Genomic DNA, 56,496 nt, shown 5'->3' on the forward strand with positions numbered 1-56,496 from the left:
ACGTCGCGCACTGTCGCGCATGTCGCAGGCCCGGCGTGCGGCCGCCGCGGAGACGTTCGCGCCGCTGTCCGACGAACAGCGCGAGACGTTGCGGGCGTTGCTGGCGGCGCTGGACTCACGAGAGCAGTGCTGAGCGTGAGGGATCGTTCGTGCGGGATCGTTTCAGTCTCGGGGCAAGCTACAGCGACACCGGATCGCTGACTCGGATCCGATCCATCAGGGCGGTGAGCAAGCGTGTGATCGGCTCGCTCCCGACCGCAATCGAGGAAATGCCACTGTCGACGAGCGCCTGATTCATGACCTTGTGCGTCAACCGGCCGCGCCTGGTCGGGTGTACCAGCACTCTGCGCCGGTCGGCGGCGTCGACGTTGCGGTTCACGAGGTTGTCGGCGATCATGGCGTCGATCAGGCGGGTGAGCGTGGCAGCGTTGAGTTGTGTGGCTTCGGCCAGTTGCGACATCGAACGCCCTTGGCCGTCGGCGACCGCGTTCAGCACATGCCAACGCCCCGGAGACGCCTCGCCGAGACAGGTGGCGACAGTCTTGTCCAAGTCCTGCGATACCCGCCGCAGCAGGCGGGCAAGTTCGTCCAACGCGCCGAGGGCGGTACTATCGTCCACAATCAGCACTATACAGCGCCGTATGAGTCATTTTCAGTTGCAAGTATTACGGTGGTGGTTGCCATGACCGCTGGAGGCCTTCGCGGTCGTCGCGAATCGGTGGATCTCGCATTGGCGGTGCCGCTGAGCGGCCCAGCGGGGATGTTCGGTCCGTCGTGCGAAGCCTCCGCCGAACTCGCGATCGAGGACATCAACGCCGCGGGCGGCATTCTGGATCGGCCGGTGCGACTGCATCCGATCGACGCCGCAGCGCCATTGGCCGAGTTGACCGCGCGCGTCGACCGGATGATCGGCGCAGGACTGATCGACGGTGTCGTCGGCTGGCATCTGTCGAATGCGCGCAAGGTGATCACTCCGCATACGGCCGGTCGAATCCCCTACGTCTACACCACTTTCTACGAAGGAGGCGAGGATTCCGACGGTGTGTACATGGTGGGCGAGACCCCCGAACAACAGCTGTTCCCGGCGCTGCGGTGGATGCGTACCGAAATCGGCATCCGACGCTGGTACATTGTCGGTAACGATTACATCTGGCCACACGAAACCCTCAGGGCCACATTAGAATTCAGTGCAGAGTTGGATATCGACGTGGTCGGTGCGACATTCGTCCCCCTGAACGGGCGGGATTTCACCTCCACCCTCGAGCTGATCGGATCCTCTGCGGCGCAAGGTGTTCTGCTGTTCCTGGTCGGCGCCGACTGCGCCGCCTTCAATCGAGCGTTCGCAGCTGCCGGTCTCGACGAGCGCCGCATCCGGCTCGGCATGATGATCGGTGAGGACGTCCTCTACGCCGGTGGCGTCGACAGCACCCGCGGATTGTTCACCGCCTGCGGCTATTTCGAGAGTGTAGTGTCCCAGGCCGGGATGGAATTCGGCGCCCGGTACACCGACCACTTCGGGCCGCACGCTCCGGCGCTGAACAATATCGGCGAGTCCTGTTACGAGGGATTGCTCTTGTTCGCGTCGCTGGCCGAGCAAGCACGCAGTCTGGACCTGCGCGCGATCGAACGCACCGCCTCGGGCGCCACCTATCACGGTCCGCGCGGAGAGGTACGGGTCCGCGGCGCGCACACTACGCAGCCTGTCTATATCGCCGGGGCCGATCGCCTGGAATTCACCGTCCACACCGAACTGACCTCCTGACCGCTACTCGCGGGGGGCCGAACGATGTTCGGCCCCCCGCAGTTTCATGGAGGTTCAGTCGCGCACGGGCATCGCGCGCAGGCCCAGGTCCTCGGCTACCACGGTATCCGCATAAGCCGGCGACTGGCACTGCTCCGCACAGTTCTTGGTGAGCGTGCACGTGAGCGAGGACACCGTTCCTGCGTGGAAGGGGCAGTGGTGCACCATGTCCGGTAGCTCGTACCGCTTGCCGTCCACCACATCGAGCAGGGTCTGCCCGGCCCACAACGGCTCCTTCTCGATCTCCTCGCGAAGCGGATTCGGCCGTGCCAGATAATATTTGCCGCGGGTGAGGATTGCGATGATCGGCGTCAGCACGACTGCCACGGCCAGAGCGAGATACGGCGACCATGCCTGCAACAGGCTGCCGAACGCGCCGAAGTAGGCGAGAATCGACAGCACCGACCCGGCGAGCATCGATCCGAAACCGACCGGATTGATGGGATACAGATAAGCCCGTTTGAACTCGATGTATGGCGGGCTGATCTTCAGTATTCCCTTGTTGATCACCAGATCGGCGACGATCGCACCCACCCACGCGATCGCGACGTTGGAGTAGAACCCCAAAATCGTGTTGAGCAAGGTGAACATGTTGCCCAGCATCAGAGCCAGTGCGATCGCGATGTGCAGCGCGAGCCAGACCACCCGGCCGGGATGTATGTGCAGCACCCGGCTGAAGAAGTTCGACCACGACAGCGATCCGGAATACGCGTTGGTCACGTTGATCTTGATCTGTGACAGCAGCACCATCACGGTCGCTATGGCCAACGCCATCGCATGACTGTGGATCAGCGCACCGTAGCTGCCGAGAAACTGCTCGATCGGCTCGGTGGCCCGGGTGAAGCCCACTTGTCCGGCGATGTAGAAGGCCAGGAACGCTCCGCACAGCTGCTTGGCGGCCCCCAGGATCACCCACCCCGGACCTGCTGCCAGAACCGCGGACCACCATCGCAGCTTGGGCGTCTCCGACTTCTCCGGCATGAATCGCAGATAGTCGACCTGCTCCCCGATCTGCGCGATCAGCGACAGTGCGACTCCCGCGCCCGCGCCGACACCGATCGCCGTCATCCGCGCGCTGCCGCCGTTCCCGGCCCACGACAGGAAGCCGTCGAATCCGGCCGGATCGCCGATCGCGATCATCACCAGCGGTGCGGCGAAAAGGATCAACCACAACGGTTGAGTCCACACCTGGAACTTCGCCAACGCCGACATCCCGTATAGCACGAGCGGAATGATCAACACAGAACCGATGATGTAGCCGAGCGGTAGCGGTATGTGGAACGCCAGCTTCATCGCCTGCGCCATGATCGATCCCTCGAGGGCGAAGAAGATGAAACAGAAACTGGCATAGATGATGCTGGTCAGCGTGGATCCGAAGTAGCCGAACCCGGCCCCGCGGGTCAACAGATCCATGTCCAGGTTGTACTTGGCGGCATAGTAGGCGATCGGTACTCCGGTCAGGAAGATCGTCACGGCTGCCACCAGGATCGCGACCACAGCACTGGATGCACCATGCGTCACCGCGATCGATGCACCGATGGAGTAGTCGGCCAGGTAGGCGATACCGCCGAGCGCGGTGACCGCGCACGCCAGCGGACTCCAGCGGCGGAAGGACTTCGGCGCGTACCGCAGCGAATAATCCTCGATATCATCGCGAGCGGCCCAATCTTGGAAACGACGCCATCGGGAGGGCGGCGCGGATGGAGTCGGTTGTGTCGTCATGATGTCGTTCTCCTCGCAGTCGAGGCCGTTGGCTACACGGGCTCGGTGAGGACAGACGCTATCGCCGATATTTTCATTTGACTATAACTCATATGAAAGTTAATGCTCGGGCAACACGCCGGGCTTCTCGTAACACCGGCTTAACAGCCAGGTTTCACCGGCGCGACATCTCCGGCTTTCGATTAGGACCGTACGAAATACACTCAAATGAAATTGATTTCCGGCACAGCCGGACGGTCGGAGGTCTCCGATGCCCAGTTACCAATTCACCTGTCCCGCCTGTGGTTCCTTCGACCGGCGCCACCCCATCGCCGATGTGCCCGAATCCGCACCGTGCCCGACGTGCGGCCGCCGGGCCCGGCGACGCATCTGTGGCGGGGCCCTCCTGCGGTCCGGCTCGGTGGCGATGCGATTGCTCGACGCCACAGCCCGCACGGCGACCGAGCCGCCCCTTGTCACAGCGCCGCCGCGTCGCAGCCCGAGGGTTACCCGAAATCCCTTGCACCGCAGACTCCCTCGTTACTGACGACTCCTACGCTTCCGATGTCGAAAGAGGTATCCCATGCCCGAGTTGCTGTACCCGTTGGATTCGTCCAAGCGGTTCACCGAGCAGAAGTTCGTCGGCCACAACCGGTGGCATCCCGACATCCCGGCCGCGGTCACCGTCCGTCCTGGCGATGAGTTCCGGGTGCATGTGCGCGAATGGTTCGACGGGGCCATCCACAACGACGATTCGGCAGACGATGTGCGCAACGCCCCGCTGAGCACCGTGCACTGCCTGTCCGGGCCCTTCGCCGTCGATGGCGCCCAACCCGGGGACTTACTGATCGTCGACATCCTCGATATCGGCCCCATCCCGCAGGAGGATTCGGGCCCGCTCGCCGGGCAGGGCTGGGGATACACCGGGATCTTCGCCACCGACAACGGCGGCGGTTTTCTCACCGAGCACTTCCCCGACGCCTACAAGGCGATTTGGGATTTCAGCGGGCATACCACGACCTCCCGGCACGTTCCCGGGGTGAAATTCACCGGGATCATGCACCCCGGGTTGATGGGCACCGCACCGTCGGCCGGCCTGCTGAGTTCCTGGAACACCAGGGAAGCCGCGCTGATCGCGACCGACCCCGGCCGGGTGCCACCGCTGGCATTGCCGCCCGAACCCTGTGACGCGATCCTGGGCTCGTTGACCGGGACCGAGTTCGACCGTGTCGCCAGCGAGGCGGCCCGTACCGCCCCGCCCCGTGAGAACGGCGGCAACCAGGACATCAAGAACCTCACGCGTGGCAGCCGCGTCTTCTATCCCGTTTTCGTGGACGGCGCGAAACTGTCCGTCGGCGATCTGCATTTCTCGCAAGGCGACGGGGAGATCACTTTCTGCGGTGCGATCGAGATGGGCGGATTCATCGACCTGCGCGTCGACCTGATCAAGAACGGTATGCAGTTGTACGGGATCACCGAGAACGCGGTCTTCCTGCCCGGTAACGAGGGCCCGGAGTACTCCGAGTGGCTGGCCTTCTCCGGAACCTCGGTCACTCTCGACGGCGAACAGCGATACCTGGACTCCCAGTTGGCATTCGAACGCGCATGTCTACACGCCATCGATTACCTGACCAACTTCGGCTACAGCCGTGAGCAGGCTTATCTTCTGCTCGGCGCGGCCCCCATCGAGGGGCGCTTCTCCGGCGTGGTGGACATCCCGAACTCGTGTGCCACCGTTTACCTTCCGACGGCAATCTTCGACTTTCCCATAGCCCCGAGCGCATCGGGCCCGGTACGGATCGACCCGGGCATCGGAGCGCCGCGTACCGTCCGCTAGCGGCCGAATCCACCGGGTTTCGTTCATACCCCGAAGGGAATTGTCCGACACACACCGCTCGGCGAATCCTGAAGCGGTGAACGACATTCGATACGGACTGCTGCTGCCCGCCGGCCAGGCTCAACTCGCGGCCGGAGGCTCGGCTCGCGCACTACTCGATATGGTGGTGAGCGCCGAGCAGCGCGGATTCGATTCGGCGTGGGTGGGCGACTCGCTACTGCGCGCGCGGGTCGAGCCGCTGACACTGCTGGCGGCCGCGGCCGCGGCGACCGAACGGATCACCCTCGGCACGGCCGCATTGATTCCCGCCTACCGCAATCCGGTGCACACCGCGCTGATTCTGGCCTCACTGGACCTGGTTTCCGAAGGGCGCATCGTGCTCGGGGTCGGCGGCGGCTTCCCCGGCATCAGCGAGCCCGAGTTCGAGCTGGCCGGCGTAGATTTCCGGACCCGATTCTCCCATCTGGACGATACTGTCCGCCTGTGGCGTCAGCTGTGGTCGGGTAATTCGAAACCCTTCCACGGCAAGGTATTACATTACGATTGGCTGCCGGAGGTACCCCGCCCGCACCGTCCCGGCGGACCGCCGATCTGGCTCGCCGGAGCAACCCCCGCCGCCCTGAACCGCACCGGACGCCTGTACGACGGCTGGCTGCCCTACCCGCCGGAGCCCGCCGACTACGCGGCGGGCCTGACCACGATCCGCACCACCGCGACAGCCCAGGGCCGCGACGAAACAACCATCACCCCAGCACTTTTCGCCACCGTCTACATCGACGATGACCCTATCCGAGGCCGCGCGGCCCTCGACGAATACTGCCGGGCCACCTACCGCATGCCCGTGGAACAGGTCGAGCAGATCCAAGTCCTGATGACCGGCTCTGCGAAGGACATTGCCACACAACTGAATAACTACACCGCCGCGGGTTCGCGGCACCTGTTGATCCGCATAGCAGCCGTGCGCCCGGACGCCTTCACTGCCCAATTCGACCAGGTCACCGGACTGATTTACACTCATCGGCGATCCGCTGGGGAGTGAGTTCGTTCGCCGCACGCTCCCCGCGGAAGCTCCCGCGCATGCCGTGCTGACCGAACCGGCCTTCGCGGCGAGACGAAAGATCGACTGGCCGTGCCGATCAGCGGAACGTCGGCGTCCGCCGCGGGTCGGGGGCGATTGCGGGGAGCGGACACGATCAGCGCCCATGCCGATGACTTTCGAATGGATCCGTCGTCGATACCTGTGGATATACCGACGGACAGGAGCCGAGGCATGACGAGACCGTTTCGATCGGGTGTGACCTCTGTGCGGGCGAACGGTGTGGAGCTGGGCATCGAGCGCTTCGGCCGCGAGGGTGATGCGCTGATCCTGCTGGTCGGCGGCACAACGATGTTGTCCTGGCCCGACGCGCTGTGCGAGAAGCTCGCGTCGGGCGAGCGGTGCGTGGTCCGCTACGACCTGCGCGACTCCGGCGCGTCGACGACCATCGATCCGGAGAACCCGGCCTACGACCTGCGGGATGTCGCCGCCGACGCGGCAGCGCTGGTCGAGGTGCTCGGTGCCGGGACCGCCCATCTCGGTGGAGTCGGCGTCGGTGGGATGGTCGCCCAGGTCGCCGCGCTGGACCGACCGGACGTTTTCTCCGCGCTGACCCTCATCGGCACTCGGCCGGTGGCGCCGGGCCCGGTCGACGAGGACCTGCCGGACCACGACCCCACGGTCATGGGCGCGCTGTTCTCCCGCCCGCTGCCGGACTGGACCGACCGGGACGCCGTCGCGGCGTTCGCCGCCTCGGGGGCCGGGCCGATGGGAAACGATCCGCAGGAGGCGCGGGCGACCGCCGCCAGGATCTGGGACCGGACGCGGTCGAGCGATCCCGCGGTGCACCAGGCCAACCAGCTCGGGACGGTGTTTTCCCGGATCGACTGCGCCCCGCGCTGGCGGGGCCGGCTCGGTGAGCTCGACGTGCCCACGCTCGTGGTGCACGGTCGCGCCGACCCGTTCTTCCCGGTCGGCAACGGCGAGGCCCTCGCCGCCGAAATCCCCGGGGCGCGACTGCTCGTCCTCGACGACATGGGTACCGCTCTACGCAGCGCGGCGGCCGACCAGGTCGCGGCCGCCATGCTCGCCCTGTGACCGCCCGACTCGGACGACCCGCGACCGTGCCGCGCGTACCTGCCGAGCACCTGGACCGAATGCCACAGATCGTGTTGTTCAACAGTGGTCTCGGCACCGGCTGGGCGCACAACTCCTGCGGAAGGGCTGCCGGGGTCCGAAAACGCCTGGTGTAGTGATGATCAGAATCGTTCCGACGGCCAGCGCGAGGCCGGACCACAACGGCAGGGACGCCGTCGGCGTGTGGCTCAGCACGGCGGCACCGAGAGCGGAGCCACCGGTGATGCCGAGTTGGTAGGACACGACATAAGCGCCGGACGGGATGTCCGGATTGTCCGGAGCCGTGCGTAGCACGGCGTGTTGCAGGATCACCGGCAACGCCGCCGCGGCGGCGCCCCACAACATGACGAGGACGAAGACGACCCAGCCGAGGTGCGCGGTGCCGAGCGCCGCCACCGCGCATGTCAGGGTCGTGGACACGGTGAGGGCAGTGCGACGTGGATGGGAGTCGAGCGCGCGTCCGGCGAGGGTGACACCGAACAAGCCCGCAATGCCGTACCCGGCCAGCACGACCACGAGGAGCGATCCGCTCGACCCGGCCGGCGCGACCAACAGTGTCAGGTAGGTGTAGCTCATATAGTGGCCGGCTACCAGTACCGTCGTCACGAGGCAGACCACGAGAACCGGTCCGGGACCGAAGGTTTCGCGGGTGCGTACCTCGCGCGAGGGTTGCGGTGTTTCGGGTAACGCGGCTCGCAGCAGGACCGCTGTGGCGCCGGCCGCACCGGCGACTGCGAGTGCGGCTGCGCGCCAACCCAGTTCGTGTGCCAGGCCGGTAGCGATCGGCGCACCGGCGATCAGACCCAGCGAGGAGCCGGCAAACACCGCCGCGGTTGCCCGGCCGCGCAGCCGGTCCGGTGCATACCGTGTCGCTACCACGGGAATCTGCGACCACACCAGGCCATGTGCGATCGCCGCCACACCACGTGCCAGTGCCGCGACCGTGAAGTTCGGAGCCAGACCGAATATCACCTGCGAAAAGGCCAGCAACACAAGAGATGCGGTGAGGACGCGGCGCCGGTCGAGCCGCCGGCAAGCCCACACCGCGGGCAGCGTCGCCGCCCCGGCCGCGATCGCGTACGCGGCGAGCAGGAGCCCAGCCGTGGCGGGGGCCACGTGCAATCCCGCGGCGAGATCGTTCAATGCGCCGATCGGGAACAGCTCAGCGGTCAGGTATACGAACAGCGCCAGGCCCAGCACTGTCAATCGTCCGTACAGTGCAGCGGCCGTCGTCGTTTGCGCTGCGGCCATTCGCGTCATCGCGGCAGACGGTCCAGGAAGGCGGACACCTCCGCGACCCACGGGCCTGCCTCCGCAGGCGTGAAAATGTGCCCGGCCGAGGGATATTCGATCAGTTCGGCACCGGCGATGCCGGAAGCCAACTGGCGAACGGTATCCGGCAACACGACCCGGTCCTGTCCACTGACGACGACGAGGGTGGGCACGTCGACGTCGGCGAGCAGCGGGCGAATATCGGTGCGGCTCACCAGCTCTACGTGATCGGCGCCGCCGACGGGGTAGCCGGCGCGGATCTGCCGGACCGCCGCCGTGTGCTCGTCCTCGGACAAGCTTGCGAGCACCGACGGCGAGTTGGCGTAGAAGAGCAACTCGGACAAGGCATCGAAGTCGCCGCGCTCGGCCAGATGCCGCCACACCCGGACCAGTGCCCGCGCCTGCGCGTCCGGATACACCAGCCCGACTGTGAGCACCAGGGCACTGACGTGCTCGGGATGCCGGATGGCCGCGGTCACGGCGACGGCGGCACCCAGCGAAAGCCCGACCACCGGGAACCGTTCGGCGCCGGCGTCCAGGGCGGTCGCGACCACGGTGTCGGCGAGTTCATCGATCGACAGCGGCGCGGTCGCCCGCGGTGTCCTGCCCGCTCCGGGATAGTACGGTCCGACGAAACGCCGATCCGCAATGGTGTCGATGAGTGGTGCGAAGTTTTCGCGGACACCACCACCGGCGCCGTGAGCGAGGGCGACCACCGGACCGGTACCGCTGTCGACGACATCTACCCGCTCCAACAACTGCTGACGCTGTACATCGGAAATCATGCGACGACGCTAAGCGTTGACGTTGGCGTGAAGGTCAAGCCGGACTCGGGACCACGAAAGGCGCGGCATGCGGATCGGTGAACTCGCCCGCCGCTCGGGCACGACGACGCGTGCACTGCGGTATTACGAGGAGCAGGGCTTGCTAGCGTCCGAACGGACCGGCAACGGCTACCGCGACTACAGCGAGGCGTGTCTTGTGCGCGTCCGCCAGATCCGGGCGCTGCTCGATGCCGGGTTCAACTCGCAAACCGTCGCGCAACTGCTGCCCTGCGCGAGCGGTTCGCGCCCGCAACTCGAGCTGTGTCCCGACATCGTCGCAGCCATGCGAACAACCTTGCAGCGCATCGAATCCGACCTGGAGACGCTCAGCGGCCACCATGCAGCGGTAACCTCATTTCTCGAGGGTGAATCACCTTCGAAGTCCGCTCGAGAGGATCACTCTGGCACAGGGACGCCGATGGTGGCGGGACCACTGGTCCAATCGCTGATTGGGCCAGTACCGCTGGGTTCGCGGCATCCTCGATGACTGCGGCCGTAGGCATCGACTATGCGCTGATCCTCGCCGATCCGGAACGACCGGTGCGCTCGCCCGGGCCGATCAGTTCGGCCGGAGGTCCACCCGGTTCGAGACACGCAGTACGTCCAGAGCGTCCCGATGACCGCGCACGGCGATCGCGTAATCGACTGGTAGGCCGATACTTTCGAGGTACCTGTACAGCCGATCCTCGTCATCCGCGCCGACCTTGCCGGGGTCGTATTCGAGACTGCCCGCGCCGCCCACCACGATGAGCCGGGTAGGTGGATGGGTTCGAGGTCTTGCAACAGGGAACGGGCGGCGGTCGCGTAGACCGTTGGATCCGCGATGGACCGGGTCGAGCACCCGAGGGCGGTGCGGCGCCGGAGGCCGAGCATCGGGTGTGCACCGCTCACCGAATTGGCCGCGGGCGCAGGGCCTTCGGCCGAACCCAACGGTAATCGCGGTCGCCCTGCGCATCGGGCCATCTGCACGGCCTGGTCTCGCTGAGCCGCGGCTCATTCCGAGGCAACCGGTTCATAAGCCGTTCAGGCATTGCCTGCCTCGACTCCTGTCCCATCTGCACGAAAACCGGCGCGATGGCGGGCAACGCGGCGATCACCCCGATCCGCCGAAAACCCTCGATGAACTGGGGAGTCGGACCCAACTGGGCCCCGGTCGCGGTCGGAGCGACGAGACAGTGCCACTCGGCCGGCGGACTCGGCGGAGGCTCGATTCGGAAGTGAGCCGTAGCGGCGGGCCGGCGGTGGAAAGAAGTCGGCTACCGGGTGGATCGCGGTCGCCGTTCCGCGGTCCTCGGGGGATGGGAATCCTCGCCACTGAGCAGGGCATGGATGTGGGGCCGGAGCATATCTACGATGCGTTCCGGGTCGATGTCCTGTAAACCGTTGAGCCGCACGAGGTGCCGGCCTATGACTACGCCGAGGGTGATCGCGCCGACGAGTCCGGCGCGCAGGGCCGCGTCCGCGCCGCCGATCGCCTCGGCCAATTGTTGTTCGGTGCGGTCGGAGGCAGCGCTCACCTGTGCGCTCGCATCCGGGTGAGTCAGCATGGATCGCAGGACAGCCAGGGTCGCGGTGGGCTCGGCGGCGAGTTTGGCCGAGAGCGAGGCCAGGATTCGCTCGGCGATCTCGTCCGGATTTCCAATCAGGATGTCCTCGGCGGGCATGTCGGCGACCCGGTCGAACAGCTGTTGTTTGGATCCGTAGTAGCGGATCACCAGGCCCGGATCTGCTTGCGCCGCAGCGGCGATCGCACGAATCGTGGTGCGTTCGTAGCCCACTTCGGCGAAGAGCCGGCGTGCGGCGGCCAGGATTCGTTGCTGAGTATCGCGCCGTTGCTGGGCGCGGATTCCGCCGCCTCGGGTACCCGCCATATATTTCAGTCTACAAGCGTTGACGAAATCATCGCGACGGCCTACCGTAGTTTCAGTCTACGTTCGTTGACCGAAAAGAGGATGTCGATGGCCGTCCGCACCACCCGAGAAGTCTTCGACCGGGCGAAGCAACTGGCGCTGGCCAAGGATTTGACCGGATTCGCCGACCTGTTCGCCGACGACGGCGTACACGAACTGCCCTTCGCCCCACCCGGTGTCCCCCGACGCATACAGGGCCGCGACGCGCTGCGTGAATACTTCGGCGCGATCAGCTCAACCCCGCTGACGCACGACGAATTTCGCGATCTCACCGTCTACGAGACCACCGATCCCGGGGTGATTGTCGCCGAATACGACGCGCACGGCAGGGTCACCGACAGCGGCCGGGAATATCTGGTGCGCTATATACAGGTGATCCGCGTTCGGGAGGGTCGGATCACGCTCTGGCGGGACTACTGGAATCCGCTCGCCAGCGCCGAATTACTCGGGCGCATACCGCAATTGCTGTCCCACTTCAACGGCGCGCACGATGTCTGATCACACAGAGCCGATTCTGGTGACGGGCGGTACGGGCACCACCGGGAGTCGCTTGGCCGCATATCTGCGCGAGCACGGGGCCCGGGTCCGTATCGGCACCCGAACGCCGGATCGTGACACCCTGGCGAAGGGTGCGGCGGTGCGGTTGGACTGGAACGATCCCACCACCTTCAGTCCGGCCGTCTCGGGAATCGAGCGACTATATCTGCTGAGACCCAACGTTTTCGGCGGCGATCCACGTTCTACTGTCGAGCGTTTCCTGAGTGTCGCTCGTAGCGAAGGCGTCCGCCGGGTGGTGCTGCTGCACTCGACGGTGACCGGCGCGGCCGCAATGCCGGAGATCGCGGAGGCGGTCGAAACGTCGATGCCCGAATGGGCCGTGCTGTGTCCGTCCTGGTTCATGCAGAACTTCACCGGCTCGCATCCGCACGCCCGCGCAATCGTCGAGAAGGGCGAAATCGCCACCGCCACAGGCGAAGGACGGCTCGGATTCATCGACGCCGACGATATCGCCGCAGCCGCCGCCGCGGCCCTGCTCGCCGAGGAGCCGCCCCGGGACCGCTACGTCCTGACCGGTCCGGATTCTCTGAGTTACCGCGATATCGCCGAAAGCCTCGGTAAGGTCACCGGACGCAGTATTCATTTCCGGGTTCTCACCGCCGATCAACTGGCCGAACGCTGGCGCGCGATCGGTCTTCCGGAGCCGCAGATCGCCATGGCGGTGGAGCTGGATCTGGCCATTGCCCGCGGCGAACACGACTACACCACGACGACGGTCGAGGATCTGACCGGACGCCGGCCGCGGTCATTCCACAGGTTCGCCGAGCGGAACCGGAGCGTCTGGTCGTGACTCCTTCCTGCGAGTAGTGCGGGAGGTCATACATCGCTGCAGTGCTGCCTATCTCACCGAACTCTGGGCGATCGTCACCGCGCGGATGCCAGCTGGACGTTCACGAACTCATGGGCGGTGACCTCTGCACGCCCGAAACGCTGGAATATTCGTTGCCGTACAACGGGTTCCGGCGGGCCGTGCGCCGCGCGGCGAGTGAGCTGCGGCGTTCATCAGTGGTCCTGCTCGCGCAGCAGCCGTTCGCGGGCCGCGGCGCCGGCAGCGGCCACGACATCCTGTGCGACCGTGCGCAACTCGTCGTTCTCGACCACCGTCCGCCCGCCCACCAGCAGACGTGCCAGCGGCGGGGGCGGGCCGAATACCAGCGCGCACACCGGATCGCCGATGGCGGAACGGAATCCGTCGACCCGCCAGACGGCGATATCGGCCAGTTTGCCGGGCTCGAGGCTGCCGATCTCGTTCTCACGGCCCAGATTCCGTGCACCGCCGAACGTTCCGAGCTCGAGCGCCTGCCGGGCGGACAGCGCCTCCGGTCCGTGCACGGCACGCTGAAAGAGCATGGCCTGGCGCATCTCACCGGCCATCGAGGTCACCTCGGCGGATGCCGCGCCGTCCACGCCCAGCCCGACCGGGGCACCCGCGGCCAGCAGATCCCGCACGCGCGCGATACCCGCTCCGAGCCGGGCATTGGAGCTGGGGCAGTGCGCGGTGCCCGAGCCGGTCTCGGCGAAGCGTCGAATGTCCTTGTCGTGCAGATGAACCGCGTGTGCGAACCAGACGTCCGGGCCCAGCCAGCCGATCTTCTCCATGTATTCGACCGGGGTGCAACCCAGCTGCTCGCGGCAGTGCTGCTCCTCGTCGAGCGTCTCGGCCAGATGCGTGTGCAGGCGAACGCCCTTGTCCCGGGCCAGTTCCGCCGACTCGCGCAACAGCGTCTCGCTCACCGAGAACGGCGAACACGGTGCGACGGCCACCCGCAGCATCGAATCGAAGGCGGGATCGTGGTATCTCTCGATCGTCGCCACGGTATCGTCCAGGATTCGATCGATCGGTTCCACGACCTCGTCGGGAGGCAGGCCCCCGTCGGAACGACCGCGGTCCATCGAGCCTCGACAGGGATGGAATCGTAGGCCCACCGCGCCCGCCGCCCGGACCTCCGCCTCGAACAGATCGCCACGTCCGGCGGGGAAAATGTAGTGGTGATCGGCGGAGGTGGTGGCCCCGCTCAGTGCCAGCCAGCCCAGACCGGCCACAGCCGCGCCATGGGTGATGTCGGCATCGATGTGGGCCCAGGTGCGGTACAGCCCGGTCAGCCATTCGAACAGCGTGGCGTCCTGATACAGCCCCTGGGTGGCCCACTGGTAGAGGTGGTGGTGGGTGTTCACCAGGCCCGGTGTGACCAGGCAGCCGGTGCCGTCGATGCGTTCGGCGTCCCGGACGATCGGCGCGGGCCCGCAGCCCAGGCCGGTGATCCTGCCGTTGTCGACGGTGAGGTACCCGTTGGCGATCTCCTCGCCGACAACCGGTGCGATATAGGCGTTTTCGATGACGATCCGGCGGCCCGCAGGCGATGACGCCGCCGGATCAACCTGCGATACCTTACTCATCGCGCTGCCTCCTTCCATCGAGCGGCCACCTGGACCGCGTCGAAATTCTTCCCGTAACTCGCACAGCGGCACAGATTTCCGGCCGACGTGTCGCGGATCTGCGAATCGGGCGGCTCCGGGATCCGCTCGATCAGATCGTGCGCCCGCACGATCAGGCACTCGCATCTGCCCGACCTACACCGTGTCGGCCGCCCGACGGGCACCTGCCCATCCATCCGCATTCGCTCGCCCCTCGCTACGTCATCGGCTCCCGGGCACGCAGCGCGACATGCACCGCCGCGGCCCCCTGTCGTTTCGTCATCCGCCGCGATCTTCCACGTGCGGTCCCCGCTGAAACGCTTTCTCATCATGCCGCCCTGCGGTCCGCGCCGAGGTCTTTCCAGGGCCAGGTGAGGGTGCAGCGGGCCACGACCGAGACGGCGTGGGTGCGGTAGCCGGCGGTATCGCGCACATCGGCGATGGGCTTCGCCGAAGCCGCGACCAGGGCCCCAGGTCGAGGAGGCCCGCTTCCCGGCGCGTGGCCGCCGCACGCGGGCGCGGCCGCACTCGTCGGCCACGACGAACTGGCCACACAGGATGCTGCTGGCCAGTGCCCCCGACGAGGTGCGCCGGATGTTCCGGCTGCGCCTGCTGGAACCGATGACCACCTGCGACCGGGACAGCGGCGCGGATCTGAGGCACACCCTGCGGATATTCCCGCGGACCAACGGCTCGTGGACCCGCAGCGCCGAACTGCTGCACCTGCACGTCAATACGCCGCGCTACCGCATCGCGCGGATCGAGGAGCTGACCGGGCGCGTCCTGTCCCGGCTCGCGGACCGGTTCGATTTCTGCTCGGCCCTCGCGCTGGGCCGAGCGATCCGGCGTAGCGTGCTGACCATGGCATCGCCGCAACCTGCCCTTTCGACCCCGGGGACGCGCACCCTGGCCCAGGCGTGCCGGCCGGACGTCGCGGCGATGACGAAGCGGCTACTGGCGGCGATCTTCACCGACAACCCCGAATGGACCGACTACACCTCGGTCCCCCGCGCGGACCTGCGCGAGGGCTGCCGCCGCTATCTGACCCGCATCCTGGACCTGCTCGGCGGTGCGAGCGGCGATCCGGAGACCGACGACGTGGCCGCGGCGATCGGCCGGCATCGCGCCGAACAGGGCGTGCCGATGGAGGCGATGCTGCGCACCTTCCGGCTCGGCGGCGGCATCGTCTGGGAGACGCTACTGGACAAGGCGGGAAGCGTTGGGCCGCAAGAGATCCGGGAGTCCGGGACGGCGATGTGGGCGGTGGTCGACGGATTGTCCTCGGCGCTGGTGACCTCCTACCGGAACACCGAACTAGAACAGGTCCGGCGGGACGAGCGCCGCCGCCACGCGCTGATCGAGGATCTGCTCTCCGGTCGCGCACACGATGCCGCCTTCGCCGCCCGCGCCGCCCGCGAGCTGAACCTGCCCACGCAAGGGGCATATCTGGTGGTGGCGGCCCGCGGGGGCGGGCGACCACTGCGCGCGGGCGTCGAGACGGCGCTGTCGGCCTCGGGCATCCGTTCGGTGTGGCACGACCGGGTGGACACCACGATCGGGATCGTCTCGCTCGAACACCGCACCGACGAGGCGGTCCTGCGGCAACTTCGGCCGCATGTGCGCGGGCGGGCCGGGGCCTCGCCCGCGGTTCCGGGTCTGGCACAGGTGGATTCCGCGCACGCGCTGGCACTCATCGCACTCCAGACATTGCCCGGGGGCGCAACGGGTTTGGTGTCGCTCGAGCAGCGGTATCCCGAGGCGCTGCTGGTCCGCTCCCCCGATCTCACCGATCTGCTGCTGACCCACGCTCTCGGCCCGGTGCTGGAACTGCCGGAAAAGGAACGCGACATCCTGCTGCGCACACTGTCGATCTGGTTGGCGGAGAACCGGTCCGCGGCCAATGCCGCACCGCGACTGCACTGCCATCGCAACACCGTGATCAACCGGCTGCAGCGCATTTCCGGACTGCTGGGACGCGCGCTGGAAGATCAGCGCGCGGCGCTGGAACTTTCGCTGGCGCTCGCGGCGCTCGGGCTCGACGCCTCCAGGTAGCCGCGCCCCGCCCCTGCTCGAGCAGCCGCCGTGATTGGGCTCCGCGCACAGTCTGGGGACAGAATTCCTGGGCTCGAGGTGCCTTGTTTGTGCTCGGAGTGGCGACAAAACTCGACGGAGATGGCGCGCGCCACAACCGGACGCGGCCGTATTCGTTCGAGACGAGGAGCACCACGAGTGCCGGAATTCGATCTACTGGTGATCGGCGGCGGCCCCGGTGGCTATGTGGCCGCCATCCGGGCGGCTCAGCGCGGCCTGACGGTCGGGCTGGTGGAGAAGGAGCGCCCCGGCGGGGTCTGCCTGAACTGGGGCTGCATTCCCACCAAGGCCATGCTGCGTTCCGCCGAGGTCTTCCAGACCGTCACCGCCGCAGCCGATTTCGGTGTCCACGCCGATGACGTGCGCTTCGACTTCGCCGCCGTGCGCAAGCGCAAGGACGGCATCGTCGCCGAGCTCACCGACGGTGTCGCGGGACTGCTGAAAGCCAACGGCGTCACCGTGATCGAGGGTCACGCCCGGTTCACCGGACCGACCACGGTGCAGGTCTTCGAAGCCGGCGGTTCGCCGATCTTCCCCGGCGGCCCCCGCTATGCCGCCGTCCCCGGCGACGCGGCCGTCCGGGAGATCACCGCCGCCGACGTCATCGTCGCGACGGGTTCGGTACCCGCGGTACTGCCCGTTCCGGGTGCGGATCTGCCCGGCGTGATCACCTCCGACGGCGCGTTCGGGCTGACCGAGGTGCCCGGGCGGATCGTCGTCATCGGCGGCAGCGCGGTCGGCGCGGAGTGGGCCAGCCTGTTCCACGCCTTCGGCGCGGAGGTCACCGTCGTGGAGATGCAGGATCGCCTGGTTCCCTTGGAGGACAGTGCGATCGGGGCCGCGCTCGGGCGCTCGTTCGGCAAACGCGGCATCACCGTGCTGACCGGATCCACGGTCACCGGAATCGCCCAGGCGGACAACGGCCTGCGCGTCACGGTCGGCGGTCCACAGGCACGTGAGATCGACGCGGATGTGGTGCTGGTCGGCGTCGGGCGTCGGCCCAACACCAGCGCGCTGGACCTGCATGCCGCCGGAATCACCACCGACGCACGGGGTTTCATCCCCGTCGACGACAAGATGCGCACCGATGTGCCGCACGTCTACGCGATCGGCGATGTCACCGGTAAGGCACTGCTCGCGCACGTCGCCTCGCATCAGGGCTTGACCGCGGCCGATGCGATCGCCGGACACGAGACGCATATCGACTACGCCGTCATCCCGGCCGCCACGTTCACCCATCCGGAGATCGCGAGCGTCGGGCTCACCGAGGAGGCCGCCCGCGCGGCCGGGCACGAGATCGTCACGGCCTCTTTCCCGTTCGCGGCACTGGGCCGGGCCAAGACCTTCGGGGACACCGAGGGCATGCTGAAAATCGTTGCCGGACAGCGCCACAACGAGGTGCTGGGCGTGCACATCATCGGCCCTTCGGCCAGTGATCTGATCGCCGAAGGCGCACTGGCCATCTCGATCGAGGCCACCCTCGACGAACTCGCCGGCACCATCCACGCCCACCCGACCCTCGGCGAGATCGGCATGGAGGCGGCCCTGGCCGGTCTCGGGCTGCCGGTCCACATCGCGCCCCCGCGCAAGCGAGCCGGAAGAGGCGGCGGAGCGTAACCACAGCGCAACGCTCAACCGCAGCCAACTCGAGGAGCACCACAAGTGACCACCGCAACTCCCCGCAAGTCCAGCCGCAAGACGCCGCGTCCGGCCGACGGTCGCCCGGCCACCGCGGCCAAATCCGTTCCGGCACAGGATCCGGAGGCCAACACCGCCGTGGACGCCCCGCGTAAGCCCGCCGCCGCGAAGAAGGAAGGCGCAGCCGCTTCGGCGCAGGCGCCGCTGACCGACCGCACCGCCGAGGCGGCGTCCACGCTCGAAAGCCGCATCGCGGCAGCCGATCCCGCAGCACTGCGTGACCTCTACCGCGACATGCTGTTCGTGCGCCGCTTCGAGGAGCGGACCGCGCAGGCTTATCAGCAGGCCCGGATCGGCGGATACTGCCACCTGAACCTCGGCGAGGAGGCGACCGTCGTCGGAGTCGGCGCGGCGATGCGACCGACGGACTACCTGTTCACCAACTATCGCGAACACGGTTACGCGCTGGCCAAGGGTATCGAGCCCGGCCGCGTGATGGCCGAGCTGTACGGCCGCTCCACCGGCACCTCGAAGGGCTGGGGCGGCTCGATGCACATGTACGACACCGCGACCCGGCTGCTCGGCGGTTACGCGATCGTCGGCGGTCAGGTCCCGCTGGCCGTCGGTGCGGCGCTGGCCATCGACTATCGCGGCGAGGATGACGTGGTGGTCTGCCAGATGGGCGAGGGCACAACGAACATCGGCGCCTTCCACGAATCGCTGAACATCGCGGCGCTGTGGCGGCTGCCGGTGGTCTTCCTGGTGATCAACAACTACACCGGAATGGGCACCACGGTCGAGAAGTCCTCCGCGGAACCGGATCTGTGGAAGCGGGCCGCGGCCTACCGCATGCGCGGTGAGCGCGTGGACGGCACCGATGTGCTCGCGGTGCGGGAAGCGGCGAGCGAGTTGATCGAATCGGCTCGGCGCGAAGGGAAACCGGCGCTGCTCGAGGCGGTCAGCCATCGGCTCAAGGGCCACTCGGTGGTGGACCCGGCCAAGTACCGCAGCACCGAAGCGGTTTCCGAAGCCCGCGAACACGATCCGATAACGCTGTGGCACGCCCGGCTGCTGGAGGCCGGCGTGCTGAGCGCGGAGTCGGCCGCGGCCATCGAAGCCGAGGTCGGCGAGAAAGTCGCCGCCGCAGTCGAATTCGCCGAATCCAGCCCGCATCCGAACCCGGACAGCCTGTTCGACTACACCTATGCCACCCGCGTCCCGGGCGAATTGCGTCGCCTGCCGGCCGACCCGCTGTTCCCGGTCGATGCCGAAAGGTGATCCCAAGTCCGGCGACCGGTTTCGCCCGGCCGCGCGCGAGGCGAGGCGGCCGGGCAGGCCGAATCCCGGCGAGCACATCGTCGTTCCCCCGAAGCCCCGGCGCGCCCGCAGTCCACACGACCCGCTGATCTGGGCGGCATCGTGCGCGTCGCGCGCACCGCGGCCCATCGTTCATCCCGAAAGGTAATCCCGTGCCCGTCATCACGTATCGCGAAGCTCTGCGCGAGACGCTGCGTCAGGAGATGCGGCGCGACGACGATGTCTTTCTCATCGGGGAGGAGATCGGCGTCTTCGAGGGCTCCTACAAGATCACCGCCGGCCTGCTGGCCGAATTCGGGGAGAAACGGGTGCGCGACACTCCGATCGCCGAGGAGGGTTTCGTCGGTGCGGCCATCGGCGCGGCGATGCTCGGGCTGCGCCCGGTGGTGGAGATCATGACCATCAACTTCTCGCTGCTGGCGCTGGATCAGATCGTCAACCACGCGGCCAAGATCTACGGCATGTTCGGCGGGCAGACCAACGTGCCCATGGTCATCCGCACGCCCGGCGGCGGCGGTCAGCAGCTCGGCGCGACCCATTCGCAGAACATCGAGCTGTACTACGCGTTCGTCCCCGGCCTGAAGGTGGTCGCGCCCAGTACGCCCGCCGACGCGGCCGCACTGCTCAAGGCCGCGATCGAGGACGACGATCCGGTGCTGTTCCTGGAGAACCTTTCGCTCTACAACACCAAAGGCGAAGTGCCCGAGGATCTTCCGCCCGCTCCGATCGGCAAGGCGGCGGTCACCCGGGCGGGGTCGGACATCACGCTGATCGGCTACTCCCGGATGGCCACGGTGTGCACCCAGGTCGCCGAACGCCTTGCGGGCGAGGGTATCTCGGCCGAGGTGATCGACCTGCGCAGCCTGCGCCCGCTGGACCGCGACACCCTCGTCGCCTCGGTCCGCAAGACCGGCTGCGCGGTGATCGGCGAGGACGACTGGCTCACCTACGGCATCGGCGCGGAGGTGGCCGCGTCCATCTCCGACGGGGCCTTCGACTACCTCGACGCACCGGTACGCCGGGTGGCGATGGCCGAGGTGCCGCTGCCCTACGCCAAACCGCTCGAGCGGATCGCCCTGCCTTCCGCCGACTCGCTGTACACCGCCGCCGTGGAAACCCTTGCGGCCGTGGGCCGTCGGCAGGCCTGAGAGGACCAGATATGCCTGAGATCACCATGCCCCGGCTCTCGGACACCATGGAGGAGGGCGTCATCGCGTCCTGGCTCAAGCAGGTGGGAGATCCGGTCGCCCGCGGCGAGGTTATCGCCGAGATCGAAACCGACAAGGCTCTGATGGAGCTGGAAGCCTACGACGACGGGGTTCTCGAACAGATCCTCGCCGACGCGGGAGCGCGGGTGCCGATCGGTGAACCGATCGCACTCGTCGGGGATGGCAGCGGGGCCGCGCGCGCCACAAGCGCCACGGCACCGGAGGCCTCGGCCGCTACCGGCGGTCCCGAGGTCTCCCCCGCTGCGCTCGGAGCCGATACCCGCGCCCCCACCACGCAATCCGGGTCGCACGCCGGCGCGCCGGAAATCACCGGGGCGACGCCGGGAGATCGCACCTCCGGCGCGGCCGCCGCGGCCGACGGGCAACGCCGCAAGTCCTCGCCGCTGGCGCGGAAGATCGCCCGTGAACTCGGTGTCGATATCGCGACCGTGACCGGAACCGGCCCCGGCGGGCGGATCACCCGCCGGGACGTCGAATCCGCCCAGGGCGCAACCGAATCCGGCGCGGCACCGGCCACCGCGGCTCCCGCGGCCGATGCCGCACCCGCACCGGCTGCCCCGGCTCCGGCCTCGGGCGACTACGAGGAGATACCGCTGACCCGCATTCAGCAGGTCTCGGCCACCCGCCTCACCGAGAGCAAACAGCAGGCCCCGCACATCTACCTGACCAGCGCCATCGACGTGACGGACCTGCTCGCGTTCCGGGCGCAGATCAACGCGACACTCGAATCCGCCGGAAAGGGCAAGGTCAGCGTCAACGATCTGCTCGTCAAGGCGGTTGCTGCGACCCTGCGCACGGATCCCTCGGTGAACGTCAGCTTCGCCGGTGACAAACTGCTGCGGCACAAGGGCATTCATCTCGGCATAGCGGTGGCGACCCCGGCCGGGCTGCTTGTGCCGGTGATCCGCGACGCGGACCGCAAGAGCGTCTCGGAGATCGCCGCCGAGAGCCGCGAGAAGGCCGAACTGGCTCGCACGCGCAAACTTCGCGCCGAGGGCATGTCCGGCGGCACGTTCACCATCTCCAATCTCGGCATGTTCGGCATCGAGCAGTTCACCGCCGTGATCAACCCGCCCGAGTCGGCGATACTGGCCGTCGGCGGGGCGAGTGATGAACTGCGACTGGATGATTCGGGCTCGGTGGTGGCCCGCAAGGTGCTGCGGGTCACGCTGTCCGCCGATCATCGCGCCATCGACGGGGCGGTCGCGGCGAAGTTCCTGCAGCAGTTCAGGGATCTGCTGGAACATCCGCTGCGGATCATCACCTGAGCGTTGTGCCGGCGGTGCCCCGGTTCTCACCGGGGCACCGCCGGGGCTGTGTTCCGAAGCCACGGACACAGCTACCCGCGCATCGTCGAGCGGGCGGAATGGTGGTCTACAACAGTTTCCGCAACGCCAGGTCGGTCGCGTACTTCTCGATCAACGCCCGGTCCAGATGCGGGATGTCGCGAGCGGGACCCAGTTCCGCGGCCTGCACCGCGGCCTGGAACTTCTTGGCGGGCAGGACCGCGCCGCGCTGCGGCCTGCCCGGGGCCCGGTAGGCGTGCAGCAGCGGCAGCAGCGAATGCTGACGCTGTTCCTCGGGCAGCGCCCGCACCGCGGTCTCGAACCGGCGGAACCATTCGCCGTAATCGTCGATCCGCTCGATCGGATGCCCCGCCTCGATCAGCCAGTCCACGAACTCGTCCAGCGAGATGCCGTCGTCGTGCGGGTTGAGCACGTCGAAGGTCTCGAAGCCCGAGGTGACCTGCGTGCCGAGCACGGTGATCGCCAGCGCGGTGAAATCGGCGGGCAGCCCGTCGTAGTGCGAACGTTGCCGATTGCCGCGAGAGTCGGTGGCGTAGAAGGACTTCGGCGCCAGACCGGTGGCCAGCAGGCTCAGCAGCAGCCGGGTGAACATATCGGGGACGTTCAACTGTCCGGCATAGCGGGAGTGGGCCAGGATCATATCCGACCGGAAGACCGCGACCGGGAGTCCGCACAGGTCGTGCGCCTCCCGCAGCAGCACCTCACCGGCCCACTTGCTGTTGCCGTAGCCGTTGGCGTACCCGTCGTCGATCGAGCGCACCGCGCCGATCTCGCGGATGTCACCGTCCTCGGTGAACGCTTCGGGCGCGATCTGGGCGGCGACGGCCACCGTGGACAGGTAGGTGACCGGTTTGATGGTCGCGGTCAGCGCCAGGCGGATCACCTCCGCGGTGCCGACAACGTTGGGCCCGAACAACTGTCCGTACGGCAGCACGTGGTTGACCAGGGCCGCCGGATGCACGACCAGATCGACCGTCTCCGCGAGCCGACGCCAATCCGGTTCGCTCAGACCGAGATTCGGCTCGCCGATATCACCGGCCAGCACCTCCAGGGTGCGGTCGGCGAGCGCGCGGTAGTGCCGGGTGAGTTCCGGGTCGCCGCTGTCGAAGACCGCGTCCAGCCGGGCGCGGGCCGCGGCCGCGTCGCTACCGCGCACCACGCAGATCAGCCGACCGCCCGAGGCGTCCAGCCGTTGCAGCCATTCCAGGCACAGGAACCGGCCCAGATAGCCGTTCGCGCCGGTCAGCAGCACCGTCGTGGGTGTCTGCGCGGCGCGCGGCAGGCCGGCGGCGGCGTCCAGGGTCGCGCGGTCGAGGAACTTGTCCAGGGTGAGATCGGCCGCGCGGACGCGTGTTCCGGTGCCGTGCACCGTGGCGAGGGTGGGACGTTTTCCGCCGCAATCGCGTTCGGCCTCGATGTACCGGGCCAGCGCGGTCAGATCGGTGGCCGGGCCGACGATCACGCCGACCGGCACCTCGACCCCGAAGATCTCCTGCAACAGGGTGGAATACGTCAGCGCCGAGAGGGAATCACCGCCCAGATCGGTGAAGTGCACGTCCGGGCGCAGGTCCGCGGTGGCGCAGCCCAACAGCGCACGCGCGGCCCGCCCGACCGTCTCGAGCACCGGCAGGCCGGCGGCCTCGCGGCGCAGGGCGGCCAGTTCGTCGTCCTGTTCGCGGGCCAGATCGGCGTAGAGCTGTTCCAGACGCTGCCCGTAACGTGCTTTGAGCTTGGGCCGCAACAGTTTCGCGATCCCGGACAGCAGTCCGTTGTCGAGCGTGAACGGCTCGGTCTCGACCAGGACCGCGCGCGGGATCTCGTAGGAGTTCAACTCGGCCGCACGCGCGACCCGCTGCAGCGATTCGGTGATCGCCGCGCTGAGTTCGTCCGGATCGGAGTGTGCGGCAAGGGATTCCGGTGTCGGCACGACCACCGCGAGCAGATAGGAGCGCTCACTGCTGCCGTACACGTAGATCTGGCGCACCAGCGGGCTGGCCGCGTAGATGGCCTCGAGCTTGGCGACGGTGACGAATTCGCCCTGCGAAAGTTTCAGCACGTTGTTGCGCCGATCGACGTACACCAGCCGATCGGGGCCGTGTTCGGCCATGATGTCGCCGGTGCGGTAGAAGCCGTCGGCGTCGAATATCTCCGCGTTCAGCTCCGGGCGTTTGAAGTAGCCGGGGATGAGGTTCTCGGATTTGATCAGCAATTCCCCGCGCGGATAAGGCTTGTCGGTGCTGAAGTAGCCCAGCTCCGGCACGTCGAGGAGCTTGTAGTCGATGACCGGCGGCCGGACCACGACGTTGTCGACGATGATGCCGCCCGCGGATTCGGTCGACCCGTACCCGTCGATCATGCCGAATCCCAATACCGAGGCCATGAACTCGTGCAGCTGCGCCGACAGCGGCGCGCTGCCGCTGATGGCCATGAGGAAACGCCCGCCCAGAACCTCTTCCCGCAGTTCGGTTTTCACTTCGCGTTCGACCGCGTCGGGTTGACCACCGGCGGCCACCCGGCGATCGACATCGCCACGGAAGCGCTGGAACAGCATGTCGCAGATGCGCGGTACGAAGAACAACATGGTGGGGCGGGCCAGTGCGAGATCCTCGAACAGCGTGGACATATCGCTGCTCGCCGCGAAGTACACGGTGCCGCCGCGGCCCAGACAGGACAGCAGCGAGCCGCGCCCGGCGACGTGACTCATCGGCATGAAGCTGAACCCGATGCTCGGGAACGGCATCTCCGCCCCGGTGCGCCAGAGCCGTGCGACCAGTCGCTCGGGATACATTGCGCCCTTGGGGGTTCCGGTACTGCCCGAGGTGTAGACGAGCAGCGCCAGCGCGTCCTCGCCCGCGCCGGTGTGCAGCGGGGCTTCGGGGAGGACGCCGCCCCGCGCGATCACTTCCGCGAGGGTCCGCACGCGGACCGGACGATCGGCCAGGCGAGCGCGGGCGGATTCCACCGCGGCGCGATGGTCGTCGTCCTGCGGGTGATGGTCGAAGACGATGAGGGTGCTCACCGATTCGCCGGCCGACACCAGCTCCACCGCGGCGGCGAGCTGTTCGACGCTCGCGGCCAGCACGCGCGGCCCGGTCTCGGCGACGATCGGAGTCAACTGCCCCACCGGCGCGCCGGCCTGCAACGGCACCGCCACCGCGCCCAGTGCGGTGCAGGCCAGATCCACCACCGTGTAGTCGGTACTGGTGAACCCGAGCGTTGCGACGAAATCGCCTGCGCGAACCGGTGATTCGGAGTCGTGATACCAGGCCGCGGCGACCGCGGTCACGCGCCGCCACATCTCCCCGTAGGTGATGGTGTCGTACCGCGGCAGCAGTCGCCCGCGGGTGCGACCGGTCTCGTCGGTGACGAACTCCCTCGCCCGCACGGCCAGCGCCGGGCGGTCGGCGTACCCCTGCGCCAGCGCCGCGATCGATTGCGCCAGCGGCACATCCGCGCGGGCCAATGCGGCGCTCACCTCGGCATCCGGAAGCGCCGCGCGCACCTGCGGATCGCGGGCGACCAACTCCATCATGCGCCGCCCCAGTTCCTGCCGCACCGCCTCGTCCATACCCCGACCTCCCTCGGATTCGTCCGGCGCTTCGATGCCGACTTCCCGTCGGACATCCTAGCGATACATGTATTCCGCAATTAGTTTCTTATGCTAAACATCCCAGTCTCGTCGCCGGGCAAAGTCAAGGCCGGGACCGGCCATCTCGCCATTCACCGAGGTCACAGGGCCTGTCCGATATCTCACTCACCCCAGCGCCGCAGTGTGTGCTACCCCGCGCTGGGGACAGTCGGCATCGTGACGTCATCGGCCGGCACCGAAAAATTCAGCACCGGCGGCCCAATGGTCATGTGCGGGCTCCGGCCCGTTCAATCGGCGGTCCTACGGTCGGATCATCGGGCCGTACCCGGGCGGAGGTTTCCATGCTGAACGCACGTCTGCGAGCGACCTGGGTCGCCAATGCCGCCTCGGGGGCGGCCGCCGTCACGGTGGGGACCCCGTTCCGCACCAGATCGGCATTCACCGTCCACCGAGCCGAAGGCGTTCGGGTACAGCAGGATTCGCTGCGGGCCTCGGATCTCGAGGTGGTCACGGTCACCGACCGGTCGGCGATCCTGACCTGGACGACCCGGGCCCGCGATCACGCCGGACGACTGGTTCCGGCGCCGGCGGACACCGAGATCCGCATCGCGCCCGCGGACGCGCCGCATCCGCCCCGGCGGTACAGCCTCGACTCCCGGCCGACCGCGTACCACTACGCGCAGATCGACGGGCTCGAACCGGGCCGCAGCTACCGATTCGAGGCCTATTCCGGTGGTTGCCGCGCCGTCTCGGCCCGGACGCTGGTGACGCGCCGCGCCGGAACACCGGAAACCACAGGTGTTTTCACCACTCTCACTCCGCCGCCGGGCCCGCTGCTGCGCACGATCGCGCTCGCCAACGACGTGCACTACGGCGAGAGCACCAGCGGACTGATCGTGGCCGGATTCCCGAACGGGCTGCGGCACGACACCGACAGTCATCCCGAGATCATGCTCGACGCGCTGCTGACCGACCTGCGGGCACCCGATCGCGGCGCCGATCACCTCATCGTGGCGGGCGATATGACCGATTCGGGCACGCTCGAACAGTCGGCCGCGGTGCGTGCGCGACTGGATGCCTGGGGTGCGGCCGGCCGGGACTACTTCGTCTGCCGCGGCAACCACGACGTGTCCCGCGACGGCGATCCGTGGGGCGCGGTATTCCGGCCCGACGGGCGGGTGGCCGCCTCGGATGTCGACGGGCTGCGCATCATCGCCCTGGACACCACCCGTCCGCGCGGCTCCGGCGGCACGCTCACCGCACCGCAACTGAGCCGGCTGCGCGAGGTGCTGGCCGCCGATCCGGACCGGCCGACTCTGATGTTCGGGCATCACCCGGTGACTTCCTCTGCGGCGGTGAGCAATCCGGCCGGACCCGGTTTCGTGCTGGACCGCGCCTCGGCCGCCGCACTGCACGCGCTGTATCGCGGCGCGCCGGGCGTCTTCCTGCATCACACCGGCCACACGCACCGCAATCGCGTGGGCCGCCCGGACACCCCGGTGAACGTGGAGTTCCTGGAAGGCGCGGCGGTCAAGGAATATCCGGGCGGGTACCTGCTGCTGCGCATCCACTCCGGCGGCTACATGGTGAACTTCTACAAGACCCGCGCCGAATCCGCGCTGTGCTGGAGCACCCGGACCCGCAGGCAGTACTTCGGACTGCACCCCGATCACGCTCTGGGCAGCTGCGCCGACCGCAATCACGTTGTGCTGCGGGACTTCTCGGGGCTGCGCTAGGCCGAGCGCCGGTGGCCGAGGCTGCCGGGCGGGCAACGCTTCGCGGCGCTGCCGATTCGCATCGGCGATGCGATGTTCGGCGGTACCGAACCGCCGCTGGACGCGATCACGTCCACAGCGATCCGGGCCCAGCGCCCGCGCACACTCCCCGGGCGGCGATTGCGCGCATCGCACCGGGGCAGCTGCCCGACGAGATCCCTTTCTCCGGCGTGGGCGGCCGGCCTCGGCGGCCACGCTGCGACCCGACCGCGGTTCCGGACGGTCCGAACGGTGCTACTGGCGACCGCGGTCGACCGACCTGAGTCCGCGCGCACGATGGTCAGGTCCGCGATGTTTCGGTCCGGATCGCCGGGCGTGTCCCGACCCAAGATCATCTTTGCGCCTACGCTGGCTCGCGGAGCAAGTACCGACCGGTTGTCGCACGCGGTGAGTATTTCACTGCGCCAGTGAGATTGAGGAGAGTAGTAGTGCGAACCGATGGAGATACCTGGGACATCGTCAGCAGTGTCGGCATCACCGCCCTGGGAGTCGCGACGTTCCGGGCGACGGAGACCGCCCAGCCCGACGCTCTGATCCGCGACGACTGCGCGCGCCTGTTCGTCGAGGCGGCGGGCGAGCCGCGCTCGCTGCGCGCCCTCGACTCGCCCGATGCGGAATTCCTGCCCGTCGCGCGAATAATGGGGCTGCGCACGAAATTCTTCGACGAATTCTTCCTATCCGCCGCCGCATCGGGTGTGCGACAGGCGGTGATCCTCGCGGCCGGGCTGGACGCGCGCGGCTACCGGCTCGACTGGCCGGTGGGCGCGAGCGTCTTCGAAATCGATCAGCCCAAGGTACTGGACTTCAAACTCCGGGTGCTGGCGGACAACGAGGTGGTGCCGCGCGCGGTCCTGCGCGCCGTCCCGGTCGATCTGCGCGACGACTGGCCCGCGGCCCTGTGCGAGGCCGGTTTCGACGCCGACCGCCCGACTGCCTGGTCCGCCGAGGGCCTGCTGCCCTACCTGCCGGGCGCGGCCCAGGACGCCATGTTCGAGCGGATCGATACGCTGTCGGCTCCCGGCAGCCGGCTGGCCGTGGAGGGTTTCTCCGGCGGCCGCCCCGATATCGCCCGCATCTCCAAGGCCGCCACGCGGGAGATGGCCACCAGCCCGTTCGGCGACATCGACGTCACCGAACTGTTCTACGACGACGAGCGGACCGATCCGATCCAATGGCTGACCGACCGCGGCTGGCAGGTCGATTCGGCCGACGTCACCGCGCTCTCGGCCCGCTACGGTCGCCCGGTGCCCGAACTGCCCGCGGAGATGGCCGATATGCACGACGTCGCCGCCTATCTGACCGCGATCAAGTAGTCCGCGGGCGTCTCGCGGCCGGTCACGCGCCGACCGCGAGACGCCGCAGCAGCCAATCCCGCAGGGGCGCCGCGTATTCCTCACGTTCGAGCGCGAAATCCACTGCGGCGCGCAGATATCCGCCCGGATTGCCGATGTCGTGCCGGATGCCGCGATGCACCACGACGTGCACCGGATGTCCCTCGGCGATCAGCAGGGCGATGGCGTCGGTGAGCTGGCACTCCCCGCCCGCGCCCGGTTCGATGCGCCGCAGCGCGTCGAACACCGCCCGATCCAGCAGGTAGCGTCCGGCGGCGGCGAGCGTGGAGGGAGCGTCGCCGACGGCGGGTTTCTCCACCATCGCGTTGACCCGCAACACATTCGCATCCTGCGCGTCGGGGGCGGCGTCGACGTCGAAGACGCCGTACGCGCCGACCTCTTCGCGGGGAACCTCGAACGCGCACAGCACGCTGCCACCCCAGCGGCGGCGCACCGCGGCCATCGCCGCGAGCACCCCGTCCGGTTCGGACCCGGCGGCTCCGGCGGGCGGTCGCACCAGATCGTCGGGCAACAGCACCGCGACGGCGTTCTCGTCGGGAGCCAGGACCGATTCGGCCTGCAGCACAGCATGTCCCAGTCCCAGCGGACGATGCTGCAGGACGGTGTCCACCTCGAGCAGTTTGGGCGCGCGGCGCACCCGCTCGAGCAGACCGAATTTGCCGCGCCGGGCGAGGGTGCCCTCCAATTCCGGATCCTCGATGAAATGCTGTGCCACCGAACTCTTTCCGGGTGAGGTGACGATCACCATCCGATCGGCGCCGGCCTGTGCGGCCTCCTCGGCAACCAGCTCGATTCCGGATGTGTCCACCACCGGAAGCAGTTCCTTGGGCACGGATTTGGTGGCGGGCAGGAATCGAGTGCCCAGCCCGGCCGCGGGTACGACGGCCGTGCGGAACTGGCGGGGTGCGGCCGGGGCGGCGCGGTCCATATGGTTCTCCTTCGAGTGCCGGATGCCGTTCGCGATCTGCGACATCGACGCTATGGACCGAAGCTGTGCATCAGATAGGAGCGCGCTCCCGTTACTTGGAGAACCCCCTTGGCCTGCGTGATCTCACTCACATGCCGCCATGGGCCGGCGGCGCGTCCGCGCTGCGCCGCCGCCCTGGGCATCATCCGGCGGCCGGCACCGCCGCTGCACTGCCGGCCGCATCGTGCACCGGCCGGGCCCGCACCAGAGCCACCATCACCGCCGAAATCAGCGCCGCCGCGGCGAACACCGTGAAGCCCCAGTTCGACAGCTCGTGCGCGACCAGGACGCCACCCAGCCAAGGCCCGAACACCGCACCGAATCGGCCGATCCCCGACACCCAGCCCAGCGAGGTCGCCCGGATGCTCGGCAGGTAGTAGGTGCCGACCGCGGCGTAGATCAGCGTCTGCGCACTGAACAGGAAACCGCCGGTGAGGAATACGTCCACGTAGGTCAGCCACAGCGGCATGTGCACCGCGAGCAACCCGATCCCGACCATGGTGGCCGCGAACCAGATCACCGTCACCCGCCGCGGGCCGAACCGATCGGCGAGCCGCCCGGCGACCAGCATTCCGACGATTCCGCCGAGGTTGATCACGAGCAGGAAACTGATCGCCGACCCGAGGTTGTAGCCGTGGGCGCGCATCATCGTGGGCAGCCAGGTGTTCACGCCGTAGACCAGCAGCAGTCCGCCGAACGAGGCGACCCAGAACAGTAACGTCACCGAACGCAGTGCGGGAGTGAACAATTCGGAGACCTTGCCGCGACGCTGCTGCGCGTCGCGCTCGGGCGCGTAGGCCGCGAGCGAGACGCCGAACCGGTCCGCGACCCGTTGCGCCCGCTCGGTGCGCCCCGAGGCCATCAGGTAGGTCAGCGATTCGGGCAGCAAGAACACGATCGCGGGCACCGCGATGACGACCGGCGCGGCGCCGAACCAGTACACCGATCGCCAGCCCAGCGATTCGACGATGTTCATCGCCACCGCCCCGGCGATCGCGCCACCGGCCTGATGCGCGGTCATCAGGAAGGTCACCGCGATGTTCTTGCGCGCGGCCGGCGCGTACTCCATGACCATCGCGATCGCGGTCGGCAGCAGCACGCCCAGCCCGATACCGGCGGTGAACCGCGCGGCGCCGAAGGTCGGCACGTTGGGCGCCATACCGCAGACGGCCGCGGACAGGGTGAATACCAGCACTCCGCCGAGGATGATCTTGCGACGCCCGATCCGATCGGTGATCACCCCCGCGGCCAGCGCGCCCAGCAGCATGCCGAAGGTGTTGAAACTGCCGATATCCCCGGCGACGGCCGGACTCAGCCCGAAGGCCTTGTCCTTGAACACGCCCGGCAGGGTCGCGCCGTAGACGAACAGGTCGAGCCCGTCGAGCAGGACGAGGAACCAGCAGACCGCGGTGACCTGAAGCCACAATCGCCGGGAGGGGGCGGCCGAAACGCCACCGGATTCGAGCGAGGACACCTGTGTCCCTTTCGTCCGTAGAGCTACATCCAGTGATGCAGGTTACATCTGTCGCAATATCATTAACACTATTTCGAGCAAAATTGTTAACATTCTGCCCGTGCTCGACCGCGGCGACATCGCGGCCGGGACGCTCTGCGCGGCGGTTTCCTCAGTCGTGCGAACGCGCGAGGTCTTCGGCGGTCGGCGTGCCGTGGGTGTGGAAGGACTCGATCGTGCGCAGGCCCCATGCCTGCCCCTTGGCACGTTCGGCCTCGGTCCAGTCCACCCGCTTCCAGTCCGGAGCCAGAATCAGCCGCGCACCGGCATTGCACAGCTCGATGCGATTGCCGCCGGGCTCGTAGACGTACAGGAAGAACGTCTGCTGAATGGCGTGCTTGTGCGGGCCGGTCTCGATGAACACCCCTTGGTCCAGGGCGACATCGCAGGCGCGCAGGATGTCCGCGCGGCTGTCGGCGGCGAAGGCGATGTGGTGCAAGCGTCCCGACAGGCCCAGGTTGTCGCGGGTGTAGACCAGGTCGTAACTCTTGTTGGTGAACGTGGTCCAGGTGCCCGCGACCGTGCCGTCGTTCAGCACGATCTGCTCGGTCGTCATCGCACCCAGCGTCTGTTCGAGGAAGTCGCGATTGTCCACCGGGGTGCGGCCGAGGAAGTTGACGTGATCGAGCCGGCGCGCCGGGACGCCGCCGCTGGGGTAGGCGCGCGCCTGATTCTTCAGCGACGGGCGGTTGTCGTCACCGCATTCGAACCATTCCGCCTCGTAGTAGAGACCGAATTCGTGGCCATCCGGATCGGTGAACCGGTAGGTGGGCCCGAAGCCGGGTTCACCGTCGGCCCAGCCGATTCCGCGCCCCGCGGCCTCCAGCGCCGCGACCCGCCGAGCCAGCGCCTCGGGACTCGCAGCGCGCAGGTGCGTGCGACCGATTCCGCCGTGCCGGTATGCGCGCAGGGTGAGGCTGTGGTGCTGATAGTCGTCCCACGCGTGCAGGTACACCTCGTCCTTGCCCTCGCCGACGACGCTCAACCCGAGAAAATCGGTGCAGAACGCGACGCTCCGGTCGAGCGTGGGGGTGAGCAGTTGCACGTGCGCCAGATGCGCGATGTCATGACCAGGGGCCATCGTTTCGTCCTCCTCGACAAACGCCGCGCGCCTCATCGGGCGCGAGGGAAAACCTTGCCCGCGAACAGTTTCCGGGCGGTGCGGACCACACCGGCGCTGCGCACGCGCGGCGGCCGCACCGTGTGATCCAGGTCGATGTCGACCAGCAGATGGCCGGACGGATGCTCCACATCCACCCGGCGCAGATCCGCCGGCCAGGCCGCGGTGAGGTCGTGACCGACCGCACCGGGCGTCGTCATCGCGGTCACCGCACTGATCGCCGCGAATACCCCGATCGCGGTGTGCGGGCGCACGGGGATGAACGAGCGCGTGCACACCCGGCCGCCGTCACGGGCGGGTGCGAGCAGAATCGTCTTGGGCACAGAGGATTTCGCGACGTCGCCCAGGCCCATCCGCAGCGCGGCCGCACGGCGCAGCCGATCGACGCGTTCGATGAGCGCGGTGTCGGCGGCCAGATCGTCGGGTGCCTCGTAACCGGTGAGCCCGAAGCTCGCGGCCTCGGCGACCACCACCGGCATGCCGTTGTCGACGCAGGTGATCTCGATATCCTCCACGGTATCGCGCACGTTGCCGGTGGGGAACAGCCCGGAGGTGGCCGAACCCGCGGTGTCCTGGAACGCCAGCGTCACCGGTGCGGCGCCCGCGGGCACCCCGTCGATGCGGGTGTCGCCGTCGTATACCGGCCGGCCGTCGCGGACCGGGAACGTCGCCGTGGCCGTACTGCCGGAGTTGACCAGATGTATTCGCACGGAACAGGTTTCGCCCGAGGCGGCGACCAGACCGGATTCGACGGCGAATTGCCCGACCCCGGCCAGGATATTGCCGCAGTTCTGCCGGTCCGAGACGGTGGCCTGTTCGACGCCCAGTTGCAGGAACAGGTAGTCCACGTCGACGCCGGGTCGCTCGGACGGCGATACCACCGCGACCTTGCTGGTCAGCGATGTCGCTCCGCCGATGCCGTCGATCTGGCGCGGGTCGGGTGTGCCCATGATCCGCAGCAGCAGATCGTCACGTTCGGCCGGATCCTCGGGCAGGTCCGCGGCCAGGAAATACGCGCCCTTGGAGGTTCCGCCGCGCATCCACACGCAGGCCACGCCGTCCCGGGCCGCGTTCGGCGAGACGGCCGTCCCCTCATCAGCGGCCACCCCACCGAACGCATCCGGACAGCCCGTCACGACGACTCCCGGCCGTCGCGGTAGTCCTCGTAGGAGACGTACGTGATGCCGAATTCGTCGAGCCGGTCGCGCAGCCCGTACCGGTCCAGGCCGAGTTCACCGGCCTTGAAGGCGGTCCGCGCCGCCTCTTCCTTCGCCACCCGCGCGGCCGAGCGTTCCAGGGTGTCGGGCACGGCTTCGCGCGGTACCCGGACCACGCCGTCGTCGTCGGCCACGATCACGTCGCCGGGATGGATCACCTGGCCCTCGATGACGATCGGCACGTTGATCGCGCCCGCCGTGGCCTTGACGGTGCCCTGCGCGCTCACCGCGGTGGACCACGCCGGGAAGCCCATCGCGCGCAGATCCGCGACATCGCGTACCCCGCAGGCCAGCACCACGCCGCGAACGCCGCGCCGTTGCAGCGCGGTGGCGAACAGTTCGCCGAAAAGCCCGTCGCTGGAGGGGGAATTGGTGGCCACCACCAGCACGTCGCCCTCGCGGCACTGCTCCACGGCCACATGGATCATCAGATTGTCACCGGGCCAGCACAGGACGGTGACCGCGGTACCGCCGATCCGCGCACCGGGCCAGGCCGGACGCAACCGCGGCCCGAGGAAGCCGGTGCGGCCCTGCGCCTCGTGGACGGTGGCGGTGCCGAACTCGCCGAGTGCGGCGGCATCCTCGGCCGACGCCCGCGGGCATCCGGTCACCACGACGTTCTCCATCACTGTCCTCCCGAATCCCCGGTCGTGTCTTCGCTGCTGAAGACGATGTCCTGCAATGCGTCTCGGGCGGCCGCGGCGATGTGCGGCGTCACCCCGAGCTCGGTCAGCTGCTCGGCCGCGGCGCCCATCTCCTCGGCGCGGCGGGCGGCGTGGGCGTGGGTGCCGGTGATCAACCGGTCCAGGGTGTCCTCGTCGAAGGACCGGAACTCCGCGGCGATGTGGTCGCGGAACCAGTCCGCACATCCCGCCGCCTCCGCGCCGGCCAGCCCCTCCACCACCGCGGCGGCAAGGCCCTTGTACACCACGCTGCGCAGCAGCTTGCGCGAACTGGCCACGCCGACCGGGCCGGGAACGAGGTCGATCGCCACCTCGATCCCGTTCATCATGTCCACGAAACGCGCTGCCGCCGAGCCGGATACCTGCATCGGCACGCGGATCCCGCGGCCGGGCACCGGAGCCATGATCGCCACGTCGACCAGATCCACCCTGGCCTCGGCGGCCAGTTCGGCCAGCCGGACCTTCGCGGCCGGAGTGCCGGTGTTCGCCTCGGCCCAGACCGCACCGGGCGTCAGCCCCGAAAGAGACTGCCGCAGTGCGAATTCCGCTTCGTGCGCGGTGGTCAGAGAGAACACCAGATCGACCCCGCGCACGGCATCGGCGTCGCTCGAGCACTCTCGAACGCCCTGTGGTGCGGAAACTTTCGGATCGAATCCGCGCACATCCGCACCGTGGGCGGCCAGGTCCCGGGCGAATTCGGTTCCGGCCTCACCGAATCCGAGCACGGCGACTCGCAGCCCGCTCCGGCTCATGAGAGCCGAGCCGTCACGTGCGGATAGTGGCGCACGAACGCTTCGGCACGGCTGTTCTTCAACAGGCCCAGGTTCGGGCCCGCGTTACGCTCGAGCTGGACGCCGCGGCGGGCGGCCAGATCCTCGTAGTACGTCCACATGTGCTGCTGAGCTCCCAAGCAGCGCATGGCCTTTCGCTTGGTCTCGAAAACCTCGGTGATGTCCAGGAGTACATCGGGGCGGAAATCGCACATCTCCGGCTGGTGCGGTTCGAAGCTGAACACCGGCGGCGCGCCAAGCGGCTCGCCGGGGGCGTCGTAGCCGACGGCCTGGGCCAGCACCCGCGCGGCCAGGGCCATGCGGGCCGCGGCCGGATGATCGCCGTTGTACGGATCGGCGAGGGTGTGGGTGAGGACCACGGTCGGGGTGGTCTCGCGATATACGCGCACCAATTCGTCGACCAGTTCCGGGGATTCGAGCAGCGGGTAGTCGCCCGCGTCCAGGAATCGGATGTCCGCGCCCAACACCGCCGCGGCCTGCTCGGCCTCCTCGCGACGCAAGGCCTTGATCTCCTCGAGCTGCTTACCCGCACGCCACGCCTTGGCCGACTCACCGCGCTCACCGAAGCTCAGGCACACCACCGTGGCCCGCTCACCACGCGCGGCGGCCAGCGCGATAGCGCCACCGGCACGCCACACGAAATCTCCCGCGTGCGCACTGACCACCAGTAGCGATTCGGACGGATTTTCGGGCATCGCCTCTCACCTCACTTGCTCCGCGGTCGCTCGAACCACCGGATCGAGCGGGTACGTGCCGCACGACACGTTCCACATCGACGGTAAATTATTGCCGACAGAAATGTCAACAATCCTGTCGACAAAGAGGTCGGAGCAGGTGGAGACGCATACGGGAGGGTCAGGCAGGCTGGCCGAGCGCGGCTATCACGCTGTCGAGGTGGTCGCGCATCGCCTGCTCGGCGGCGATCGGATCGCCCGCCACCACCGCGTCCACGATGGCCAGATGCTCACCGAGCGAAACCTGCGGGCGGCCGGGCCGCAGGGACAACTGGAACTGATGCCGCACGATCTGCGCGTTGAGCCGCGCGATCAGGTCCGCCGCGGTCTCCTGTCCGGCGATTTCCCGTAGTACGGCGTGCATTTCGTGATTGAGCGAAGAGTACTCCAACAGCTCGCCGTCCTGCACCGAGGCGGTCAACCGCTCGGCATACCGGCGCAGGCGATCGGCCTCGGGCGGGGTGATGCACGCGGCAGCCTTGGCCGCGATCAGCCCCTCGAGCACCTTGCGGCATTCGAGAATCTCCACGGCCTGCTCCCGCGAGACCGAACGCACCCGCGCACCGCGGTTGTGAATCCGCTCGATCAATCCCTCGGCCACCAGCTCGTCGATAGCCGCGCGCACGCTGCCGCGAGTCACCTCGAACTGCTCGACGAGTTCGGACTCGACCAGCCGCTGCCCCGGGGCCACGTCGCCCCGCGCGATGGCCTGCCGAAGCCGTTCCACCGCAATGGCTTTGCCCTGGGTTCCACGTTCGAGTCCACTAGTCTGCGATACCGACACCGACACCGTCCTCGCGATAGGCGTGACACTCCAATTGTCAATGATTATGCCAACAATTCGCCGGGACCCCACCGGGCGCCGCCGCTCAGGACGAGGGCAGGTGGGTGCGCTGCCCCTCGTTGTCCAGGATGCACAGAATTTCGGCGGGCCCGTCGATCGCGCCGAAGGCATGCGGGACCATGCAGGAGAACTCGGCCGCCTGACCGGCCTCGACCCGAACCCGGCGCTCGCCCAGATGCAGCGCCACCGCACCGGACAGTACGGTGAACCAGTCCCGGCCAGGATGCACTCGCTGCTCACCGGCCGGTTTGGTCAGCCGCATCTTGGCCACGGTGACGCCGTTCGGGCCGGAATCGCGGGTCAGCAGCCAGGTGGTGACGCCGCGGACGGAATCGCGTTCGGGCCGGATCACGACGTCCTCGTCGCTCACCGACTCCACCAGCTGATCGAGCGTGGTGCCCAAAGCCCTTGCGATGGGCGCGAGTTGGTCCAGGGCGATGCGGCGGTGGCCGGTTTCGATGCGGCTGAGCGTGGACGGGCTCAGGTAGCAGCGGGCGGCCAGATCGTCCAGGGACCAGCCGCGGGCCACACGCAGTCCGCGGATTCGCTTGCGGACCACACCGTCGAGATCGCCGTCTTGCGTCATAGGCAAGATTGTATGCTTTCAGAGCAAACGATGAGTAGCGTCGGATCCATGAGCCACGATCACGCCCATCATCACAGCCGTCACGACCACGCCGACGAAGCCGCCCTCGCCGAGCTGCTCGATCTCGACGCGGCCGCGCTCCCCGATTACCTGCCCGAGGTCACCGCGCTGATCCGCGAACACCTCGACGACCGGCCGGTCCACCGCATCCTGGACATGGGCGCCGGCACGGGCAACGGCGCACTCGCCCTGACCCAGCGTTTTCCGGACGCCGAGGTGATCGCCGTCGACATCTCCGAGCACATGCTGAACCGCCTGCGCGACAAGGCGACCGCCCGCGGCGTCGCCGGACGCATCCGCACCCTGCGGGCCGATCTCGACGCCACATGGCCCGAGCTCGAACCCGTCGACGTGGCCTGGGCGGCGAATTCCCTGCATCACACGGCCGATCCGGATCGCGTGCTGGCCGACCTGTTCGGCACGATCCGTCCCGGCGGCCTGCTGGCGCTCGCGGAACTCAACTCGATGCCCCGATTCCTTTGCGCCGCAGGCGAACTCGCCGAACTCGAGGACCGCGCCCACGAGGCCCTGGCCGCCGAGACCGCCGATCACGTCCCGCATCTCGGTTCGGACTGGGCGACGCTGCTCACCAAGACCGGCTTCGAGATCGAGACCGAGCGTCGCATCCTCATCTCACACACTCCCCCGCTCACCACCGACGCGGCCCGCCTGGCGCACAGCACCCTCCAGCGCATGCGCACCGGCCTCACCGACCGCCTGACTCCGCAGGACGCGACCGCTCTGGACACCCTCCTCGCGGACGGCCCCGACGCGTTCGCTCGTCGCACCGACCTCACCGTCCGCGACGAACGTCCGGTCTGGATCGCCCGCCGCCCCTGATCGCCATTTCCGGAGGTCCCGTCCGAACCGGAGCAGCCGCGGTGAGCGCCCGCCGATGCGGGCTTGGAGCATCACGACGATCGAGCCGCACACCGCGGATCGGCCGTCTTCGATGCTGAACCAGAGCTGCACGGGGCAGTCGAGTCCGGTGCAGATCGAGGCGTATCGGGACGCGTCGCCGGAGCTGTCGGTGAGCGCTCCGCCTCCCACGGGCCGGCGCCCGCGGGGCGTGCCGAACGACGAGACGAATCTCATTGCGAGGGACCGGGTTCGGCGAAGCCTCTGCCGAACCGGGCGACGAGGGCCAGGACGACGGCAAGGACCGGCAGAACCCACAGGGCCGCACCGAGCCCCACGATATCGGCGAGATGGCCGATCAGCGGTGGGCCCGAGACGAACCCGCACCAGCCCAGGGCCGCGACCGCGGCGATCGACGGTCCCGGGTTGGCGTCGGCGGCCACCCGGCCCGCGGCGCTGAAGGCGCTGGGCACCACCAGCCCCAATCCGAGTCCCATGCAAGCGAATCCGAGCAGAGCCACGACCGGCTGGCGCAGGATCAACGCCGCGCCCATACCGCAGGCGAAGATCACGGCCAACACCGGAAGCAGTGCGGTCGGGCGGAAGCGGCGTTGTAAACCCGTACCGCTCAACCGCATCGCCACCATCGCCAGCGCGAACGAGGCGTACCCCAGGCCCGCTGTCGCGGCGCTGGCGCCCAGTTCGTTGCGCAGATACGCCGCGGACCAGTCCGCCGCCGCACCCTCGCACAGCATCGAGGCGAACGCGACCGCGCCGAGCAGCACGATCACCGCCGACCATCGTCCGCGCCGCGAGGCCGGAGCCGATCGCGTCCCCGGGCCGCCGGAATCGCGAATGAGATTGCGCGACAACACTTCCACTGCCACGACGGCCAGGACGCCGAGCACCGCCAACTGGACGGTCAGACCGATGCCCAGGCCCACCGCACCCGAACCGATCAGCCCGCCGGCGAATCCGCCGACACTCCACATGCCGTGCAGCCGGGACATGATCGGACGGCCCGCCGCCTTCTCGACGGTCACCGCCTGGGTGTTCATCGCGACGTCGACCATGCCCTGCATCAACCCCCAGAAGTACAGCGCGACGAACAGCAGGATCGGCGAATTCGCCAGTCCCACACCGATACCCGAGACCGCGTAGCCCGCGATCGCGATGCGGATCACACGCGGGCTGCCCAGTCGCGGCAGCAACCATCCGCACAACGCCATCGCGGAGACCGACCCGATCGGCAGGCCCAGCAGCGCGGTCCCCAGGGTGCCGTCGCTGAGGCCCAGTGCCGCCTCGACGCCCGGAATATGCGCCGTCCACGAGGCGAACAGGACCGCCTGCACGAAGAAGGTGACGCCGACCGCGAGCCGCGCGGGGCCGGACCGTTTCGATTCGCCGGAACGATACCGCGTTGTCCGGCAGGGTATTTCAGACACGGTGCACCTCGATTCCGTCCGCACGCAAGGCCGCGACCACGTCCTCGGGCGCGTCGACATCGGTGATCACCATGTCCACCGCCGTCGTCGGACAGACCACCGCCATCGCGGTACGGGCGAACTTACTCGAATCGACCATCGCGATGGTGCGCGCGGAGGCGTCCATCGCGGCTCGCTTGACCGCCGCATCCTGCAGGTCGTACGCCGTGACCCCACGACGCGGATCGAATCCGCAGCAGGTCAGCAACATGGTGTCCAGCCGCAACTGGGCGAGGGCCCGCTCGGCCATCGGGCCGACCAGCGAGGACTCGCCCGGCCGCACCGTCCCGCCGGGCAGCAGCAGCGAGATCTCGGGCGCGGCGGCGAGCACGCCGAGACCGGCCAGGGCGAGCGGCACCACCGTCAGCCGCCGCTCGGCCAGATAGCGCGCGGCCACCGAACCCGTTGTGCCACCGTCGAGTACGACCGATTCACCGTCGCAGACGCGGGCCACGGCCGCCGCCGCGATACGCGCCTTGGCCTCGGCGCGCTCGAGCTCGCGCATCGCGAACGGCAGCCCCTCCCCGCGCAGCATGGCACTGACCGCACCGCCGCGTACCCGCCGCAACACCCCGGCCTGCTCGAGTTCGGCCAGATCACGCCGGATCGTCACCTCGGACGCGCCCAGCGCTCGGGACAGGTCGGCCACGCTCACCGATTCCGCCGACCGGAGCGCCCGCACGATCTGCGCCTGCCTGGTCTCGCCGTATGTCATCGCTCGAACGTACAGCATTTCTGATCATTCGAAAGTAAAAACTGATCGAAACGATCGGAAACGCCGTTCCGCGACTTTTTACTCACGCTGATCGTGGCCGCTGGCAATCGCGATGCGAAGGCGGAGAATTCGAGGGCTGGTTCACCGGACGCACCACCGCGTCCGGGCTGTCCGCACGACGACGGGAGGTTGGGTGACCACGTCACTGCCTGTGAAACTCAAGCACGCCAAGGATATTCATCCCGGTATCGACTTACCCTCGATGCACGCGGCGGTGCGAGCCGAACGCACACTGTGGTCCCCCGCCGAGTTACATGATCTGACCAGTACCGTGGCCGCCGAATTCGGCGCGCAACTACGGGAGATCGTGCGTTTCGACCCCGAACAGCGCTGGTGGACCAGGTTGGCCCTGACCATGGGCGTCGAGGTGTGGCTGCTGTCCTGGACGCCCGGCCAGGGCACCGAACCGCACGATCACGGCGGCGCGTCCGGCGCGTTCACCATCACCCTGGGCGAACTCGACGAGGAGTACCGGCACAGCGGGGGCCCGGTGCGCGCGGCGCAGTGGCGCGCCGGTGACACCGTCGCCTTCGGTCCCGGTCGCGCCCATCAACTGGGCAACAACGGCACCGGCCCGGCCGCGACGGTCCACGCCTACTCCCCGCCGCTGCGCCCGGTGCGCGAATACCGCGCACTCACCGACTTCGCGGGTGTGGAACAGTCGCGATAGCCGAGCAGGAGGTATCGCGATGAGTATCGAGGACAGGCTCGCCCGCGCCCGGGCCGGATTGGATCGGGTCGGCCCCGAACGCGCGGCGGCGCTGCAACGCGAGGGCGCGCTGGTCGTCGATATCCGACCGCACGCGAATCGCTTGGCGGAGGGCGAGATTCCGGATGCTGTCGTGGTGGAACGCATCGTGCTGGAATGGCGGCTGGATCCGAGCGGCGAGCATCGGCTGCCGGATCTGACCGCCGACACCCCGGTGGTGATCGTCTGCAACGAGGGCTACGCCTCGAGTCTGGCCGCCGCCGAGGCCCGGGAGCTCGGACTGCGCCGGGCGACCGATCTCGTCGGCGGTTTCCGGGCCTGGAAATCGTCCGGTTTGCCGGTGGTTGCTGGAGGATCGCCAGCAGTTCCGTAAGGCGCGTGTCTAGGCGCGGGCGGCGGCCAGGAAGGCCCTGATCAGCTCGGGTGATTTGACGCCCCGCTCGCTCTCGACGCCACTCGAGACGTCCACTCCCCACGCCCCGGTCGCCTCGACCGCCGCGCGCACGCTGTCCGGGCGCAGGCCACCGGCCAGCAGCCAGCGCCCGGCGGGCGCGGCGAATTCGGGCGCGCCCCAGTTCCACGCCTTGCCCGAGCCGGGGTCCGGTGCGTCCAGCAGCAACAGGTCCTCGCCGAATTCTCCGGCGCGAAGCGTCCGCTGCCCGGCCGCGACCGCACGAATCAGGGTGCGTCCGGGCAGACGCAACGTCTCGTAATATTCCGGCCCCTCGTCACCGTGCAGCTGGATCGCGCGGATGCCGCTGACTTCGGCCAGTCGGCGAACCTGCTCGACCGGCTGGCCGCGAAAGACGCCGACGGTCAGGACCTCGTCGGGCACCCGGGCGGCGAGCCGGTGCGCGGTCGGCCCGTCCACGGTCCGCGGACCGGCCGCGAAGACGAATCCGATCGCGTCGGCGCCGGCCGCTACCGCGACGTCCACGTCCCGCTCGGTTCGCAGCCCACAGATCTTGACGAAGAGATCGGCCATATCCGAAGTCAACCAGCACACCACCGGCACGCCCGCACCGGCCTGGCGCGCGGCCGGGTCCGCCGAGCCCGGCCCGGGACCCCGCCGGGCCGCGCGCCCGAAGGTTGCCAGGAGTTGTCCAATAGCCCGGCAAACGTAGTAGCGTGGTACCGGTATCGAGGGCAGGAGGCACCCGCGACGTGTGCGCCGCCCGCGATGCCGCAGCTGAGAAGTTTCGCTCCGATTCACCCCGGTGCTCGGCGGTGCCAGCACCGAGTTCTCGTATGTCCAGCGCCTGTTCGGTCCGACAAATCCACACCGATGTTCTGCCTCGTCACAGACTCACAGCACCGTAGCTGAGGAGGAAATACCGTGAGCAGCACCGTTTCCCCTGCCGATTCGACGGTTCGCGAACTGCCCGTTCCCGGTGGTCCACTGCATATCGTCATGGTCGCGCCGCCGTATTTCGACGTGCCACCGGCCGGTTACGGCGGCGTGGAGGCCGTGGTCGCCGAACTGAGCGACGCCCTGATCGATCGCGGGCACCGGGTGACCCTGCTCGGCGCCGGAAAGAACGGTACGAGAGCACGTTTCGTCCCGGTGTGGGAGTCCACGATTCCGCAGCTACTCGGCCAGGCGGGCCCGGAGGTGCACAACGCGCTCAAGGTCCGGCAGGCGATCGAGCGGATCGCGGCGGTCGATCACATCGATATCGTGCACGACCACACCTTCGCCGGGCCGCTCAACGCTCCCTTCTACACCGAGATGGGCATTCCGACGATCGTGACCGTGCACGGCCCGGTCGACGGCGATCCTGGCGAGTACTACCGCGCCCTGAACGACACCGCCCATCTGGTCGCCATCAGCGACCGGCAGCGCAGTCTGGCACCGGATCTGAACTGGATCGGGCGCGTCTACAACGCGGTGCGCCCGAGCGAATGGCCATTCCGCCAGGAGAAGAAGGACTACGCGCTGTTCCTGGGCCGCTACGCGGAGTACAAGGGTCCGCACCGGGCGCTGCGGGCCACGCACGCCGCGGGCCTGCGGCTGGTGCTCGCCGCGAAATGCAATGAGCCGGAAGAGAAAGCGTTCTTCGAATCGCAGGTGCGACCGCTGCTCACGGCGGACGACAGCGTCTTCGGCGAGGCCGACGCCGTCGCCAAACGACTGCTGCTGGCCTCGGCGCGCTGCCTGCTGTTCCCGATCGGCTGGGAGGAGCCCTTCGGCATGGTGATGATCGAGGCGATGGCTTGTGGCACACCGGTTGTCGCGCTGCGCGGCGGTGCGGTCGACGAGGTGGTCGAGGACGGCGTCACCGGCATCATCTGCGACGAGGAGGCCGAACTGCCCGAGGCGCTCGAGGCGGTGCGCGAGATCGATCCCGAGAAGTGCCGCCGCCGGGTCGAGGAGCATTTCTGCGTCGACGGGCTCAGCGCGGGGTACGAGTCGGCATATCTCGACGCTCTCGCCCCGCAACGCGCCGCGGCGCTGCTCGGCGGCGGTTCGGTGAGCGCCATGGTGCGGCCCTCGGCAGCCGCGCAGACCCGGGTGAGCAACGCATGAGCCCGGCGATCGCGACCTTCGCGGAGGTGACATCGTGAACGCGCCCCAGGTGTTCAATGCCGGACCGCCCGTCGGGCTGGGCGGCGGCCAGTCGACGATCACACTGGTCGAGGCGAATACGTTCTGTCTGTCCGACAATCTCGGCGATATCCATCCCGGCACCGCGCAGGGCCTGTTCTACCGGGACACCCGCACGATCTCGCGCTGGGAGCTGCGGGTGGAGGGAACCCACGCCGAACAGCTGACGGTGCTGACCCCCGAATCGTTCAAGGCGCGCTTCGTGATGCGTGTGCCGCCGCGAGCGGGCGTGGCCGACAGCACGCTGCTGATCGTGCGCAGCCGCCTGATCGGAGACGGGCTGAAAGAGACTGTGACAGTGCACAATCTCGGCCACGAGGACACCGCGCTGCGGCTGACTCTGCACGCCGAGGCGGATTTCGCCGACCTGTTCCTGGTCAAGGAGGGCCGCAACCATCACGGCAGCGCGGAGGTCACCGTCGCCGGTTCGGAACTGCACTTCACCGACCACACCGATCCAGGCCGCGGCCTGATCATCAGTGCCACAGGCGATCCCGTGGTGCTGCCGGGCGCGCTGAGCTGGCGTGTGGTGGTACCCGCACGCAACCAGTGGCGGGCCCAGGTGTTCGCCCAGCCGGTCGCCGGGCACCGCCGGGTGCAGATCTCCTGCGGTGAGGACGACAGCCCGATCACCCGGATGACCGCATGGCGGGCCACCGCAACGGATCTCACGGCCACCGACCCGCGCCTGACCTACATCCTGCGGCGCACCGAGAACGATCTGGGCGCGCTGCGGATCGACGAGGGCGGCGGACTGCCGACCTACGTCGCGGCCGGTGCGCCCTGGTTCATGACGTTGTTCGGCCGGGACAGCCTGCTCACCTCGTGGATGGCGCTGCCGCTGGATTCCGAACTGGCCGTGGGCACTTTGCGTCAGCTGGCGACGTTGCAGGGCACCACGGTCGATCCGATCACCGAGGAGGAACCCGGGCGCATCATGCACGAGATGCGGCGCGGGCCCGCCGGTGAGCGCGTGCTCGGCGGCAGCGTCTACTACGGATCTGTCGATGCCACACCGCTTTTCGTGATGCTGCTGGCCGAGTGCCGGCGTTGGGGCGCGGACGAGGCCGCGGTCGCCGAGCTGGTCCCGGCCGCCCGCGCGGCGCTGGACTGGCTGGAGCATTTCGGCGACTGCGATGACGACGGCCTGGTCGAATACCGCCGCAAAACCGATCGCGGACTGGTCAATCAGGGGTGGAAGGACAGCTTCGACTCGATCAGCGATGTCACCGGCCGGCTCGCCGAGCCGCCGATCGCGCTGTGCGAGGTACAGGGTTACACGTACGCCGCGCGGTTGGCCGGAGCGGAACTGGCGCGGGCGCGCGGCGACGAGCAGGCCGCGCTGCGCCTGGAGAGTCAGGCCGCGGAACTCAAGGAGCATTTCGACCGAGCCTTCTGGGTTCCCGAAAAGGGTTGGTACGCACTGGCTCTCGATCACCGCAAACGCCGGATCGACGCGCTGTCCAGCAATGTCGCGCACTGTCTGTGGACCGGCATCGTCTCCGACGAACGCGCCGAGCAGCTCGTCGAGCAGCTGGCCGATCCGGACATGGACAGCGGATTCGGATTGCGCACCCTGTCCGCCGCGATGGGCGCGTACAACCCGATGAGCTACCACAACGGCTCGATCTGGCCGCACGATACCGCCCTGGCGGTGGCCGGACTGATGCGCTACCGGCACATTCCCGGCGCGTGCGAACTGGCCGAGAACCTGGCGAAGGGGCTGCTCGACGCGGCGCTGCACTTCCACGGGCGGCTGCCGGAGCTGTTCTGCGGATTCGGCCGCGACCAGTTCCGCGCCCCGGTGCCGTACCCGACGTCGTGCTCACCGCAGGCCTGGGCCAGCGCCGCCCCGCTACTGCTGGTGCGGTCGTTCCTGGGCCTGTCCCCGGACGTGCCGAACCGGACGCTCGACCTCGCGCCTCGGCTGCCCGAGCGCTGGGGACAGCTGATGCTGACCGACCTGCGACTCGGCCCGATCACGGTCGGCATCGAGGCCGAGGGCGAGACCATGCGCGTGGAGGGGCTGCCCGGGGACTGGACGTTGAACGGGGAATGTTCCGCGCTGGCGGCCGAACTCGTTCCGGTCGACGTGTGACGTCCCGAACGAGGTTGCGCCTCAGTCCTTCTCGCTGATCTCCGCGAGCCGGTCCATCGAGCCGAGCAGTTTCTCCGAGGTGGTGGCACGGGCACGGACCTGGCGCTTCTCGTCGGTCAGCAGCGTCCAGTCGTAGGTGTGGGTCACCAGGGTGCGGCCCGGCCCGGCCGGTTCGAGTTCCCAACGCCACAGATGTCCCGGCGGCTCGCGGTCGGGTTCGGCGGGCCGCCAGGCGATGCGGCGGCCCTCCTCGAACTCCACCACATGGTTCTGCCGGATCTGGCCGATGGTGAGCCGCATGGTGAACACCTCCCCGACCGCGCGCACACGCTGCCCCTCGGGCGCGGAGGCGAGGTTGTCGTTACCGTCCCAGCGCGGTTGTTGCGCCGGATCCGCGATGAGTTCGAAGATCCGCGCGGCATCGGCCGCGATTTCGCGTCGGGCGGTGACGATTCGGGGATTGTCGACGTGCTCGGTCATGTTCCGATCGAACCACGCCGTCCGGGAGCGGGCGGGTTCAGGCCGCCCGGTCCTGCGTGGGGCCGGGCAGGCGCCTGTGCACCGGGCCGGGCACCCGGCACAGTTCCGCGCGCAGGGCGCGGTGTTCCGGGCACAGATACCGGGATCCGTGGCGGATGAACGCCGGATCCAGACGCTGGGCGAAGGTCAGATTCTCGCGGCGCCAGCAGTCGCCGCAGACGAGTTCGTTCATGACGGACCTCCTCGTTCCCCCTGCGTGCGGGGGTTGCACCCGAGTTCCCGGTCCGCATCCCGTTCAGTCCTCTGAACGCGAATATCGGCCGAACCGTTATGGACCTCACTCGCGTCGCCGTTCACGGGGCGATGAGCCGGCGCGCGGCGAGCATCGTGGCCGCCCGCAGTTCCCCGACGTCGGCGCGGTTGTCGTGCATCGCGTGCACCGCCGAGGTGCGGGCCAGATCGGTGAGCAGCGTGAGCAGCGTCAGCGGATGGAAGGTGTCGGTGATCAACCCCGCCGCCTGACCTCGCCGGATCTCGGCGAGCTTGGGCGCCACCGCATTTCGGATGGCCTCGTCGGCCGCGGGGATCACGGTGCGTTCGATGTCCGCCCACGCCTGGAGCCGGGCGTTGTCCGGATACCGCAGGTAGTGGTCGAACAGGCGGCCGATGTACGCGGGGACGTCCGCGGCGTCCAGCGCGGTTTCGGCGGTCGTCTCGGTCACCCACTGCGCGGTCACCGCCGCGTACAGCTCCTCCTTACCGGCGAAGTACGCGTACAGCCGGTCCTTGCTGGCATGGGCGGCCGCGGCGATCCGGTTGATCCGCGCCCCCGCGATCCCGTACCGGGCGAATTCGGCCTTGGCCGCGGCGAGGATCCGCTCCTTGGTGGCATGTCCGGCTGAGCGCATCCTGGAATCCTAGCTTGCCGAACCGTTTGGTTCGGGTGTAGATTTCCCGAACCAAACGGTTCGCCAAGAGTGGAGAGATGGGATGACCGAGACGATCCGACCCTGGCGCGAACTCGCGGCGCTGCCCGGCGGAGTCCTCAGCACGGAACTGGATCGGCTGTGGGCCGGACTCGAGACCGTGCGCGCCGAGGACATCCTGGGTGAATGGCGAGGCGCGGCCTTCCGCACCGGACATCCGCTGTGCCGGGCGCTGGACCACAGCCGCTGGTACGGCAAGACGTTCGTATCGCTGTTCGAGGCCAAACCACTGATCTGCCGGGCCGAGGACGGATCGCTGTTCTCCAATGTCGAACTCGGCGGCGGCGGTGAGGCATCGCTGTGGAACATCGAGTTCCGCGGCGAGGTCACCGCGACGATGGTCTACGACAAACGCCCGGTCTTCGACCACTTCAAGCGACTCGACGACAACGCGCTCATGGGCATCATGAACGGCCACCCCGATCTGGTGCTGGCCGACGGCGAGTACTTCTACTTCCTGCTCGAGCGCGCCTGATGCCCAGCACATCGGCCGCGATCTCCCGCGATCCCCGCGGGGAGTTCACCATCGAGCCGGTCGAGATCGACGATCCGCGCGGAGACGAGATTCTGGTGCGCATCGAGGCGGCCGGGATCTGTCACACCGATCTGGTGTCCCGCGCGGCGGGCGCGGCCGACCGGCCGGTGCTGCTCGGGCACGAGGGCGCCGGCGTCGTGGAGGCGGTCGGCGCGGACGTGCGGGAGGTGCGGCCGGGTGATCGAGTGGTACTGAGCTTCCGGCATTGCGGCGCGTGCCGGAACTGCCTGCTCGGCCGTCCGGCGTACTGCGCCCGCGCGACCGAGCTGAACCAGTTCGGCGACCGCCCGGACCGCACGCCGCGGGTGCGTATCGGCGGAATCGTCGTGCGCGACGGCTTCTTCGGGCAGTCCAGCTTCGCCGGATACGCCCTGACCACCGCGGACAACACCGTGGTCGTCCCGGCCGGAACCGATCCGGTGCTCGCCGCTCCCCTGGGCTGCGGATTCCAGACCGGCGCGGGCGCGGTGCTCAATGCCCTGCGGCCCGAACCGGGAGCCACACTCGTCGTCCACGGAGCCGGAGCCGTCGGCATGGCCGCGCTGCTGGCCGCCCAGTCGCTCCCGGACGTCGACGTCATCGTGGTCGAGCCATCCCTCGAACGCCGTTCCCTGGCAATGGAATTCGGCGCGACCGCAGCGCTCGATCCGGCCGGCGGCGATACCGTCGCGGCGATCTCGGATCTGACCGGAGGCGGCGCCACCCACGCGCTGGATACGACCGGACGTCCCGAGGTGCTCGCGAATGCCGTGGCTGCCTTGGCCATCGGCGGCGTCGCCGTGGTCGTCGGTCTCGGCGCTGGCGTCCCGCCGGTCGATCTGCGCGATATCGTGCTGTCCGGCAAGACGATTCGTGGTTGTCTCGAAGGTGACGCGGTGCCCCAGCGGTTCATTCCCGAACTGCTCGCGCTGCACGCCGCCGGGCGGCTGCCGCTGGACCGCCTGGTGCGCGGCTATCCGCACACCCGGATCAACGCGGCTCTGGCCGATCAGCGCGCGGGCCGCGTCGTCAAACCTGTACTGACCTGGTAAGGCCGGCCGGATATCGGCGGCTGTCCTCCGGAGCACCTGAGCCGGAGGACATTCCCGCAGTTGCCGGAAACTATTGCCCGCCGGTCGAACCGGCCTGCTGATCGCGGTAGGCCTCCGACAGCCGCAGCCAGACCTCGCTGATGGTCGGGAACGACGGAACCGCGTGCCACAGTCGGTCGATGGTGACCTCGCCCGCGATCGCGATCGTCGCCGAGTGCAGGAGTTCGGCGACACCGGCGCCGGCGAAGGTCGCGCCGAGGATCGTGCGGCGCTCGGGATCGATCAGAAGGCGCGCTCTGCCAACGTATTTCGGATCGTGCTGGACCGCACCCGCCACCTGGCCGATCTCGTAGTCGACCACATCCACCGTGCGGCCCTCGCGCTCGGCGTCCTGGCTGGTGAGCCCGACCGCGGTGATCTCCGGATCGGTGAAGACCACCTGCGGGACCGCCAGATGATCCGCGGTGCCGACGCTGCGGCCCCAGGTACCGGTGTCCAGCGCCGCCCCGCGCGCCCGATCCGCGATGACGCCGCCGGCGATCCGCGCCTGATATTTGCCCTGATGAGTAAGCAGCGCACGGTGATTCACGTCCCCGACGGCGTACAGCCAGTCACCTTCGACCGCCTCGACGGTGAACGTGTCGTCGGTAGCGAGCCACGTCCCGGGCTTCAAACCGATTGTGTCGAGCCCGATGTCGTCGGTGCGGGGTGCGCGGCCGGTCGCGAACAGCAGTTCGTCCGCGACGATCCGGCTGCCGTCGGAGAGCGTCACGTGGATCTCGCCGTCCGGACCGTCCGGGCGCTCGGCCGCGTCGATGCCCGAACCGAACCGCAGATCCACCCCCGCGGCCCGCAGCCGATCGGCGACCAGGTCCGAGGCGAAGGGTTCCATGCGGCCCAGCAGCGCGGAGCCGCGTGCGACGAGGGTGACCTGCGCGCCCAGCGCCTGCCAGGCGGTGGCCATCTCGACGGCGACCACGCCCGCACCGAGGATCACCAGGCGTCCCGGCACCTGTTGTGCACTGGTGGCCTCACGACTGGTCCAATAGCGCAGCGTGTCCAGATTCGACAGCGGCGGCAGGGACGCCCGGCTGCCGGTGCACACGGCCACCGCCTGCCGGGCGGTCAGCCGGACGGTCTCGCCCTCGGTGGTGGCGACGGTCACCTGCCGCGGCCCGGTGAACCTGCCGTGCCCGCGCAACAGCGTGATCCCAGCCGAGGCCACCCAGTCCGCCTGACCCTTGTCGTCCCAGTCGGCGACCATATAGTCGCGATGCCGCAGCACCGCCGCCGCATCGATCGGCCCGGTGACCGCCGAACTCACCCCCGGGAACCGCGACGCCTCCCCGTACAGCAGCACCGGCCGCAGCAGCGCCTTACTGGGTTCGCAAGCCCAGTACGAACATTCGCCGCCGACCAGTTCGGATTCGACGATGACGGTACTCAGCCCGGCGGCGGCGGTCCGGTCGGCGACGTTCTCACCGACCGGGCCCGCGCCCAGCACGATGACGTCGTAGGTCCGGGTGTTCTCGTCTGCCATGGATTACTTCCGATCGTGTCGTCGGCGACGATCAGTCCTGTGCCAGACGGACTCTCATCGCCGTGCGGTGTCCGAATATCCTGCGGCCTCCACTGGTCGCGTTCATCGCGATCACCGCGGTGCCGGTGTCCGGGTCCAGCGATCCGACGGTCCCGGTGAAAGTGATCGTCGCACCGCGCAACTGCTCGACGTAGACCGGGTTGGCGAACCGGACCGAGTACTCCTGCACCGCACTCGGATCGCGCAGCCAGGAGGTGATGTGGCCGGCGGCGAGGCCCATGGTCAGAACACCATGCGCGACAACGGTATCCAGCCCGACGAGGATGGCGAACTCCTCACTCCAGTGGATGGGATTGCCGTCGCCGGAGACACCGGCGTAGTTCACCAGATCGCCCCGGCTCAGGCGCACTGTGCGCGGAGGCAGCTCCTCACCAACCGATACCTCGCCGATCCGGCGGCCACGCGGTGCGGGCGGTTCGACGGCAACGAGCCGATTCCGGCCGGACCGGCGTGTTCGGTCAGGCGGCGTGGGGCGGTCCGGATACGCCCGGTCCGGCACCAAACCCGACATATGGTGCGCGACCAGGTCGCGGGCGGTGGCGGCCGGCGCGTCGGCGAAGTCGCCGCGAGAGCCCAGAAAGAGTGTGCTGTGCGCGGTGTGCACGAGTTCGTCGCGCTGATTCGACACCCGGGTCGCCAGCACCATCATGTCGCGGCCGCGTAACTGCCGTAACGAGTCCAGCGACACGTCACAGTTCAGCTGGTCACCCGCCACGATCGGGCGATGGAATCGCATGATCTGATCGGTCTGGATCAACTGACTCAGATCGTGTCCGACCGCAATCTGTTCGAGCAGCTTGCGCTGTGCGTGCATGCCCAGCGGCGAGACGAATGTCAGCGGTGCCAGCAATCCTCCTGATCCCGAAGCGAACTCGTCCTTCTCATCGTGATGCGCGGGATGGTAGTCCTGAACAGCCTTGGCGTATTCGCGGATCTTCTCCCTGCCGACCACGTAGTGATCCTCGGCGATGTAATGGCGGCCCACCATGGCCGTAGCATGTGCGGCCGGGTCCGGTGCGGGTGACTCCAGAGTCGCTAGATGCTCCACGCAGCTAACATACGGCAAATGGGACGATTGGGTGGCCGACGCGCGCCGTCGCACACGAAAACGGCCCCGTCGACGAAAACGACGGGGCCGCCACGGATCTCAGCCCGCGGTGATCTGCTCGTAGTAGCTCCACGCGTGCCCCTTGGACTGGCACGTCACGCTGCCGTGGAAACCGACCGCACAGGTCGCCCCGGCGTAGCTGATACTCGGCCCCCACATGTCGTGACCGGTGGCCACGGTGGAGATATTCGGATTTCCCCCCGGCAGCGTGTACGGAGTCCCCGCGGCGAATCCCGGATGCGCCGGCGCCCACGGCACATCGATCACGACCTGACTCACCTGGAACGGAATCGGCAGATACGTTCCGCCGACCTTGATCGACATGAGCGTCGGCGAAGAAGTGTCACAGCCGACCGTGCCGTCCGGCGAGATCGCGCACTGGAACGGTCCCATGGAGAAGTAGACCGGTCCGGCGGCCTGCGCGCCGGTGGTGAACAACAGTGGCGCCAAGGCCCCGGCCGCACATGCGGCGATTGCCGCCTTGATCGAACGTTTCATACGTACTCCCTCGGCATATGAACTCGAAGATCGTCGACAACCGCAGAGACAACAGCTCCAGCGTCGCCGAGACCACGCAGAGACCTGGCAGACACTACTCAGCCACACCCTCACTCCGCACGATTTCCGCCACGCCACCCCCACCCGCCTCTCCCAACCCATCCGCACAACCCCCAGGTAGAGCCACGATTTGGGGTCACGACCAGCGATACGCTAAAGTTTCTCCTCGGTCACCCGATACGGCGACCGCGAGCAATCCCCTATAGCTCAATTGGCAGAGCAGCCGACTGTTAATCGGCAGGTTTCTGGTTCGAGTCCAGATGGGGGAGCATAAAACTGCGGGTCAAGCCCGGCATCGGTGAAAGCCCAGTCCGGTCGGACTGGGCTTTCACCGAAAATATGCCGAGAAATCGCTCCCGGAGTTTCGTCAACTGCCCGAACCGAGATCCAGCACCGTCGACGAATCCGACGCGCGTGCGACCCTACGGCAGCTCGGAAACCGGTATGTCGGCATCCTGCACGGCTGCCCGATCCGGACAAACGAAACCCACTCCGATAGCAGGGCCGCTGACCGTCGAGATACGCAGCGATACAAAGGAATTGGACCTGTAGCCGTTCGCTGTCGAATCCGAAGGGTGCACCGGCAACGCGAGCAACACGGTGGCTGGGTTTTCTGCAGAGTGGTACGGGGTGGTTCGATCACAGGTGGCGTGTCGCGGCGGGGTGCAGCCGGGGCAGCGCGAACCGGCAGATCTCGTCGGCGGCGTGGAAGTTCTGGGCTGTGAGCCCGACCGGCAGCAGACGGTGGAACCTGGATGGGTTACTGCCGGGCCAGGTGTGGCCCGCCCCTTGTATTGCCCACGCGCAGACTTCGGTTTCCGCAACGCCACCGGTGAACGTCTGCTGCGTAACCGCGAACCAGCCGGGTTGATCGGCTGCGGTGATACTGGTGGTGGGATTGATGTCGTCGAGGCCGTCAACGGCTCGCCAGTAGTTGACGGTGTCGCGTTGTGACAGCAGTTGCCATGGAGGCTGCCCGCCGCGCCGGTGACGACGTGAGTAGCGACCGGTGAGCGGCACGATCGTGTCCGCGGTGCCGTTGATCAACAGCACCGAGACGGCGTGGGTGGATTTGTGATCGCGCACTGCGGCCGGCATGGCACCGGCGATGGCGGCGAGCACTGCCACTTTCTCCCCGGCTTGGACCGCGAGACGGTGTGCCATGAACGCGCCCGACGACAGGCCCGCGACAATCGTGCGATCCGGCCAGCAGCCGTGATGCTTTGCGCACCAGTCGATCACGCCGCGCAGGAATTCGACGTCATGGTCGGCATCGGCGCCCGGATCGGTGTCATGGCGGCTGTCGGCCCAGTTGCGGCGACGACCGTCGGGGTAGGCCACCGCGATACCCCACCGGTCGGCCCTGGTGTCGAGGCCGCTGATGCGTTGCATCGCGTGTCCGGTGCTGCCCCGGCCGTGCAAGACAAGGGCCAGAGGAGTTGGGCCGTCGGCATACCGGCTGCTCGGTAGTCGCAGCGTGAAGGTGCGCCGCCGGCCGGCTATGCGGAGTTCGGCGTGGATCAGTGCGCCTGTCGCGCGGCCTGCAACGCTGGTCGTGGGCACGGGCGGTCCACCTTCACACTGTCCGTGGGCTGTCATCGGCAGCGCCGGACCCCTCGGGCGTGGCGCCCAGCGCATCGAGCATGGCGAGGGTGTCCTGATACTCGCGCCAGCCCACGATCTGCCCGTCGCCGGCGGTGAGCACGCCGATGAACCGTGCCGAGACAGTCCGGCCCGTCGTGGTGTGGCTGGCGGCCAGCTCGTATTCGCCGATGACGACGTTCGGGTCGACGCTGTGGTGCACGACCACGTCGCGGGCTCCCTCGAAGCGGATCGGCAGGGCGCGTCGACCCCGTTCGGCGAAGGCGAGGAATTCACTGCGGCCCTCGATCCGGAACGTTCCACCGCTGGCGAACGGCATCTCGACGACGACGTCCGGGGCCCACAGCTGTTCGTCGATCGGCTCGCCAGGATCGCTGATCAAGTGGCGCAGCAGCCGATGGAACAACTGCTCTGCCGGCGTCTGGGTGATCCTGCTGGTCATGACGGTGACTCCTTCTGGCCGGAATGCTTTCGGCAACATCGCATAACATGAGTGATGACTCCGTTTATAGCTGTGAGAATATGAGTCATCACTCCGGTTGTCAACGGGTAGAGGAGGGTCGAGATCAGCCAGGGACAGCACAACAAGGACGGTCTCGCGCCGATGCGCGCCGACGCGCGGCGTAACCGGGATCGCATCCTGGCCGCGGCCGAGGAGGTGTTCAACGAGCACGGCGCCGCGGGGTCGACCGAGGACGTCGCGAGGCGTGCCGGAGTGTCGGTGGGAACGGTGTTCCGGCATTTCCCGACCAAACAGGACCTATTAGCGGCGATCATCAAGGACCTGCTACAGCGACTGAAGGACGAGGCCGACCGGCTGGTCCGCGACGGCGATCCCGCCACCGCGTTGCGTGCGTTCTTCTCCTACCTGGTGACAGAAACCGCCGAGCAGAAGACGATCGTGGAACTGCTCGCGGGCGTGGGGACCGCCGTCCCGGTCGACGCCGCGATCACCGGGTTCGCCGACACGCTGGAGAGGTTACTGCAGCGAGCACAAGCACAGGGAAACGTCCGCCCGGACGTCACCACCGACGACGTCGTCGCGCTGCTGATCAGCACCACCCAGGGCGCGGTGCGGGTCGGATGGGACCCGCGCACCCGAGAGCGGGTCCTTTCGATCATCTTCGCCGGACTAGCCTCGCCCGCAACACAATTCGACGATGGTTCGCACGAATGATCGCAACCAGCCCCTCTGCGCGAAATGGAACTCCGGTCGGCGCCATCCTGAATTGCAACGGCCAGGGCCTCGGTGAAGTAGTGGTTCAGCATGTCGTGACCAGTTCGACCGGGCGGTTGTAGTCGCGGGCGTGGTGGCAACCAGGGCAACGATGCGACTGCCCTCGGTCCAGCGCTCTGCACAACGACGATCCCCGCGCCGAATTCCTGGTGCGGGGATCGTCGCCGTGTGCGAGCGTTAGCCTCGCGCGAGTTCGTAGCTGTAGAACACCAGGTTGTCACCGATTTTTCGGGTGTTGACCAGGTGGAGCGGCTTCTTGTCGCTGGTCTCGTCGAACAGACGTAGGCCGGTTCCCACGACGACCGGGAACACGACCAGCCGCAGTTCGTCGAGCAGGTTGTGGTCGATCAGCGTGCGTGCGAGCTGATAGCTGGCGTAGATCAGGATTTCCCCATTCACCTTCTGCTTCAGCTCCGAAACCTCCTTGACCGCATCGCCGCCCAGGACCGTGACGTTGCTCCACCGAGGGTCATCGATGGTCGAGGACACGACGTACTTGGGCATGCTGCGCACTCTGTTTGCCCACTCGGGGCCCACTCGGCCTTCTGCCAAATTCTGCTCGGTCATCCGGTCCGCGAACCACGCATTGGTCCGCCCGCCCAGCAGCAGCACCTCGGCATCGAGGGCTTCCTGCGTCTCGCGGACGGTCCAGTCTTGGAGGTCCTCGGCCCCCACGAACTGGTGGAACCAGCCGCCCTGCGCGAAGCCTTCCGCGCCGTCCGGGTCCTGGACCACTCCATCGAGCGTGACGTTCGAGGTGAGGACGATCTTTCCCATTTTCCATGCTCCTTCGACGATGTTGTCGGCTGTCACTGGGTAGACGCCGCCGCATCGGAAAACGGGGCGGTCGGGGTGACCGCCCCGTTCGCGCCTCGCCAGACGTCCATACAGGATGGAACTGCATAAAAGGAGTGAGGTGGCGAGCGTGGAGCTGGTGAGAACGGACCTGATGTCGAGGGCACGGGCCGGCGACGGCGAGGCGTTCCGGGCGTTGACCGAGCCACACCGTCGCGAGTTGCAGGTGCACTGCTATCGGATGCTCGGATCGCTTCAGGATGCCGAGGACGCTCTGCAGGACACCATGCTCGCCGCGTGGCGAGGTCTCGAACGATTCGACGGGCGCGCTTCGGTTCGTACCTGGCTCTACCGCATCGCCACCAACCGGTGCCTCGATGCGCTGCGCGCAGCTCGCCGACGTCCCGCCCAACAGTGGGATATCCCAGGAGTCGAACCACCGGAGCCCACCGGATTCGGCGAAATTCACTGGCTCGAGCCCTATCCCGACGCGCTTCTCGACGGTGCGATCAGTGTGCCGCTCGGTCCGGAGGCGCGCTACGAGCAAACCGAATCCGTTTCCCTGGCCTTTGTGACCGCCCTGCAGATCCTGCCGCCTCGCCAGCTCGCCGTCCTCATCTTGCGCGACGTCCTCGGATTTCACGCGAACGAAGTAGCCGACATGCTGGACACGACCGTCGAATCGGTCAAGAGCGCCCTAAAACGGGCGCGTGCGGGAATGCAGCGCCGAT

General features: G+C 68.1%; 55 protein-coding genes and 1 tRNA gene (2 of these 56 running past the window's edge). 26 read left to right on the forward strand and 30 right to left on the reverse strand.

Annotation, left to right across the window (positions count from 1 at the left end; genetic code table 11):
* On the forward strand, positions 1–133 hold the 3' end of the coding sequence (locus tag AC5WS7_RS19930; RefSeq protein ID WP_495956046.1) for a MarR family winged helix-turn-helix transcriptional regulator. 299 nt of this gene lie to the left of the window's left edge; the window shows 133 of its 432 coding nt (coding positions 300–432); its start codon lies off the left edge, out of view; it ends in the stop codon at positions 131–133.
* Positions 134–178: 45 nt separating this feature from the next.
* Here the strand turns inward: AC5WS7_RS19930 and AC5WS7_RS19935 are convergent, their stop codons facing one another.
* Positions 179–619 carry a MarR family winged helix-turn-helix transcriptional regulator gene (locus tag AC5WS7_RS19935; protein WP_495956047.1) on the reverse strand — a complete coding sequence of 147 codons (441 nt, stop codon included), beginning with the start codon at positions 617–619 and terminating at the stop codon, positions 179–181.
* A 63-nt stretch (positions 620–682) separates the two neighbouring features.
* On the opposite strand from AC5WS7_RS19935, the gene AC5WS7_RS19940 reads away from it, so the two are divergent.
* Complete coding sequence (locus AC5WS7_RS19940) at positions 683–1,762, forward strand: substrate-binding domain-containing protein (RefSeq protein ID WP_495956048.1); 1,080 nt, start codon at positions 683–685, stop codon at positions 1,760–1,762.
* Between the two features lie 54 nt (positions 1,763–1,816).
* On the opposite strand, the gene AC5WS7_RS19945 is transcribed toward AC5WS7_RS19940, so the two are convergent.
* Positions 1,817–3,523, reverse strand: a complete 1,707-nt coding sequence (locus tag AC5WS7_RS19945) for a purine-cytosine permease family protein (RefSeq protein ID WP_495956049.1) — start codon at positions 3,521–3,523, stop codon at positions 1,817–1,819.
* A gap of 250 nt (positions 3,524–3,773) precedes the next feature.
* Between AC5WS7_RS19945 and AC5WS7_RS19950 the strand changes: the two genes are divergently transcribed.
* From AC5WS7_RS19950 to AC5WS7_RS19965, 4 genes are all read left to right on the forward strand, one after another.
* Positions 3,774–4,049, forward strand: coding sequence for an FmdB family zinc ribbon protein (locus AC5WS7_RS19950; RefSeq protein ID WP_495956050.1), 276 nt, complete (start codon positions 3,774–3,776; stop codon positions 4,047–4,049).
* A gap of 36 nt (positions 4,050–4,085) precedes the next feature.
* Positions 4,086–5,339, forward strand: a complete 1,254-nt coding sequence (gene fmdA, locus AC5WS7_RS19955; RefSeq protein WP_495956051.1) for a formamidase — start codon at positions 4,086–4,088, stop codon at positions 5,337–5,339.
* Between the two features lie 76 nt (positions 5,340–5,415).
* Positions 5,416–6,378, forward strand: a complete 963-nt coding sequence (locus tag AC5WS7_RS19960; protein ID WP_495956052.1) for an LLM class flavin-dependent oxidoreductase — start codon at positions 5,416–5,418, stop codon at positions 6,376–6,378.
* A gap of 231 nt (positions 6,379–6,609) precedes the next feature.
* Complete coding sequence (locus AC5WS7_RS19965) at positions 6,610–7,473, forward strand: alpha/beta fold hydrolase (protein WP_495956053.1); 864 nt, start codon at positions 6,610–6,612, stop codon at positions 7,471–7,473.
* Positions 7,474–7,551: 78 nt separating this feature from the next.
* Here AC5WS7_RS19965 and AC5WS7_RS19970 read toward each other — a convergent pair whose 3' ends face one another.
* On the reverse strand, positions 7,552–8,763 hold the full coding sequence (locus tag AC5WS7_RS19970) for an MFS transporter (RefSeq protein WP_495956054.1): 1,212 nt from the start codon (positions 8,761–8,763) through the stop codon (positions 7,552–7,554).
* A 5-nt stretch (positions 8,764–8,768) separates the two neighbouring features.
* Positions 8,769–9,569, reverse strand: a complete 801-nt coding sequence (locus AC5WS7_RS19975) for an alpha/beta fold hydrolase (protein WP_495956055.1) — start codon at positions 9,567–9,569, stop codon at positions 8,769–8,771.
* A 67-nt stretch (positions 9,570–9,636) separates the two neighbouring features.
* On the opposite strand from AC5WS7_RS19975, the gene AC5WS7_RS19980 reads away from it, so the two are divergent.
* Positions 9,637–10,095 carry a MerR family transcriptional regulator gene (locus AC5WS7_RS19980; protein ID WP_495956056.1) on the forward strand — a complete coding sequence of 153 codons (459 nt, stop codon included), beginning with the start codon at positions 9,637–9,639 and terminating at the stop codon, positions 10,093–10,095.
* A 72-nt stretch (positions 10,096–10,167) separates the two neighbouring features.
* Here the strand turns inward: AC5WS7_RS19980 and AC5WS7_RS19985 are convergent, their stop codons facing one another.
* Together AC5WS7_RS19985 and AC5WS7_RS19990 are read right to left on the reverse strand one after the other, a co-directional pair.
* A complete protein-coding gene (locus tag AC5WS7_RS19985; RefSeq protein WP_495956057.1) occupies positions 10,168–10,353 on the reverse strand; it encodes a hypothetical protein in 186 nt (61 codons plus the stop codon).
* Positions 10,354–10,864: 511 nt separating this feature from the next.
* Positions 10,865–11,479: a TetR/AcrR family transcriptional regulator gene (locus AC5WS7_RS19990; RefSeq protein ID WP_495956058.1), complete on the reverse strand. Its 615-nt coding sequence runs from the start codon at positions 11,477–11,479 to the stop codon at positions 10,865–10,867.
* 66 nt (positions 11,480–11,545) lie between these two features.
* Between AC5WS7_RS19990 and AC5WS7_RS19995 the strand changes: the two genes are divergently transcribed.
* Together AC5WS7_RS19995 and AC5WS7_RS20000 are read left to right on the forward strand one after the other, a co-directional pair.
* Positions 11,546–12,016, forward strand: a complete 471-nt coding sequence (locus AC5WS7_RS19995) for a nuclear transport factor 2 family protein (protein ID WP_495956059.1) — start codon at positions 11,546–11,548, stop codon at positions 12,014–12,016.
* Positions 12,009–12,866 (forward strand): NmrA family NAD(P)-binding protein, encoded by an 858-nt coding sequence (locus AC5WS7_RS20000; RefSeq protein WP_495956060.1) that lies wholly within the window; start codon positions 12,009–12,011, stop codon positions 12,864–12,866. The genes AC5WS7_RS19995 and AC5WS7_RS20000 overlap by 8 nt, the downstream gene beginning before the upstream one ends.
* A gap of 212 nt (positions 12,867–13,078) precedes the next feature.
* Here the strand turns inward: AC5WS7_RS20000 and AC5WS7_RS20005 are convergent, their stop codons facing one another.
* Together AC5WS7_RS20005 and AC5WS7_RS20010 are read right to left on the reverse strand one after the other, a co-directional pair.
* Positions 13,079–14,473 carry an 8-oxoguanine deaminase gene (locus AC5WS7_RS20005; RefSeq protein WP_495956061.1) on the reverse strand — a complete coding sequence of 465 codons (1,395 nt, stop codon included), beginning with the start codon at positions 14,471–14,473 and terminating at the stop codon, positions 13,079–13,081.
* Positions 14,470–14,823, reverse strand: a complete 354-nt coding sequence (locus tag AC5WS7_RS20010; protein ID WP_495956062.1) for a 2Fe-2S iron-sulfur cluster-binding protein — start codon at positions 14,821–14,823, stop codon at positions 14,470–14,472. Before AC5WS7_RS20010 ends, AC5WS7_RS20005 begins: the two co-directional genes overlap by 4 nt.
* 226 nt (positions 14,824–15,049) lie before the next feature.
* Here AC5WS7_RS20010 and AC5WS7_RS20015 point away from each other — a divergent pair, with 226 nt between their 5' ends.
* The 5 genes from AC5WS7_RS20015 (at position 15,050) to AC5WS7_RS20035 (ending at position 22,034) form a co-directional block, all read left to right on the forward strand.
* Entirely contained in the window at positions 15,050–16,543 is a 1,494-nt protein-coding gene (locus tag AC5WS7_RS20015; protein WP_495956063.1) for a PucR family transcriptional regulator, read from the forward strand.
* 177 nt (positions 16,544–16,720) lie between these two features.
* Entirely contained in the window at positions 16,721–18,199 is a 1,479-nt protein-coding gene (gene lpdA, locus AC5WS7_RS20020; protein WP_495956064.1) for a dihydrolipoyl dehydrogenase, read from the forward strand.
* Positions 18,200–18,244: 45 nt separating this feature from the next.
* On the forward strand, positions 18,245–19,498 hold the full coding sequence (gene pdhA / locus AC5WS7_RS20025) for a pyruvate dehydrogenase (acetyl-transferring) E1 component subunit alpha (RefSeq protein WP_495956065.1): 1,254 nt from the start codon (positions 18,245–18,247) through the stop codon (positions 19,496–19,498).
* A gap of 200 nt (positions 19,499–19,698) precedes the next feature.
* Positions 19,699–20,685: an alpha-ketoacid dehydrogenase subunit beta gene (locus tag AC5WS7_RS20030; protein WP_495956433.1), complete on the forward strand. Its 987-nt coding sequence runs from the start codon at positions 19,699–19,701 to the stop codon at positions 20,683–20,685.
* An 11-nt stretch (positions 20,686–20,696) separates the two neighbouring features.
* Positions 20,697–22,034 (forward strand): dihydrolipoamide acetyltransferase family protein, encoded by a 1,338-nt coding sequence (locus AC5WS7_RS20035; protein ID WP_495956066.1) that lies wholly within the window; start codon positions 20,697–20,699, stop codon positions 22,032–22,034.
* A 106-nt stretch (positions 22,035–22,140) separates the two neighbouring features.
* Here AC5WS7_RS20035 and car read toward each other — a convergent pair whose 3' ends face one another.
* Positions 22,141–25,641 (reverse strand): carboxylic acid reductase, encoded by a 3,501-nt coding sequence (gene car / locus AC5WS7_RS20040; RefSeq protein ID WP_495956067.1) that lies wholly within the window; start codon positions 25,639–25,641, stop codon positions 22,141–22,143.
* Between the two features lie 362 nt (positions 25,642–26,003).
* On the opposite strand from car, the gene AC5WS7_RS20045 reads away from it, so the two are divergent.
* Together AC5WS7_RS20045 and AC5WS7_RS20050 are read left to right on the forward strand one after the other, a co-directional pair.
* On the forward strand, positions 26,004–27,398 hold the full coding sequence (locus AC5WS7_RS20045) for a metallophosphoesterase (protein WP_495956068.1): 1,395 nt from the start codon (positions 26,004–26,006) through the stop codon (positions 27,396–27,398).
* Between the two features lie 467 nt (positions 27,399–27,865).
* Positions 27,866–28,750, forward strand: a complete 885-nt coding sequence (locus AC5WS7_RS20050; RefSeq protein ID WP_495956069.1) for a class I SAM-dependent methyltransferase — start codon at positions 27,866–27,868, stop codon at positions 28,748–28,750.
* Between the two features lie 22 nt (positions 28,751–28,772).
* Here AC5WS7_RS20050 and AC5WS7_RS20055 read toward each other — a convergent pair whose 3' ends face one another.
* The 9 genes from AC5WS7_RS20055 to AC5WS7_RS20095 all read right to left on the reverse strand — a co-directional run bounded on the left by AC5WS7_RS20055 (position 28,773) and on the right by AC5WS7_RS20095 (position 37,244).
* Positions 28,773–29,717, reverse strand: a complete 945-nt coding sequence (locus AC5WS7_RS20055) for a UTP--glucose-1-phosphate uridylyltransferase (RefSeq protein WP_495956070.1) — start codon at positions 29,715–29,717, stop codon at positions 28,773–28,775.
* Between the two features lie 181 nt (positions 29,718–29,898).
* Complete coding sequence (locus AC5WS7_RS20060; RefSeq protein ID WP_495956071.1) at positions 29,899–31,230, reverse strand: MFS transporter; 1,332 nt, start codon at positions 31,228–31,230, stop codon at positions 29,899–29,901.
* Positions 31,231–31,381: 151 nt separating this feature from the next.
* On the reverse strand, positions 31,382–32,350 hold the full coding sequence (locus AC5WS7_RS20065; RefSeq protein ID WP_495956072.1) for a VOC family protein: 969 nt from the start codon (positions 32,348–32,350) through the stop codon (positions 31,382–31,384).
* A gap of 32 nt (positions 32,351–32,382) precedes the next feature.
* A complete protein-coding gene (locus AC5WS7_RS20070; RefSeq protein WP_495956073.1) occupies positions 32,383–33,525 on the reverse strand; it encodes a 4-oxalomesaconate tautomerase in 1,143 nt (380 codons plus the stop codon).
* Positions 33,522–34,232: a 4-carboxy-4-hydroxy-2-oxoadipate aldolase/oxaloacetate decarboxylase gene (locus AC5WS7_RS20075; protein WP_495956074.1), complete on the reverse strand. Its 711-nt coding sequence runs from the start codon at positions 34,230–34,232 to the stop codon at positions 33,522–33,524. The genes AC5WS7_RS20070 and AC5WS7_RS20075 overlap by 4 nt, the downstream gene beginning before the upstream one ends.
* A complete protein-coding gene (locus AC5WS7_RS20080; protein WP_495956075.1) occupies positions 34,232–35,041 on the reverse strand; it encodes an NAD(P)-dependent oxidoreductase in 810 nt (269 codons plus the stop codon). Before AC5WS7_RS20080 ends, AC5WS7_RS20075 begins: the two co-directional genes overlap by 1 nt.
* Positions 35,038–35,775 carry a PIG-L deacetylase family protein gene (locus AC5WS7_RS20085; protein ID WP_495956076.1) on the reverse strand — a complete coding sequence of 246 codons (738 nt, stop codon included), beginning with the start codon at positions 35,773–35,775 and terminating at the stop codon, positions 35,038–35,040. The genes AC5WS7_RS20080 and AC5WS7_RS20085 overlap by 4 nt, the downstream gene beginning before the upstream one ends.
* 160 nt (positions 35,776–35,935) lie before the next feature.
* Positions 35,936–36,598 carry a GntR family transcriptional regulator gene (locus AC5WS7_RS20090; protein WP_495956077.1) on the reverse strand — a complete coding sequence of 221 codons (663 nt, stop codon included), beginning with the start codon at positions 36,596–36,598 and terminating at the stop codon, positions 35,936–35,938.
* A gap of 85 nt (positions 36,599–36,683) precedes the next feature.
* Entirely contained in the window at positions 36,684–37,244 is a 561-nt protein-coding gene (locus AC5WS7_RS20095) for a helix-turn-helix domain-containing protein (protein WP_495956078.1), read from the reverse strand.
* 48 nt (positions 37,245–37,292) lie between these two features.
* Here AC5WS7_RS20095 and AC5WS7_RS20100 point away from each other — a divergent pair, with 48 nt between their 5' ends.
* Positions 37,293–38,144: a class I SAM-dependent methyltransferase gene (locus AC5WS7_RS20100; protein ID WP_495956079.1), complete on the forward strand. Its 852-nt coding sequence runs from the start codon at positions 37,293–37,295 to the stop codon at positions 38,142–38,144.
* 251 nt (positions 38,145–38,395) lie between these two features.
* Here the strand turns inward: AC5WS7_RS20100 and AC5WS7_RS20105 are convergent, their stop codons facing one another.
* Positions 38,396–39,607, reverse strand: coding sequence for an MFS transporter (locus AC5WS7_RS20105; RefSeq protein ID WP_495956080.1), 1,212 nt, complete (start codon positions 39,605–39,607; stop codon positions 38,396–38,398).
* Complete coding sequence (locus AC5WS7_RS20110) at positions 39,600–40,361, reverse strand: DeoR/GlpR family DNA-binding transcription regulator (RefSeq protein WP_495956081.1); 762 nt, start codon at positions 40,359–40,361, stop codon at positions 39,600–39,602. Before AC5WS7_RS20110 ends, AC5WS7_RS20105 begins: the two co-directional genes overlap by 8 nt.
* A 193-nt stretch (positions 40,362–40,554) precedes the next feature.
* On the opposite strand from AC5WS7_RS20110, the gene AC5WS7_RS20115 reads away from it, so the two are divergent.
* Both AC5WS7_RS20115 and AC5WS7_RS20120 read left to right on the forward strand, forming a co-directional pair.
* Positions 40,555–41,091, forward strand: a complete 537-nt coding sequence (locus tag AC5WS7_RS20115; protein ID WP_495956082.1) for a cysteine dioxygenase — start codon at positions 40,555–40,557, stop codon at positions 41,089–41,091.
* 19 nt (positions 41,092–41,110) lie between these two features.
* Positions 41,111–41,503 (forward strand): rhodanese-like domain-containing protein, encoded by a 393-nt coding sequence (locus AC5WS7_RS20120; RefSeq protein WP_495956083.1) that lies wholly within the window; start codon positions 41,111–41,113, stop codon positions 41,501–41,503.
* Between the two features lie 9 nt (positions 41,504–41,512).
* On the opposite strand, the gene AC5WS7_RS20125 is transcribed toward AC5WS7_RS20120, so the two are convergent.
* Positions 41,513–42,115 carry a phosphoribosylanthranilate isomerase gene (locus AC5WS7_RS20125; RefSeq protein ID WP_495956084.1) on the reverse strand — a complete coding sequence of 201 codons (603 nt, stop codon included), beginning with the start codon at positions 42,113–42,115 and terminating at the stop codon, positions 41,513–41,515.
* Positions 42,116–42,541: 426 nt separating this feature from the next.
* On the opposite strand from AC5WS7_RS20125, the gene AC5WS7_RS20130 reads away from it, so the two are divergent.
* Both AC5WS7_RS20130 and AC5WS7_RS20135 read left to right on the forward strand, forming a co-directional pair.
* On the forward strand, positions 42,542–43,657 hold the full coding sequence (locus AC5WS7_RS20130; RefSeq protein WP_495956434.1) for a glycosyltransferase family 4 protein: 1,116 nt from the start codon (positions 42,542–42,544) through the stop codon (positions 43,655–43,657).
* Positions 43,658–43,691: 34 nt separating this feature from the next.
* The gene (locus AC5WS7_RS20135) at positions 43,692–45,833 is read left to right on the forward strand and encodes an amylo-alpha-1,6-glucosidase (protein ID WP_495956085.1); all 2,142 of its coding nucleotides are present in this window, start codon (positions 43,692–43,694) and stop codon (positions 45,831–45,833) included.
* Positions 45,834–45,854: 21 nt separating this feature from the next.
* Here AC5WS7_RS20135 and AC5WS7_RS20140 read toward each other — a convergent pair whose 3' ends face one another.
* The 3 genes from AC5WS7_RS20140 to AC5WS7_RS20150 form a co-directional block, all read right to left on the reverse strand.
* A complete protein-coding gene (locus tag AC5WS7_RS20140) occupies positions 45,855–46,313 on the reverse strand; it encodes an SRPBCC family protein (RefSeq protein ID WP_495956086.1) in 459 nt (152 codons plus the stop codon).
* A gap of 37 nt (positions 46,314–46,350) precedes the next feature.
* A complete protein-coding gene (locus AC5WS7_RS20145; RefSeq protein WP_495956087.1) occupies positions 46,351–46,545 on the reverse strand; it encodes a hypothetical protein in 195 nt (64 codons plus the stop codon).
* 121 nt (positions 46,546–46,666) lie between these two features.
* Positions 46,667–47,221 (reverse strand): TetR/AcrR family transcriptional regulator, encoded by a 555-nt coding sequence (locus AC5WS7_RS20150; RefSeq protein WP_495956088.1) that lies wholly within the window; start codon positions 47,219–47,221, stop codon positions 46,667–46,669.
* Between the two features lie 82 nt (positions 47,222–47,303).
* Here AC5WS7_RS20150 and AC5WS7_RS20155 point away from each other — a divergent pair, with 82 nt between their 5' ends.
* Positions 47,304–47,774, forward strand: coding sequence for a DUF4334 domain-containing protein (locus AC5WS7_RS20155; protein ID WP_495956089.1), 471 nt, complete (start codon positions 47,304–47,306; stop codon positions 47,772–47,774).
* Complete coding sequence (locus AC5WS7_RS20160) at positions 47,774–48,865, forward strand: NAD(P)-dependent alcohol dehydrogenase (protein ID WP_495956090.1); 1,092 nt, start codon at positions 47,774–47,776, stop codon at positions 48,863–48,865. The genes AC5WS7_RS20155 and AC5WS7_RS20160 overlap by 1 nt, the downstream gene beginning before the upstream one ends.
* Before the next feature lie 70 nt (positions 48,866–48,935).
* Here AC5WS7_RS20160 and AC5WS7_RS20165 read toward each other — a convergent pair whose 3' ends face one another.
* From AC5WS7_RS20165 to AC5WS7_RS20175, 3 genes are all read right to left on the reverse strand, one after another.
* Positions 48,936–50,405 carry a dihydrolipoyl dehydrogenase family protein gene (locus tag AC5WS7_RS20165; protein WP_495956091.1) on the reverse strand — a complete coding sequence of 490 codons (1,470 nt, stop codon included), beginning with the start codon at positions 50,403–50,405 and terminating at the stop codon, positions 48,936–48,938.
* Between the two features lie 31 nt (positions 50,406–50,436).
* Complete coding sequence (locus AC5WS7_RS20170; protein ID WP_495956092.1) at positions 50,437–51,513, reverse strand: fused (3R)-hydroxyacyl-ACP dehydratase subunits HadA/HadB; 1,077 nt, start codon at positions 51,511–51,513, stop codon at positions 50,437–50,439.
* Positions 51,514–51,612: 99 nt separating this feature from the next.
* Positions 51,613–52,071, reverse strand: a complete 459-nt coding sequence (locus AC5WS7_RS20175; protein WP_495956093.1) for a hypothetical protein — start codon at positions 52,069–52,071, stop codon at positions 51,613–51,615.
* Positions 52,072–52,327: 256 nt separating this feature from the next.
* On the opposite strand from AC5WS7_RS20175, the gene AC5WS7_RS20180 reads away from it, so the two are divergent.
* Positions 52,328–52,400 (forward strand) — tRNA-Asn (locus tag AC5WS7_RS20180).
* Positions 52,401–52,770: 370 nt separating this feature from the next.
* On the opposite strand, the gene AC5WS7_RS20185 is transcribed toward AC5WS7_RS20180, so the two are convergent.
* On the reverse strand, positions 52,771–53,694 hold the full coding sequence (locus AC5WS7_RS20185; protein WP_495956094.1) for a CE1 family esterase: 924 nt from the start codon (positions 53,692–53,694) through the stop codon (positions 52,771–52,773).
* A gap of 13 nt (positions 53,695–53,707) precedes the next feature.
* Complete coding sequence (locus AC5WS7_RS20190; RefSeq protein ID WP_495956095.1) at positions 53,708–54,175, reverse strand: nuclear transport factor 2 family protein; 468 nt, start codon at positions 54,173–54,175, stop codon at positions 53,708–53,710.
* Between the two features lie 162 nt (positions 54,176–54,337).
* Between AC5WS7_RS20190 and AC5WS7_RS20195 the strand changes: the two genes are divergently transcribed.
* Positions 54,338–54,910: a TetR/AcrR family transcriptional regulator gene (locus tag AC5WS7_RS20195; protein WP_495956096.1), complete on the forward strand. Its 573-nt coding sequence runs from the start codon at positions 54,338–54,340 to the stop codon at positions 54,908–54,910.
* Positions 54,911–55,147: 237 nt separating this feature from the next.
* Here the strand turns inward: AC5WS7_RS20195 and AC5WS7_RS20200 are convergent, their stop codons facing one another.
* A complete protein-coding gene (locus AC5WS7_RS20200; RefSeq protein ID WP_495956097.1) occupies positions 55,148–55,747 on the reverse strand; it encodes a dihydrofolate reductase family protein in 600 nt (199 codons plus the stop codon).
* A 154-nt stretch (positions 55,748–55,901) separates the two neighbouring features.
* Between AC5WS7_RS20200 and AC5WS7_RS20205 the strand changes: the two genes are divergently transcribed.
* Positions 55,902–56,496: the 5' portion of a sigma-70 family RNA polymerase sigma factor gene (locus tag AC5WS7_RS20205; protein ID WP_495956435.1), read on the forward strand. The gene runs 416 nt beyond the window's last position; the window shows 595 of its 1,011 coding nt (coding positions 1–595); its start codon is at positions 55,902–55,904; its stop codon lies off the right edge, out of view.

Source organism: Nocardia sp. PLKS1-43, from assembly GCF_059510335.1.

Bases quoted from the DNA above. Each gene is read 5' to 3' on its own strand.
- AC5WS7_RS20175 (WP_495956093.1), bottom strand. From the start codon at position 52,071: ATGAAACGTTCGATCAAGGCGGCAATCGCCGCATGTGCGGCCGGGGCC.
- AC5WS7_RS20065 (WP_495956072.1), bottom strand. From the start codon at position 32,350: ATGGCCCCTGGTCATGACATCGCGCATCTGGCGCACGTGCAACTGCTC.
- AC5WS7_RS19950 (WP_495956050.1), top strand. From the start codon at position 3,774: ATGCCCAGTTACCAATTCACCTGTCCCGCCTGTGGTTCCTTCGACCGG.
- AC5WS7_RS19940 (WP_495956048.1), top strand. From the start codon at position 683: ATGACCGCTGGAGGCCTTCGCGGTCGTCGCGAATCGGTGGATCTCGCA.
- AC5WS7_RS20165 (WP_495956091.1), bottom strand. From the start codon at position 50,405: ATGGCAGACGAGAACACCCGGACCTACGACGTCATCGTGCTGGGCGCG.
- AC5WS7_RS19945 (WP_495956049.1), bottom strand. From the start codon at position 3,523: ATGACGACACAACCGACTCCATCCGCGCCGCCCTCCCGATGGCGTCGT.
- AC5WS7_RS20045 (WP_495956068.1), top strand. From the start codon at position 26,004: ATGCTGAACGCACGTCTGCGAGCGACCTGGGTCGCCAATGCCGCCTCG.
- AC5WS7_RS20200 (WP_495956097.1), bottom strand. From the start codon at position 55,747: ATGGGAAAGATCGTCCTCACCTCGAACGTCACGCTCGATGGAGTGGTC.
- AC5WS7_RS20120 (WP_495956083.1), top strand. From the start codon at position 41,111: ATGAGTATCGAGGACAGGCTCGCCCGCGCCCGGGCCGGATTGGATCGG.
- AC5WS7_RS19975 (WP_495956055.1), bottom strand. From the start codon at position 9,569: ATGATTTCCGATGTACAGCGTCAGCAGTTGTTGGAGCGGGTAGATGTC.
- AC5WS7_RS19965 (WP_495956053.1), top strand. From the start codon at position 6,610: ATGACGAGACCGTTTCGATCGGGTGTGACCTCTGTGCGGGCGAACGGT.
- AC5WS7_RS20000 (WP_495956060.1), top strand. From the start codon at position 12,009: ATGTCTGATCACACAGAGCCGATTCTGGTGACGGGCGGTACGGGCACC.
- AC5WS7_RS20140 (WP_495956086.1), bottom strand. From the start codon at position 46,313: ATGACCGAGCACGTCGACAATCCCCGAATCGTCACCGCCCGACGCGAA.
- AC5WS7_RS20110 (WP_495956081.1), bottom strand. From the start codon at position 40,361: ATGACATACGGCGAGACCAGGCAGGCGCAGATCGTGCGGGCGCTCCGG.
- AC5WS7_RS20125 (WP_495956084.1), bottom strand. From the start codon at position 42,115: ATGGCCGATCTCTTCGTCAAGATCTGTGGGCTGCGAACCGAGCGGGAC.
- AC5WS7_RS20085 (WP_495956076.1), bottom strand. From the start codon at position 35,775: ATGCCCGAAAATCCGTCCGAATCGCTACTGGTGGTCAGTGCGCACGCG.
- AC5WS7_RS20005 (WP_495956061.1), bottom strand. From the start codon at position 14,473: ATGAGTAAGGTATCGCAGGTTGATCCGGCGGCGTCATCGCCTGCGGGC.
- AC5WS7_RS20190 (WP_495956095.1), bottom strand. From the start codon at position 54,175: ATGACCAGCAGGATCACCCAGACGCCGGCAGAGCAGTTGTTCCATCGG.
- AC5WS7_RS19970 (WP_495956054.1), bottom strand. From the start codon at position 8,763: ATGGCCGCAGCGCAAACGACGACGGCCGCTGCACTGTACGGACGATTG.
- AC5WS7_RS20155 (WP_495956089.1), top strand. From the start codon at position 47,304: ATGACCGAGACGATCCGACCCTGGCGCGAACTCGCGGCGCTGCCCGGC.
- fmdA (WP_495956051.1), top strand. From the start codon at position 4,086: ATGCCCGAGTTGCTGTACCCGTTGGATTCGTCCAAGCGGTTCACCGAG.
- AC5WS7_RS20080 (WP_495956075.1), bottom strand. From the start codon at position 35,041: ATGAGCCGGAGCGGGCTGCGAGTCGCCGTGCTCGGATTCGGTGAGGCC.
- AC5WS7_RS20015 (WP_495956063.1), top strand. From the start codon at position 15,050: ATGCTGCTGGCCAGTGCCCCCGACGAGGTGCGCCGGATGTTCCGGCTG.
- AC5WS7_RS20075 (WP_495956074.1), bottom strand. From the start codon at position 34,232: ATGGAGAACGTCGTGGTGACCGGATGCCCGCGGGCGTCGGCCGAGGAT.
- AC5WS7_RS20055 (WP_495956070.1), bottom strand. From the start codon at position 29,717: ATGGACCGCGCCGCCCCGGCCGCACCCCGCCAGTTCCGCACGGCCGTC.
- car (WP_495956067.1), bottom strand. From the start codon at position 25,641: ATGGACGAGGCGGTGCGGCAGGAACTGGGGCGGCGCATGATGGAGTTG.
- AC5WS7_RS20010 (WP_495956062.1), bottom strand. From the start codon at position 14,823: ATGATGAGAAAGCGTTTCAGCGGGGACCGCACGTGGAAGATCGCGGCG.
- AC5WS7_RS20035 (WP_495956066.1), top strand. From the start codon at position 20,697: ATGCCTGAGATCACCATGCCCCGGCTCTCGGACACCATGGAGGAGGGC.
- AC5WS7_RS20150 (WP_495956088.1), bottom strand. From the start codon at position 47,221: ATGCGCTCAGCCGGACATGCCACCAAGGAGCGGATCCTCGCCGCGGCC.
- AC5WS7_RS20095 (WP_495956078.1), bottom strand. From the start codon at position 37,244: ATGACGCAAGACGGCGATCTCGACGGTGTGGTCCGCAAGCGAATCCGC.
- AC5WS7_RS20195 (WP_495956096.1), top strand. From the start codon at position 54,338: ATGCGCGCCGACGCGCGGCGTAACCGGGATCGCATCCTGGCCGCGGCC.
- AC5WS7_RS20130 (WP_495956434.1), top strand. From the start codon at position 42,542: ATGGTCGCGCCGCCGTATTTCGACGTGCCACCGGCCGGTTACGGCGGC.
- AC5WS7_RS19980 (WP_495956056.1), top strand. From the start codon at position 9,637: ATGCGGATCGGTGAACTCGCCCGCCGCTCGGGCACGACGACGCGTGCA.
- AC5WS7_RS20100 (WP_495956079.1), top strand. From the start codon at position 37,293: ATGAGCCACGATCACGCCCATCATCACAGCCGTCACGACCACGCCGAC.
- AC5WS7_RS19990 (WP_495956058.1), bottom strand. From the start codon at position 11,479: ATGGCGGGTACCCGAGGCGGCGGAATCCGCGCCCAGCAACGGCGCGAT.
- AC5WS7_RS20160 (WP_495956090.1), top strand. From the start codon at position 47,774: ATGCCCAGCACATCGGCCGCGATCTCCCGCGATCCCCGCGGGGAGTTC.
- AC5WS7_RS20145 (WP_495956087.1), bottom strand. From the start codon at position 46,545: ATGAACGAACTCGTCTGCGGCGACTGCTGGCGCCGCGAGAATCTGACC.